At 59.9% G+C, this 57,671-nt stretch carries 52 protein-coding genes and 1 tRNA gene (1 of these 53 running past the window's edge); 11 read left to right on the plus strand and 42 right to left on the minus strand.

Annotation, left to right across the window (positions count from 1 at the left end; translation table 11 throughout):
- Positions 1-162: 162 nt before the first annotated feature.
- From CEY11_RS12140 to prpB, 3 genes are all read right to left on the minus strand, one after another.
- Positions 163-579: a 5-carboxymethyl-2-hydroxymuconate Delta-isomerase gene (locus CEY11_RS12140; RefSeq protein ID WP_233154856.1), complete on the minus strand. Its 417-nt coding sequence runs from the start codon at positions 577-579 to the stop codon at positions 163-165.
- A gap of 68 nt (positions 580-647) precedes the next feature.
- The gene (locus CEY11_RS12145) at positions 648-1,622 is read right to left on the minus strand and encodes a Bug family tripartite tricarboxylate transporter substrate binding protein (RefSeq protein ID WP_088603676.1); all 975 of its coding nucleotides are present in this window, start codon (positions 1,620-1,622) and stop codon (positions 648-650) included.
- Positions 1,623-1,651: 29 nt separating this feature from the next.
- A complete protein-coding gene (gene prpB / locus CEY11_RS12150; RefSeq protein ID WP_088603677.1) occupies positions 1,652-2,554 on the minus strand; it encodes a methylisocitrate lyase in 903 nt (300 codons plus the stop codon).
- A 144-nt stretch (positions 2,555-2,698) separates the two neighbouring features.
- Between prpB and CEY11_RS12155 the strand changes: the two genes are divergently transcribed.
- On the plus strand, positions 2,699-3,475 hold the full coding sequence (locus tag CEY11_RS12155; protein ID WP_088603678.1) for an IclR family transcriptional regulator: 777 nt from the start codon (positions 2,699-2,701) through the stop codon (positions 3,473-3,475).
- 216 nt (positions 3,476-3,691) lie between these two features.
- On the opposite strand, the gene CEY11_RS12160 is transcribed toward CEY11_RS12155, so the two are convergent.
- The 4 genes from CEY11_RS12160 to CEY11_RS12175 all read right to left on the minus strand — a co-directional run bounded on the left by CEY11_RS12160 (position 3,692) and on the right by CEY11_RS12175 (position 8,887).
- Complete coding sequence (locus CEY11_RS12160; RefSeq protein WP_088603679.1) at positions 3,692-5,983, minus strand: nitric-oxide reductase large subunit; 2,292 nt, start codon at positions 5,981-5,983, stop codon at positions 3,692-3,694.
- Positions 5,984-6,173: 190 nt separating this feature from the next.
- Positions 6,174-7,652 carry an aldehyde dehydrogenase gene (locus CEY11_RS12165; protein ID WP_088604014.1) on the minus strand — a complete coding sequence of 493 codons (1,479 nt, stop codon included), beginning with the start codon at positions 7,650-7,652 and terminating at the stop codon, positions 6,174-6,176.
- Positions 7,653-7,733: 81 nt separating this feature from the next.
- Positions 7,734-8,333: a thiamine pyrophosphate-dependent enzyme gene (locus tag CEY11_RS12170; protein ID WP_088603680.1), complete on the minus strand. Its 600-nt coding sequence runs from the start codon at positions 8,331-8,333 to the stop codon at positions 7,734-7,736.
- Positions 8,333-8,887: a thiamine pyrophosphate-binding protein gene (locus tag CEY11_RS12175; RefSeq protein ID WP_088603681.1), complete on the minus strand. Its 555-nt coding sequence runs from the start codon at positions 8,885-8,887 to the stop codon at positions 8,333-8,335. Before CEY11_RS12175 ends, CEY11_RS12170 begins: the two co-directional genes overlap by 1 nt.
- A 138-nt stretch (positions 8,888-9,025) precedes the next feature.
- On the opposite strand from CEY11_RS12175, the gene CEY11_RS12180 reads away from it, so the two are divergent.
- Positions 9,026-9,958 carry a LysR family transcriptional regulator gene (locus tag CEY11_RS12180; protein WP_088603682.1) on the plus strand — a complete coding sequence of 311 codons (933 nt, stop codon included), beginning with the start codon at positions 9,026-9,028 and terminating at the stop codon, positions 9,956-9,958.
- 60 nt (positions 9,959-10,018) lie between these two features.
- Complete coding sequence (locus tag CEY11_RS12185; RefSeq protein ID WP_408608123.1) at positions 10,019-11,242, plus strand: LLM class flavin-dependent oxidoreductase; 1,224 nt, start codon at positions 10,019-10,021, stop codon at positions 11,240-11,242.
- Between the two features lie 55 nt (positions 11,243-11,297).
- Here CEY11_RS12185 and CEY11_RS12190 read toward each other — a convergent pair whose 3' ends face one another.
- Positions 11,298-12,251: a Bug family tripartite tricarboxylate transporter substrate binding protein gene (locus CEY11_RS12190; protein WP_088603684.1), complete on the minus strand. Its 954-nt coding sequence runs from the start codon at positions 12,249-12,251 to the stop codon at positions 11,298-11,300.
- A gap of 172 nt (positions 12,252-12,423) precedes the next feature.
- Between CEY11_RS12190 and CEY11_RS12195 the strand changes: the two genes are divergently transcribed.
- The gene (locus CEY11_RS12195) at positions 12,424-13,830 is read left to right on the plus strand and encodes a CoA transferase (RefSeq protein WP_158215290.1); all 1,407 of its coding nucleotides are present in this window, start codon (positions 12,424-12,426) and stop codon (positions 13,828-13,830) included.
- A gap of 8 nt (positions 13,831-13,838) precedes the next feature.
- On the opposite strand, the gene CEY11_RS12200 is transcribed toward CEY11_RS12195, so the two are convergent.
- Positions 13,839-14,729, minus strand: a complete 891-nt coding sequence (locus tag CEY11_RS12200) for an amidohydrolase family protein (protein ID WP_158215291.1) — start codon at positions 14,727-14,729, stop codon at positions 13,839-13,841.
- Between the two features lie 151 nt (positions 14,730-14,880).
- Here CEY11_RS12200 and CEY11_RS12205 point away from each other — a divergent pair, with 151 nt between their 5' ends.
- Positions 14,881-15,558, plus strand: a complete 678-nt coding sequence (locus tag CEY11_RS12205) for an RraA family protein (protein WP_088603687.1) — start codon at positions 14,881-14,883, stop codon at positions 15,556-15,558.
- A 9-nt stretch (positions 15,559-15,567) separates the two neighbouring features.
- Here CEY11_RS12205 and CEY11_RS12210 read toward each other — a convergent pair whose 3' ends face one another.
- The 16 genes from CEY11_RS12210 to CEY11_RS12285 all read right to left on the minus strand — a co-directional run bounded on the left by CEY11_RS12210 (position 15,568) and on the right by CEY11_RS12285 (position 31,740).
- Positions 15,568-16,263, minus strand: coding sequence for a GntR family transcriptional regulator (locus tag CEY11_RS12210; protein WP_088603688.1), 696 nt, complete (start codon positions 16,261-16,263; stop codon positions 15,568-15,570).
- Positions 16,264-16,304: 41 nt separating this feature from the next.
- Positions 16,305-17,024, minus strand: a complete 720-nt coding sequence (locus tag CEY11_RS12215) for an NIPSNAP family protein (RefSeq protein ID WP_158215292.1) — start codon at positions 17,022-17,024, stop codon at positions 16,305-16,307.
- 47 nt (positions 17,025-17,071) lie between these two features.
- Entirely contained in the window at positions 17,072-18,673 is a 1,602-nt protein-coding gene (locus CEY11_RS12220) for an ABC transporter substrate-binding protein (protein ID WP_088603690.1), read from the minus strand.
- A 23-nt stretch (positions 18,674-18,696) separates the two neighbouring features.
- Complete coding sequence (locus CEY11_RS12225; RefSeq protein ID WP_088603691.1) at positions 18,697-19,665, minus strand: hydroxymethylglutaryl-CoA lyase; 969 nt, start codon at positions 19,663-19,665, stop codon at positions 18,697-18,699.
- 10 nt (positions 19,666-19,675) lie between these two features.
- Positions 19,676-20,911 carry a CaiB/BaiF CoA transferase family protein gene (locus CEY11_RS12230; protein ID WP_088603692.1) on the minus strand — a complete coding sequence of 412 codons (1,236 nt, stop codon included), beginning with the start codon at positions 20,909-20,911 and terminating at the stop codon, positions 19,676-19,678.
- 10 nt (positions 20,912-20,921) lie between these two features.
- Complete coding sequence (locus tag CEY11_RS12235) at positions 20,922-21,854, minus strand: HpcH/HpaI aldolase/citrate lyase family protein (RefSeq protein ID WP_088603693.1); 933 nt, start codon at positions 21,852-21,854, stop codon at positions 20,922-20,924.
- A gap of 17 nt (positions 21,855-21,871) precedes the next feature.
- Complete coding sequence (locus tag CEY11_RS12240) at positions 21,872-22,954, minus strand: flavin reductase (protein ID WP_088603694.1); 1,083 nt, start codon at positions 22,952-22,954, stop codon at positions 21,872-21,874.
- Positions 22,955-22,964: 10 nt separating this feature from the next.
- On the minus strand, positions 22,965-23,828 hold the full coding sequence (locus CEY11_RS12245; RefSeq protein WP_088603695.1) for an SMP-30/gluconolactonase/LRE family protein: 864 nt from the start codon (positions 23,826-23,828) through the stop codon (positions 22,965-22,967).
- Between the two features lie 22 nt (positions 23,829-23,850).
- On the minus strand, positions 23,851-24,705 hold the full coding sequence (locus CEY11_RS12250) for an amidohydrolase family protein (protein WP_233154857.1): 855 nt from the start codon (positions 24,703-24,705) through the stop codon (positions 23,851-23,853).
- Positions 24,706-24,715: 10 nt separating this feature from the next.
- Positions 24,716-26,068 (minus strand): CapA family protein, encoded by a 1,353-nt coding sequence (locus tag CEY11_RS12255; protein WP_088603697.1) that lies wholly within the window; start codon positions 26,066-26,068, stop codon positions 24,716-24,718.
- A 12-nt stretch (positions 26,069-26,080) separates the two neighbouring features.
- Complete coding sequence (locus tag CEY11_RS26095) at positions 26,081-26,662, minus strand: DUF2889 domain-containing protein (protein WP_088603698.1); 582 nt, start codon at positions 26,660-26,662, stop codon at positions 26,081-26,083.
- Between the two features lie 100 nt (positions 26,663-26,762).
- Positions 26,763-27,776 carry an ABC transporter ATP-binding protein gene (locus CEY11_RS12265; protein ID WP_233154858.1) on the minus strand — a complete coding sequence of 338 codons (1,014 nt, stop codon included), beginning with the start codon at positions 27,774-27,776 and terminating at the stop codon, positions 26,763-26,765.
- Positions 27,733-28,815, minus strand: a complete 1,083-nt coding sequence (locus tag CEY11_RS12270) for an ABC transporter ATP-binding protein (RefSeq protein WP_088603700.1) — start codon at positions 28,813-28,815, stop codon at positions 27,733-27,735. The genes CEY11_RS12265 and CEY11_RS12270 overlap by 44 nt, the downstream gene beginning before the upstream one ends.
- A 20-nt stretch (positions 28,816-28,835) precedes the next feature.
- A complete protein-coding gene (locus CEY11_RS12275) occupies positions 28,836-29,735 on the minus strand; it encodes an ABC transporter permease (RefSeq protein WP_088603701.1) in 900 nt (299 codons plus the stop codon).
- A 13-nt stretch (positions 29,736-29,748) separates the two neighbouring features.
- Positions 29,749-30,690 carry an ABC transporter permease gene (locus CEY11_RS12280; protein ID WP_088603702.1) on the minus strand — a complete coding sequence of 314 codons (942 nt, stop codon included), beginning with the start codon at positions 30,688-30,690 and terminating at the stop codon, positions 29,749-29,751.
- A 33-nt stretch (positions 30,691-30,723) separates the two neighbouring features.
- Entirely contained in the window at positions 30,724-31,740 is a 1,017-nt protein-coding gene (locus tag CEY11_RS12285; RefSeq protein WP_143322807.1) for an Ldh family oxidoreductase, read from the minus strand.
- 254 nt (positions 31,741-31,994) lie between these two features.
- Here CEY11_RS12285 and CEY11_RS12290 point away from each other — a divergent pair, with 254 nt between their 5' ends.
- Positions 31,995-33,587, plus strand: coding sequence for an ABC transporter substrate-binding protein (locus CEY11_RS12290; protein ID WP_088603704.1), 1,593 nt, complete (start codon positions 31,995-31,997; stop codon positions 33,585-33,587).
- 60 nt (positions 33,588-33,647) lie between these two features.
- Here the strand turns inward: CEY11_RS12290 and CEY11_RS12295 are convergent, their stop codons facing one another.
- Positions 33,648-34,418 (minus strand): amidohydrolase family protein, encoded by a 771-nt coding sequence (locus CEY11_RS12295; RefSeq protein WP_158215293.1) that lies wholly within the window; start codon positions 34,416-34,418, stop codon positions 33,648-33,650.
- A gap of 89 nt (positions 34,419-34,507) precedes the next feature.
- Positions 34,508-36,103: an ABC transporter substrate-binding protein gene (locus CEY11_RS12300; protein ID WP_158215294.1), complete on the minus strand. Its 1,596-nt coding sequence runs from the start codon at positions 36,101-36,103 to the stop codon at positions 34,508-34,510.
- 130 nt (positions 36,104-36,233) lie between these two features.
- Here CEY11_RS12300 and CEY11_RS12305 point away from each other — a divergent pair, with 130 nt between their 5' ends.
- Genes CEY11_RS12305 through CEY11_RS12315 form a run of 3 tightly spaced genes read left to right on the plus strand, consistent with a single transcriptional unit; the run spans position 36,234 to position 40,246 of the window.
- Positions 36,234-37,136, plus strand: coding sequence for an amidohydrolase family protein (locus tag CEY11_RS12305; protein WP_158215295.1), 903 nt, complete (start codon positions 36,234-36,236; stop codon positions 37,134-37,136).
- Positions 37,137-37,190: 54 nt separating this feature from the next.
- Positions 37,191-38,078 carry a TauD/TfdA dioxygenase family protein gene (locus tag CEY11_RS12310; protein WP_088603708.1) on the plus strand — a complete coding sequence of 296 codons (888 nt, stop codon included), beginning with the start codon at positions 37,191-37,193 and terminating at the stop codon, positions 38,076-38,078.
- A gap of 38 nt (positions 38,079-38,116) precedes the next feature.
- Positions 38,117-40,246 carry an acetate--CoA ligase family protein gene (locus tag CEY11_RS12315; protein WP_158215296.1) on the plus strand — a complete coding sequence of 710 codons (2,130 nt, stop codon included), beginning with the start codon at positions 38,117-38,119 and terminating at the stop codon, positions 40,244-40,246.
- Between the two features lie 201 nt (positions 40,247-40,447).
- On the opposite strand, the gene CEY11_RS12320 is transcribed toward CEY11_RS12315, so the two are convergent.
- Entirely contained in the window at positions 40,448-41,956 is a 1,509-nt protein-coding gene (locus CEY11_RS12320) for a beta-1,3-glucanase family protein (protein ID WP_088603710.1), read from the minus strand.
- A gap of 298 nt (positions 41,957-42,254) precedes the next feature.
- On the opposite strand from CEY11_RS12320, the gene CEY11_RS25950 reads away from it, so the two are divergent.
- Both CEY11_RS25950 and CEY11_RS12325 read left to right on the plus strand, forming a co-directional pair.
- On the plus strand, positions 42,255-42,380 hold the full coding sequence (locus CEY11_RS25950; protein WP_269845281.1) for a hypothetical protein: 126 nt from the start codon (positions 42,255-42,257) through the stop codon (positions 42,378-42,380).
- Positions 42,381-42,407: 27 nt separating this feature from the next.
- A complete protein-coding gene (locus CEY11_RS12325) occupies positions 42,408-43,352 on the plus strand; it encodes a LysR substrate-binding domain-containing protein (RefSeq protein WP_088603711.1) in 945 nt (314 codons plus the stop codon).
- Between the two features lie 15 nt (positions 43,353-43,367).
- Here the strand turns inward: CEY11_RS12325 and CEY11_RS12330 are convergent, their stop codons facing one another.
- The 14 genes from CEY11_RS12330 to CEY11_RS12400 all read right to left on the minus strand — a co-directional run.
- Complete coding sequence (locus CEY11_RS12330) at positions 43,368-44,459, minus strand: SDR family oxidoreductase (protein ID WP_088603712.1); 1,092 nt, start codon at positions 44,457-44,459, stop codon at positions 43,368-43,370.
- Between the two features lie 17 nt (positions 44,460-44,476).
- Positions 44,477-45,457 (minus strand): Bug family tripartite tricarboxylate transporter substrate binding protein, encoded by a 981-nt coding sequence (locus tag CEY11_RS12335; protein ID WP_088603713.1) that lies wholly within the window; start codon positions 45,455-45,457, stop codon positions 44,477-44,479.
- Between the two features lie 13 nt (positions 45,458-45,470).
- Positions 45,471-46,415, minus strand: a complete 945-nt coding sequence (locus tag CEY11_RS12340) for an SMP-30/gluconolactonase/LRE family protein (RefSeq protein ID WP_088603714.1) — start codon at positions 46,413-46,415, stop codon at positions 45,471-45,473.
- 38 nt (positions 46,416-46,453) lie between these two features.
- Positions 46,454-48,592: an acetate--CoA ligase family protein gene (locus tag CEY11_RS12345; RefSeq protein ID WP_088603715.1), complete on the minus strand. Its 2,139-nt coding sequence runs from the start codon at positions 48,590-48,592 to the stop codon at positions 46,454-46,456.
- A gap of 3 nt (positions 48,593-48,595) precedes the next feature.
- Positions 48,596-49,756, minus strand: a complete 1,161-nt coding sequence (locus tag CEY11_RS12350; RefSeq protein ID WP_088603716.1) for an acyl-CoA dehydrogenase family protein — start codon at positions 49,754-49,756, stop codon at positions 48,596-48,598.
- Positions 49,753-50,886 carry an acyl-CoA dehydrogenase family protein gene (locus tag CEY11_RS12355; protein WP_088603717.1) on the minus strand — a complete coding sequence of 378 codons (1,134 nt, stop codon included), beginning with the start codon at positions 50,884-50,886 and terminating at the stop codon, positions 49,753-49,755. Before CEY11_RS12355 ends, CEY11_RS12350 begins: the two co-directional genes overlap by 4 nt.
- Before the next feature lie 18 nt (positions 50,887-50,904).
- Entirely contained in the window at positions 50,905-52,059 is a 1,155-nt protein-coding gene (locus CEY11_RS12360; protein WP_088603718.1) for an acetyl-CoA acetyltransferase, read from the minus strand.
- A complete protein-coding gene (locus tag CEY11_RS12365) occupies positions 52,056-52,448 on the minus strand; it encodes a Zn-ribbon domain-containing OB-fold protein (RefSeq protein ID WP_088603719.1) in 393 nt (130 codons plus the stop codon). The genes CEY11_RS12360 and CEY11_RS12365 overlap by 4 nt, the downstream gene beginning before the upstream one ends.
- 21 nt (positions 52,449-52,469) lie before the next feature.
- Entirely contained in the window at positions 52,470-53,501 is a 1,032-nt protein-coding gene (locus CEY11_RS12370) for a Bug family tripartite tricarboxylate transporter substrate binding protein (RefSeq protein WP_158215297.1), read from the minus strand.
- Positions 53,502-53,524: 23 nt separating this feature from the next.
- Positions 53,525-54,481, minus strand: coding sequence for a Bug family tripartite tricarboxylate transporter substrate binding protein (locus CEY11_RS12375; protein WP_158215298.1), 957 nt, complete (start codon positions 54,479-54,481; stop codon positions 53,525-53,527).
- A 59-nt stretch (positions 54,482-54,540) separates the two neighbouring features.
- Positions 54,541-55,419 (minus strand): MaoC/PaaZ C-terminal domain-containing protein, encoded by an 879-nt coding sequence (locus CEY11_RS12380; protein ID WP_088603722.1) that lies wholly within the window; start codon positions 55,417-55,419, stop codon positions 54,541-54,543.
- A 12-nt stretch (positions 55,420-55,431) separates the two neighbouring features.
- Positions 55,432-56,355 (minus strand): SDR family oxidoreductase, encoded by a 924-nt coding sequence (locus CEY11_RS12385; protein ID WP_088603723.1) that lies wholly within the window; start codon positions 56,353-56,355, stop codon positions 55,432-55,434.
- A gap of 341 nt (positions 56,356-56,696) precedes the next feature.
- Positions 56,697-56,773, minus strand: a tRNA-Pro gene (locus CEY11_RS12395).
- Between the two features lie 150 nt (positions 56,774-56,923).
- Positions 56,924-57,671, minus strand: the 3' portion of a protein-coding gene (locus tag CEY11_RS12400; RefSeq protein ID WP_088603725.1) for a polyprenyl synthetase family protein. 218 nt of this gene lie beyond the right edge of the window; the window shows 748 of its 966 coding nt (coding positions 219-966); the start codon falls outside the window, past its right edge; it ends in the stop codon at positions 56,924-56,926.

Below are 57,671 nucleotides of genomic sequence, written 5' to 3' on the forward strand. Positions count from 1 at the left end.
TGTAGAGTATGGGTGCTTTGGGCGGCGCCTTGTAGGGCGGCTGGCTGGCAGCCTCGCCCAGTTGTTCCAGGGTCTGGCGGTAGTTCAGCAGGGCGCCCACCACGGTGCGGGGCTGCCCGCCCGCGGCTGCGGCCGCAAGGGCGGCATAGTCCAGGCCGGCGCTCATGGCTGGCCTTCCTGCTGGGCCGCGGCCCTGGCTTTCAAGTAGTCTCGGTAATTGTTGTGCTTGTAGTTCAGCACCGGGTCGGCTTCGTCGATCTGCAGGCTCAGGCCCAGCGGCCGCGCGGCCATGATGGGCGCGGTGGCCTCGCGCAGCGCGGCGAAGACGCGCTCGCCCAGCTGCGTCTTGGTCTGGAGATCGCGCCCGTGGCCGATCTTGAGGGTAAGATGGACAAAGGCGTTGTCGGGGTGGCCGTCGACGATCAAGTAGTCGTCGATGCAGATCCCACGGGTGCGGGCGCCCGCCAGGGGGAAGACGCTGCCGTCGCCGATGGCGGCGTCCTGGATGGTCTTCATCAGTTTGCGAACCTCGAGCTGCGGGCGCAGGTTCGAGGAATATTCGATCCAGATATGGGGCATTCTTTCCTCCTTCCATAATCTTCCAAACGTATCTCTATATGCCATGCCCATCACGGCAAAGGCACGGCCTACTGCTTCTGGACACCGGCCTGCCGGATCACACCCTGCCAGCGCTGCGACTCGCTGCGCATGTAGTGGCCGAACTCGTCCGGCGAGTCCCCCGTCGGCTCCACTCCGACTTTTTCAAAGCGCTGGCGTAGCTCGGGCCCACTAAGCGCCTTGTTGACTGCGGCGTTCAATTTGTCAATGATGCTCGACGGTGTGCCTTTGGGCGCCACCAACCCATACCAGCCCACAACGTCAAAACCCGGGTAACCCTGTTCGGCCACTGTGGGCACCTTGGGCAGCAGCGAATACTTCTTGCCGCTAGTAACGGCCAAAGCCTTGAGCTTTCCGTTTTTTATATAGGGCAGTACCGACACCGGGCTGGCGACCATGACTTCGACACGCCCCGCCAGCACATCGCTCAATGCCTCGCCCGAGCCTTTGTACGGAATGTTGATCATGTTTATCCCTGCCGTGGACTTCAAGAGTTCTCCGGCCAGAAATGCCGCGCTTGCGCCCGTGGCGTAATTCAAGTGCGTAGGACTCGATTTGGCAAGAGCAACCAATTCATGCAAGGTGTTCGCCTTCAGCGAAAGATTGGCCACCACCACGTAGGGTTGGTTGGATACCAGGGAAATAGGCTGGAAATCCTCTGCCGTGTATCGTGCGCTTTTGTATAGCCAGGGATTCATGGCAACCGTAGCCTCGATAGCCAGCAGCAGAGTCTGCCCGTCTGATGCTGCCTGCTTGCCGGCTATGGTGCCGATGATGCCATTGGCACCGGGCTTGTTGTCGATGATGATGGCCTTTCCAAGTTCGGTGGCAAGTTCCCGGCCCAGTATCCGGGAAACAATGTCGGTACCGCCCCCAGGGGCGAAAGGCACTATCAGGCGTACAGGGCCAGTGGGATATGCAGCTTGCGCACCAAACGCCACCAGCATTCCGGCGACGACATACAGCAGCCCCTGCAACCTTGCTTTCCAAGAGCTCATGATCATGGCTAATTCCTCCTCGGGGTCGTACGAAGTCAACGAGATTGGGCGAACAATGCGTCGATCCGAGCTTCGTACGAGTGGTAATCCAGAAATTTGTAGAGCTCCTCGCGCGGCTGCATGATGTCAAGCACTTCTTTCTGCGTGCCTTGATGCCGGATTGCCTCATATACCTTCAGTGCCGCCGCATTCATGGCCCTGGCCGCAGACAGCGGATACAGCGCGGCGGCCACCCCCGCCTCGGCCAGCTGCTGCACGGTGAAATTGGGCGTCTTGGAAAACTCGGTGATATTGGCCAGTAACGAATACGGCCGCTGCAAGTGGTTTGCAAACGCCCGGTATTCGTCCAATGTCGTGCAGGCCTCAGCGAAGATCATGTCCGCCCCCGCTTCCATGTAGGCCCCGGCGCGATCCAAGGCACCCTCCAGCCCCTCTATCGCCAATGCGTCGGTGCGGGCAATGATGACGAACTGCGGATCGGTGCGCGCGTCGACGGCGGCCTTGATGCGATCCACCATTTCTTCCTTGCCCACGACTTCCTTGCCCGGGCGGTGGCCACAACGCTTGAGCTGAACCTGATCTTCCATATGAAGCGCGGCAGCACCGTCTTTGATCAACCCTTTCATCATGCGGGCAATGGTGAACGCTCCACCAAAGCCTGTGTCCACATCCACCAGCACTGGCAAGTCGCAGGCGTCCGTCACCCTGCGCAGATCAGTCAGCACGTCCGTCAGATTGGTGATCCCCAAGTCGGGTAGCCCATACGAGTAATTGGCAACGCCGGCCCCGGCTAGATAAATTGCCCGATAGCCCAGAGTCTTGGCCATCATCGCCGTGTATGGATTCAATGTGCCCACGATCTGCAGCGGAGCTTCTTCGGTAAGGGCAGTGCGAAAACGAGCGCCAGGTGTGGCGTAGGAAGGCGAAGCGCTACTCATTGCATTCTCCATTTATATTCCATAATATGAATTAAAATTTATCGCAAAAAACCCGATAAGCGTGAAATTTCGACAACAATACGCTTTGGATAGCTTTTTCATCAAGTAATCTTGTGCTTTTTATTTTCACAATATGGAGTATCCATGCAGGGTGCGCAAAGTCTGGAACGAGCCATACTCATTCTTCGTGTAGTTGGCCATCACAATCGCAACGGCGTGCGGCTCACAGACGTGGCGGTCGCCACATCACTGCCGCAACCGACCGCACATAGAATCCTGAGCAGCCTCGCCGCCAAGGGGCTGGTGGCTCAAGACAAAGAGAGCAAGCGGTACTTCCTAGGCTCGGTACTGGCCGAATTCGGCATTACCGCGGCTGAACGATATGACTTCATCGATCTGTGCAAGCCCTCGATGGGCCGCCTGGCCAGCGAAAGCGCAGACACCGCTTTCGTTTCCAAGCGCAGCGACATGGATCTCATTTGCCTGGACAGGCGGCTGGGAACCTTTCCCTCCAAGGCTTTTGTACTGGATGTGGGAGTGCGAAGGCCTTTGGGCGTGGGGGCAAGCGGGCTGGCCCTGCTGCTGGGCCTGCCGCTGGACGAGGCGCGTTGCGTGCTGCAGGCCAACGCCAAACTGATCGGCCTGCTGCAGATGCAGGATATCGACGCGGCGCTTGCCGACCTGGCCCGCTTTTCCCTACAAGGCTATGCCTTGCACGACAGGCGGGACACCGATGTACGCTCGATGGCAGTGCCCATCCGCGATGGATACGGGGTGCCTTTTGCGTGCTTCAGCATTTCGGCCTCTACGGCCAGAATGCCCGCACAGCGCATCCCGAGCATTGTGACGCTACTCAAGCGCGAGGCAGCCTGGGTACAGTCGCTGATCAAGGCCGGCCAAGCGCCGGAAGTCATTTTCTGAACTACTGCCGGAGCACTGCACACATGAACAGAGCTTCGGCACGGAGCGAGCGTACCCCACTACCTTAGCAGCCCTCGATTTCCGTTTCGTCGACACCCCACGCGGCGCCCTTCCAACAATGGCGCAGCAAATCGCACCGCGCAGCCCGGCGGCAGACGAGCCGCAGAGAGCTGGAACGGTCAAAAAACGCAGCGCCGCCGCGGGCTGGCACGCGGCTTACGCGGCGGCACGCCGCACATTCAGCCAGCCCTTGAGCGACGCGATCACCATCGGAATAGCGCCGAAGACAATGAATATGATGTCGCCCGGCAGCCGCAGCCATTCGATCAGGTGCTGGCGCGGGGAGCTTACATAGGCCAGGCTGCGCGCGTGCCAATAGCCGTGCTGCACCACATCCCAGGTCTGCAGCACACCGCTGGGAAACAGGCTCATCACCACCATCAGCGCCAGGCCTATGTTGGCGCCCCAGAAGCCGACCTTGATGTATTTCTCGATGCCGCGCCACTGCGCGTCATTGGATGTCTGGCGCAGCACGAACACCATCAAGGCAAGCGCCAGCATGCCGAACACACCCATCATCGAGGCATGGCCATGGTTGGGCGTCAGCTGGGTGCCGACCTCGTAGTAGCTGACGATGGGCAGATTGATCAGGAAGCCGAACATCCCGGCGCCCGCGAAGTTCCAGAATCCCACGGCCATCAGGTAATAGAACGTCCATTTGTGCGGCACCGTGCGCGGCCTGCCGTTGGCGTCCGGTTGCCCGCGCGTGGTATGGACAAAGTCCCAGGCATCCAGCGTCAGCAGCGTCAGCGGCACCACTTCCAGCACCGAGAACAACGCCGACATGGCCATGTTGAACTGGGTGTGGCCGACGAAATACCAATGATGGCCGGTGCCGATCAGGCCGCCCAGGAAATACAGGATCGCGTCCAGGTAAATGACTCTGAGCGCCACATTGCGATTGGCAATGCCCATCTGATAGAACATCAGGGCCACTACCGTAGTGGCGAAAAATTCGAAGAAACCTTCTACCCAGAGATGGATGATCCAGAAGCGCCAGGTCTCGACCACGGTGTAATTGGTATGCGCGCCGAAGAACAGTGCCGGCAAATAAAACACCGGGATGGCGACGGCCGCCCACAAGAACATTCGCACGATCGGGCGGGCCGCCACATTGGGCACCCTGGCGGGCCGGCACATATTGAACAGCAGTACGAACCAGGCCACCAGCCCAAGCACCAGCAGAATCTGCCAGAACCGGCCGATTTCCAAATATTCCCAGCCCTGGTCGCCCAGCCAGAACCAGGCATCGCCCAGCAAATTGGACATGCCGGCCCATTCGCCCAGCAGGCTCAGGCCGATCACGGCCACGAACGCGGCGAACAAGATGTGCGCCCAGATCGCGAAGCCGCGCGGCTCATCGGTGCGCAAAGACCTGCCCAGGAACAGGGCGGCGGCGACGTAGGCCGTCGCAATCCAGAATATCGCGCTTTGCAGATGCCAGGTGCGCATCAAGTTGCTGGGGAATATGTTCTCGAGCTGAAAACCGTAGAAGCTGCCCGGATCGGCGCGGTAATGGGCAGTTGCGCCACCCACCAGGGTCTGCATCAGGAACAACAGCGCCACGACCACAAAAAACTTGACCAGCGCGCGCTGCCCGGGGCTGGCCTCGCCGGGCACGATATCGGCGCGCGGATAATTCCCGCGCGACACCCAGCCCAGATAATCGAACTTGCCGAACATCAGCAGCACGGCGGCGATACCGGCCAGCAACACCAGCAGACTGAGCGCGCTCCATAGCAGCGCGCCCGGGATCGGCGTATTGCCAACGCTCGGATCATAGGGAAAGTTGTTGGTATAGGAATAGCCGTAGCCGGGGCGATTCGCCACCGAGGCCCAAGCCGCCCAGGCGACAAAGGCACTGAACTGGCGCAACTCGGACGGATCGCCGATCAGGCCGGGCTTGAGGCCGCCATTGGCTTCGGGATGCTTGAAGTAATCCGTCCAATACGCGATTTGCTGATTCCAGGCCTGCGACTCCGCGGGCGTCAATGGCAGCACACCGGTAGCGGGATCATAGTGGTTGGCTTTCAGCGCGACCGCAACCTGGGCCTGTATCGCGGCCTGTTGCGCCGGATCGAGCTTTGCAAACGCCTCGCCATATTGATGCTGAGCCATCGCTGCGGCGGCGTCTTTGCCCATCTGGTGCAAGGCCTCGGCGGAATAATCGGGCCCCAAGTAGGCGCCATGCCCCCATACCGACCCATTGTCCATCAAGCCGTACTTGAGAAACACGCCCTGCCCGGCACGAATGTCATCACCGGTGAACAAGGTCGTGCCATGGGCGTCGACCACCTTCTGGGGTATCGGCGGCGCATCGCGATACCCCAACGCAGTGATCGCGATCAGGATCACCAGGCCGAACAACATCACGCCCAGGATCGAACGCACCCACCAGCGGGAAAGCTCGGATTCCTCGTTTTCAGTGATCGGAAGCGTAGCAGCCATGGCAATCCCCTTCTTTCTTGTCAAGTAAATGCGGCACGCAGATCGCGGAGTATTTCACCGATTAGATGAAATATACGCTGGGCGTGCCGAAGGGGCCGTACTAACTGAGTGCTTAGTGAGGGTTTTGGTGGAAAACCAACATGCCCGGCGGGCGCCGACGCTGGCGCCGCCCACCCGCACCCGGGATGCCTCAACGCATCACGAATGGATTACCCGCGACCGCGCCGCTGTTGATCCACACCGATTTGGTCTGCAGATACTCGCGGATCGCATCGATGCCGTTCTCGCGCCCCAGCCCCGAATCCTTGTAGCCGCCGAACGGCGCCATGAAGCTCACCGCCCGATACGTATTGACCCATACCGTGCCGGCCTGCAGGCGTTCGGACATACGGATCGCTCGGCCAATGTCGCGAGTCCAGACGGCCGCGGCCAGGCCGAACCGCACATCGTTGGCGATGCGCAACGCGTCGGCTTCGTCCTTGAAGCGGATGATCGACAGCACGGGCCCGAACACTTCTTCCTGCGCAATGCGCATGTCGTTGCGTACACCGGTGAATATGGTCGGCTGCACGAACCAGCCCTGGCCGCATTCGGCACCTTCGCCTTTGGCGCCGCCCAGCACGGCAGTAGCGCCCTCGGCACGGGCGATATCGATATAGTCCAGTACCTTCTTGTATTGCGGCGGCGTGGTGACCGGGCCGACCTGCGTGTCGGGACTCATCGGGTCGCCCATGCGCGCCGTACGGGCAACCGCCAGCAGCCGCTCGACAAAGGCATCGTGGATGCCCTCTTGCACCAGCAGCCGCGACCCGGCAATGCAGGTCTGGCCGGTGGCCGCGAAAATGCCCGAAATGGCCCCGTAGACCGCCTGCTCGATATCGGCGTCGTCGAACACCACGTTGGGCGACTTGCCGCCCAATTCCATGGACGCGTGCTTGAGCAGGCGGCCGGCCTGCTCGTTGATGCGCCGGCCCGTGGCATCGGAGCCCGTGAAACTGACCTTGGATACCAGCGGATGCTCGACCAGCGGCGAGCCCACCTCGGCGCCGAAACCGGTCACGACGTTGAACACGCCCGGCGGAAACCCCGCTTCCTCGAACAGTTCGGCGAACTCCAGCGTCGAAGCCGAAGTGAATTCCGAGGGCTTGGCCACCACCGTGCATCCGGCCGCCAACGCCGGCGCCAGCTTCCAGGCCAACAACAGCAAGGGGGAATTCCAGGGCGTGATGGCCGCCACCACGCCCACGGGCTCGTGGCGCGTGTAGGCGAAGTAGCCTTGCTTGTCCAAGGGCAGCGTGGCGCCCTGCACCTTGTCGGCCAGCCCGCCGTAATAATAGAACCACTGCGGGACGTAGTTCAGCTGCCCGTGCATTTCGGCGATCAACTTGCCGTTGTCGCGCACCTCGGTTTCGGCCAGCCGCTTCGCATCGCGCGCGATCAGGTCGCCCAGCTTGCGCATCAAGGCGCCGCGCTGGGTGGCGGTCATTTGCGCCCAGGGCCCCTGCGTCAGGGCCTGGTGCGCGGCCTGCACGGCGCGGTCGACGTCGCGCGCGTCACAGCGCGGAATCTCGGCCCAAGTCGCGCCCGTGTAGGGATTTTGCGTCTCGAACCAGGCACCGCCTTGCGGCTCGCACGCCTGGCCTGCAATACGAAGTTGGTAGCGTTTCACTTTCATGGTCTCCCACATAGGTATCCGGGCGCGGCGGCTCGCCTTGCCTCGCTTGTGCAGCTGATGGCCCGAGCGCTGCGCCTAAAAAGGCCGCAGCCCCAACGCCGCCCTGAACCGATTCTTTATATACGGCCCGTCGCGCGGCGGCAAGGTGCGCGGCGGCTCGTCGGCCTCGATGAACACCTGCGCAAAAACCACCCCCGCACGTGCCTCGATGCGCTGCCGGATCTCGGCACTGCCGTCCAGGCTGTGCGCGGCAAAGGCATCGGCAATGCCGAAACCCCTGGCTACCGCCACGAGATCAGTGCCCAGGCTGGAATGGCTGCGCTGCATGCCGGTTTCACCGAAATGGCCGTTGTCCAGCACGACTATCGTCAGGTTCTTCGGCTGCTTGGCGGCCACGGTCGCCAGGCTGCCTATGCCCATCAGTTGCTCGCCATCGCCGGTCAGCACTACCACCGGCTTGTCGCGCTGCGCCAGAGCCAGGCCCAGCCCGAGCGGCACCGCGCCGCCCATGGCGCCCCACAAATAATAGTTGCGGTCGCGGTCGCCCGCCGCAAAAGCATCGTACGCGGCGGAACCCAGGCCGGTCACGACCAGCGCATCGGGCAGATCCCGCAGCAGGCGGCTGACGAACTCACGGCGGCTGACGCGCGCCGGCTGTTGTATGGCTGAATTCATTAGTTGCGCTCCCATTTCTTGCGTCCGATCAGATTCTGGCCCAGCAGCACCGCGACCCGGTCGCCGGCCTGGAATGCCGCGTCGAACCCGGCACTGACGATCTCCTCGGCTTCGTCGGCATGCGTCACGCGCAGCACGTGGATGCCCATGAGTTCCAGCGCGGCCTGTGTCGCCCTGCCCATGGGAGCCTGCCAGTGATTGAACTCGGCATATTCGCCGCGCATGGTCACCAAGGTAAAAAACGGGACATCCGCGGCCTGCAGCAGCGAAAACATATTGACGCAATTGCCCACGCCGCTGCTTTGCATGAGCAATGCGGCGCGCTGCCCGCCGAGCCAGGCGCCGCAGGCTAGCGCCACACCCTCTTCCTCGGTGGTCAGGACAATGTCTTCGATTTCAGGGTCGGCGATGGCGCTGCGGATAACGTGCGAGTGGCCCGCGTCGGGCACATAGGCGATCTGCTTCGTGCCGCCCTCTTTCAGGACACGGAAGATGGCTTGTTGCCATAGCGGCGCACCCGTATCGGGTGGCGGGACTGAGGTAGCGTGTGTCATGGTCGATTTGAGTCTTTCAGAAATACGCCAGAGTCGGCGCGGGTGATTTGCCTAATGGAATTCTATATTTAGATAGAATTTCTTCTGAAATAGAAATTTTTGATGGAATAATTACTTTTCCTGATCGAGGCAGCCGGGGTGGATTTTCGACAACTGAAGGCCTTTCTCACGGTGGCCGAGACAGGCAACGTGACCCGTGCGGCGCAGCTGCTCAACATCGTACAGCCCGCGGTATCGCGCCAGATACGCCTGCTGGAAGAAGATCTCGGCACCCAGCTGTTCGAACGCGGGCGACACGGCATGGCCCTGACCGAAGCCGGCAAGGCGCTGGTGGAATATGGCCAACGCGCCATGCTGGAGCTCGAACGGGCACGCACTGTGCTGAAAAGCTCTGAAACCCGCATCAGCGGCCTGGTCACGGTCGGGCTGCTTCCCAGCACCAGTGACATTCTGGCAAGCGCGCTGGTAACCGCCGTAGCACAACAGCATCCCGGCATACGCGTGCGAATCGCGATGGGCTACGCGGGCACCCTGCTGCGCTGGCTGGAAGCCGGCGAAGTGGATACCGCCCTTCTGTACCAGGCGGAACGATCGAGCGAGATCCAGACCACGCCGCTCATCCAGGAGCCGCTCTGGGTGGTCGGCCCGCGAGACAGCGGCTTCAAGCGCAACAAACCGGTACCGCTGTCCAAGCTCGTCGGCCGAAAATTCATTCTTCCCAGCGCGCCCCACGGCATCCGCACACTGGTCGAACACGCCTGTCGGGCAGCGGACGTATCGCTGGATCTGTCCGCGGAAACCAACGCGCTGAGCGTCCAGCGCAGCCTGGTGCTGGGCGGCCATGGCCTGACGATTCTCCCTCCCATCGCGGTAGCGGAAGATCTCGCCCAGGGCCGGCTGTCCGGTGCACCCATAACGGATCCGGACATCACGCGAACCATAGTGCTAGCCCTGCCGTCGAACCGCTCGACCGGCCGGCACATTCGCAGCGTCGTGGATATTCTCGAGCAGGAAATGCAGCGTGGAGTCCGGTCTGGATTATGGCCGGAGAGCCGCTGGTTGGCGGGGTGAATTCCGGTAACACCGGCAAACCGGCCTCGGCAAAGTCCGGTGCCCCAACATATGCCCATAATGAGCTATCATACTATAGATATCAATTTAGATTTCTTTATTGTTAACTATATATTATGCTATAGCCTCGCCTCGGGGCACAGGCTCCGGCACCTATCGCCACTACTGGAGGAATTCCTCATGACTATCAAGTTTTTCGGCCTGCTCACACACGAACATTCGAGCGAAACCATTCCCAAGCAGCCCGGCGGGCCCGTCATGGACATCGACTATATGGTCAAGCAGGCTCAAGCGCACGAGGCAGCGGGCTTCGACCGCATTCTGGTCGCGCATCACTCGTCCAATCCGGACGGCATCCTATTGGCATCACATCTTGCGCAAAAAACCGAAAAACTCAAATTCATGATCGCCCACAGACCGGGTTTTATCGCGCCTGCCTATGCTGCGCGCATGTGGGCCACCTTCGACAATCTTTACCCCGGCCGTGCGGGAATACACGTAATCTCGGGTGGCAACGACGCAGAACAGCGCTCGGACGGCGATTTCCTCGACCACGATGCCCGCTACACTCGCACCGACGAATGGCTGGAAGTATTTCGCAAGACACTCACCGCCCCCACTCCCTTTGACCATGAGGGCAGTTTTTTCCGCTACAGCAAGGCCTATTCGAGGATTAAGGCGCTGCAACAGCCCTACCCACCCGTCTTCTTCGGCGGCGCATCGGACGCCGCCGTGGCCATCGGAGCCAAACACGCCGATATATGGGCTTTGTATGGAGAACCCTTGGACGACACTCGTCAAATGATTTCCCGCATTCGCAACGCCGCGACACTCGCGGGGCGTGACCCGGCATCGATCAATTTCGTTGTTTCATTCCGCCCCGTCGTCGGCGACACCGAGGCCGACGCGTGGCGCAAGGCCGACCAGATCATCGAGCGCATCAAGGAACTCAGGGGCGAGGCCTTCGGAACGACTAAAGGCGCAAAGCCGGACGCAGTAAGTTCGCAGCGCCTGCGCGATATCGCGGCGCAAGGGAAAGTCCGTGACAAACGCCTGTGGACCGAAGTTGCGGCAGCAGTAGGAGGTGGATCCAGCACCACCGGGCTCGTCGGAACGCCCGAGCAGATTGCCGACTCTCTGCGCGACTATCACAAGTTAGGCATATCGAACTTTCTCATCAGAGGATTCGATCCCGCCGCCGACATACAAGAATTCGGCCAAGGCCTAATACCCGCAGTGCACGAATTGCTCTCCCGGGACGAAAAGGCCGCGGTGGGTGCCTGAAAGCCGGGTTCTATCAAGAGCCGTGCTGTCACAACACGGCTCGACCCACAACGACTCAACTCTGTTGAATATTGCCTTTGTCGATTACTTCGGCCCATTTTTTGGACTCTTTTCTCAGGAACTCCGCAAATTCCTTCGCATCGATAGGCATCGGAATCACGCCACGCGCGGCGAGGTAATCGTTGATCTCTTTTTCTTTGAGTAATTCCAGAACGGCATTTTGGATTTTCGATACGACTTCCGGTGGAGTTCCGGCAGGCGCCAACAAACCATTCCACTCATAAGTTTCGTAGCCTGGCACTCCGCTCTCAGAGACCGTCGGCACATCCGGCAGCAGCGGCGAGCGCTTGGCTGAGGTCACGGCAATAGCACGGATTTTGTTCGACGTCACCAGCGTGTAATTGGCAGTCATGCCTGCCACACACCAGTCGATTTGGTTCCCCATGAGCGCGACCACCGAGTTGGTGCCGCTTTTGTATGGCACATGCAGCATGTCGAGGTTCAGCCCTTGGCGCAGCAATTCTGCCGACAGGCGCTGTACTGTCCCTCCTCCACCCGATCCGTATGTCAGCTTGCCAGGATGTGCCTTTGCGTCGGCCACCAATTCGCCTATCGTTTTGATCGGGGAATCGGGAGGTACGAGCACCATCTGCGGAGCACGCAACACACCCACGATCGGCTCAAAGTCGTCGGGGCGAAAAGGCACCTTGAACAGATGCGGGTTTATGGAAAACGGCGTGGCATCGTACAACAGCGTATATCCGTCGGCCGGCGCCTTGGCCACATAACCTTCGCCAATTATGCCGCTCGCGCCGGGACGGTTCTCGACGACGAAGTTGCCCCCAAGCTTTTTTTCTAGCGCTTGAGCCACCTTACGGGCGATCGGATCTGCGCCTCCCCCAGGGTTATAGGGCACTACGATGGTCACTGGGCGATCCGGGTAACGTGCGAAAGCAGCTACCGATATCAGGGAAAAGGCCAGAGCAAGGAAACGGATCAATTGTCTCATTTATAGTCCATTTGATTGGGTCGCAGATTTTGCGGTCAGATTAGTTATCTAAATTGTTTACTTTATGTCAGCCCATATTAACATACTACAGTCTTATATTGATAACTGAATAGTATACAATATTGTAATTTAAAACCCAATGCACAGCTCTGTCGCTTCCAGGGAGCAATTAATGCCAAAGATACCCGACCGGCCCCGCACCGCCCTCCACGAGCTGTCCACGCAGGCAGGGCTCGGCACCGCTCTCCTAGACGGCGTTTCGCTGACCGGGGATGACCCCATTCTGCCGCTGGCATATCGAGTCGCCGCGCCGGGTGCCGCAGCCATCGCAGCCTGCGCCGCGATGGCCGCACGCCTGCTGAAGTTTCGCACCGGCGTGTCTCAAGAGATCCACGTCGACGTGCGGGCGGCGATGGCCGCCCTGCGCAGCTCACGCTACCTGTGCATCGACGGCCTGCACCGCAAAGACGGGACTCACCCTGTCACCGGCTTCTATCAGTTGAAAGACAAGAGGTGGATTTACCTACACTCGAATTTTTTCAATATTCGCGCCCGCAATCTATCCGTGCTGAGATGCGACCCTTCACCCGACTCTATCGCCCGTGCCGTATCCCTATGGAACGGAGAAGCACTGGAAGATGCAATCAACGCTGCGGGAGGCTGCGCATGCATGGTTCGCAGTGAGGCCGAATGGAGCGCCCATCCGCAGAAGCCGGCGGCAGCTTCCACTCCGCTCGTCGAGATCGTGAAGATAGGCGAAGCACCCGCCGAGCCGCTCCCTGCAGGAGGCCGCCCACTAAGCGGAGTTCGGGTACTAGACCTCACACGTGTACTGGCCGGCCCCACTTGCGGCAAGACGCTCGCCGAACACGGCGCCGACGTGCTCAGGGTCAACCGCGAGGATCTAGCATCTTCCGGAGGCTCCGACTTCGACACTGGCCTGGGAAAACTCGCAACGTTCCTGGACTTCCGCGACAGGGGCCAGGCATACAAACTGAGGCAACTCATTGCTCAAGGCGATATATTCAGTCAGGCCTACCGGCCGGGAGCCCTGCAGAGCCACGGCCTTGCGCCGCAAGACCTAGCCGAAATCCGCCCGGGTATTGTCTATGTCAGCCTGAATGCCTGGAGTACGGCAGGCCCCTGGCGGGATCGGCGCGGCTACGACACCATCGTGCAATCCGCCAATGGCATGGCATGGCGCGGCCAAGATGCCAAACCTGCATTCCTGCCGGTATCGGCGCAGGACTACATATCTGGCTATCTGATGGCTTTCGGCGCCATGGTCGCGCTGGAGCGCCGATCCACCGTGGGGGGAAGCTGGCTGGTGCGCGTGTCCTTGGCCCGCACGGGCCAATGGATCAGAGACCAAGGCCTCATGGAACCGGGCGAGTGGCGCGACGTTCCCGCCGAGTTCCCGCCATCCGAGCTCTCCACATTCCTAATGGAGTCAGACTCGCCAGTTGGCAGGCTGCGCCATCTAGCGCCGGTAGCACAAATGTCGCTTACGCAAGGGCACTGGTGCAGGCCCGCGGTGCCGCTGGGCAGCCATCCGGCGCAGTGGCCGCCACGGCAGTAGGCTAGGTGTCAAATGCACCAGTACAACTGGCTGGGATTATCAACTAGGATTTTTTGCCGGATCTGATCATCCGGCGCCCACAACGACAGCTGCTCGACGAGCGCCGCGCCATCCGGCTTTTGCCCTACTGCGCCGGTATGCGGCCAATCGGTTCCCCACAGCATGCGATCCGGCGCCTGACTCACAAGTTCAATTGCCATTTCATTCACATCGGCGTAATTGGGGTAGCCCGCCTTCGATTGTATATAGACCGCCGATAACTTCACATAGGCGTTCCCAGTGTCCAGCAGGCGACGTATGACATCCATGGTGGCGCTGCGTTCACCTTCCGGTTGCGGCGCATACCCGAAATGATCGATAACCACGGGTGCAGCGAGCTGCTTGAGCACATCTTCCCAATCCACAAGCACTTCCTTGTTGCGCTCACCCACCATTTGTACATGCCAGCCACGGTCTGCGGCGCGGCAAGCCATCTTGCGAAGTTCGTCGGGAGTTACCCCTTTTCCCTTCATGAAGTAGTAACGCAACCCGCGCACGCCCGCCTCATGCAGCGCATCAAGCTCGCCGTCGCTGATTTCCGGATCAACAATCGCAACACCTCTCGCCACATCCGTTCCCAAGCGGCCCAGCGCGTCGAGCAACGCCCCGTTATCTGTCCCATAGCTGGAAGGCGCCACGATGACGCTGCGACTGATTCCAAGCCGCTTCTTGAACAGAAGATAGTCCTCTACTTCGGCTCGGGCGACCATTGTTCCACTTTTTTTTGGAAATGCAGGCGAAAAAAGATGGTGATGGCAGTCGGTCGCCCCCAGGGGCAGCGGCGTCTTTGGTGGTCGACTGCCTGAAGAATTTGGGGCCTGCAACGTCTGCCCATGCACAAGGTTTTTATTTGAACTCATGGCTTTCCTGGAAGGTGACGGGAGGTTCGGACGCAACCAACATGGTTCAAGTCGGCCGCCTGTTAAATATAACATTATTGATCACTATATAGTTGACAATTTTTAACGACACGAACACAATGACGGCGAACGAATTTCTCAAGGGGCTACGATGGCAACCGGATTTAAAGTACTGAAACGAAAAAATGCAGTCTCGAGCGAGCTGGTGAGACGTTTTGCGCGCCTACCGGTGGCAAACGTAAGCGATAGCATGTGGCGACTGACCGCTGGTGGTGCGCGCTTGCGCCCTTTGCACGCAGGCGGTACGCTTGCCGGCGCCGCAATAACGGTAAAGAGTTGCCCCGGCGATAATCTAATGGCGCATATGGCCCTGAATATCGCAGGCGAAGGTGACGTGATCGTCATCGACGCGGGAGGCGATCTCACCAATGCCATCATCGGCGAACGAATGATTGCCTACTGTGTCGCCAAGAAATTTGCCGGCATCGTGGTCAACGGGGCGATTCGTGATTTGGGTTGGGTGAAGAATCAGCACTTTCCCGTTTACGCGGCCGGCATCACTCATCGCGGCCCATACAAGAACGGGCCGGGAGAGATCAACGTCCCCGTTGCCATCGACGGCATGGTCATCGAGCCGGGCGACCTGATATTAGGTGATGACGACGGGTTGCTTTGTGTGCCGCTAGGCCAAGCCGAACAAGTGTATAAGCTAGCACTGAAAAAATACGAAGAAGAATCCAGTACCTTCGACCAGATCGGCAAAAGCGACAATCAAGAAGCCAAGTACCGCAAACTACTGCTCGAGCTGGGCTGTGAATTCGAGGAATAACGCGGCGCCTTATTCGTCCGCGTCGTCTTCGGCTGGGTAGTGTTCACGAGATTCCAACGCCAACTTCAACGTGCGCACCGCATCATCATGATAGCGGCGCGCCGCCTTCACAGCCTTGGCTGGTTCGTTGGCGATAATGCAATCCACCATCTCTTCGAGATCTTTATAGATGGACTCGGCCCTGCCCGGCATCATGATCGAATGATACCAAAGTCGTACCAATTGAGTATTCAGGTTGCGGACGACCTTCGCAGCGGTTTCATTCCCCGAAATGCGCCAGATTTCTTCTCGTACCCGACGCCCTATGGCTCCCACGCCCATAGGATCGCCTTTCGATAAAGCAACGCGCACCTTGGCCAACTGCGCCTTGAGTATCGGGCCATCGTCCTCTTGGGCCTTTTCGGCTGCCTGGCGAACCAACAGGGTTTCCACCACGCCGCGCACTTCGAAAATTTCGACCGCCTCTTGGGCGCTAACCAAGCGGACACGAGCGCCGCGAAACGCGGTACTAACAACCAACCCGTCTTGCTCCAGCCGCGCCAATGCGTTACGGATATTGGCACGATTCGTTTTGAATTTCTCTGCGTAATCCGCTTCAACGATGCGCTCGTTGGGCATTATCTTGCCACTGAGAATCAAGTTCTTAAGTAACGTATACTCAGACGGCGCAGCTTTACCTGCCGCCTCGCTCTCTTTTTTTGGCATTTTATGAAATCTGAATTGTGAACAACTCAGTATACAGGAATTTATAAACCCGGAGCCTTTCCTGCAACTGGTGGAGGAACGTAGGTCGGAGACGTGGCCGCCAGGCTCCCGGCCAGATTCACCTCATAAGCGCTGTCTTCGACAAATAGGGCGGGTACCAACAAGCGATTTTCCTGAGTCACGATATGCTCTCGGGCTGGAGGCCAAACACCAGGCTTCCACGACTGATTCCGAATGCGCTCCCGATTACGCAGGCCTGGACACCCCCACAAGTGGATAACTCGATCGGACTTCCCGGTAGCGCTCACCCAACATCCTGCAAGCGGGCCATGTTTGATTCTATCGGGTAGCCCCTTTTCCCATGCCTGCAAGACTGCTTTCATCGTCCCCTGCCGAACTGTATCGATCGCAAGTTCGTACATAGACCAGCGGGCCTGGGCTTCCATCTCTTTCATGAACGGCGCCGGTTGCAGCAATTCGACTTCTTGCGAGACAAGGATATCCGCCGCTTGCGGCGGCCAGATATTCCCTGCCCCCAAATCAGACAGCGACTGCTGCCGCCGTGACATATCCTCGAAGCTCCAGATATGCACCACCTGGTTCAACGAGCCGAAGCCGGAATACGCCGTATCGTCATCCGAGGTCCAGCAACCAGCGAGGCGACCATACTTCCGGCGGGCTGCCACGGCGTCGGCCAACCGCTCAAGATACTGATAGCAGGTACCCGGGCGCAGTGTGTCCACCACGAGTTCGTAAAGCATCTTCCGTCTCCTTGTTGAAAGCGATGCCATGCCCAAATCTGAACGCCTTACTTGTTCAGCCAGACGTCCTCAAAGCGATAGGTGTTGTAAATACTATTCGTCGCACGCACTGCGTTCTTGACATACGGGTATTGGCATACGCCCAGATAACTGGTGAACAACGCAGGTCTGGCAGCCTGCTGCGCGATACGACGATCAATGGCATGAACCAGTTCCAAACGCTTTTCCTGATCCGCGATCTGTGACTGCTGCTCGATCATCTCCTGTGTCTTGGAGTCGCAGTAATTACTGTAATTGCGAGAAGATTTGCAGGACAGCTGCTCGAACAGGATCACGTCTGGATTATCAATGGCAGGTGCCGCCGACCAGAGGGTGAACTGATAGCCTGCCCTTCGAGTCACTCGTTGCCCCCAGACGCTGATGTCGACCGCATCGAGCGTCACGTCGATGAATATCTTGCGGAGCTGATCCGCCAACAAGGTCGCTGGCGTCACGTGTGCGGGCCGGTTGACGACCATCAACTTAAGCTGCTTATGGTGCTCAGAGCTATACCCCATCTGCTCCATCAGCTTCCTTGCCGCCTCTCGATTCTTTTCTACGTCCGGATCGAACCCTGGCAAACCTTTCATTTCTTCGGTCGTCAGCCCCCATGATCCTGCCGGCGGCGGCATGAAAATACCCGTCGCGACGGCATGACCCTGCGTCATGACTTGAGCCAACGCTTTACGATCGATCGCCAACATGATCGCGCGACGCAAACGGTCATCCTTCAGCGCGACTTCGTTGGGGTTGTAGATCAGCTCTCCCAAAGTGAACAACGCCGCCAAATCGCAAAGAGCATCCGGCTGCTGGGCCTTGATGTTCTTCTCGCCGTCCAGGCTAACATCCGCCCAGGTCATGTCCAATTGCCCAGAAACAAAAGCCAAGGTGCGCGTGCCCTCGTTGGGGATTACACGATACTCGATCGCATCCAGATACGGCTTGCCCTTCTTGAAATAGTCCGGGTTGCGCACCAGCTTCACTTCGCGATTGCGGCGATACTCAACCAACTTGAATGGGCCGGTTCCGATAGGATGCGTACGCATCGTTTGGCCATCCACATGGCACGGATACACAGGCGAGAAGCCCGATGCCAGGAACGAAAGCAAGGAGGGCTGCGGGTGATCAAGAACGAAGCTGACTTCGTAATCGCCATGAGTCACCACATCTTTCAGATTCTCGTACCAAGACTTGCGGGGATTCTTGCGCCATCCGCCATCACGCACGCCGCGAATGGTATCCCAAGTGCATTTGACGTCTGCGCTAGTAAACGGCACGCCGTCGTGCCACTTGACTCCGTGCGCGAGTTCGAATGTCAGCACCTTGCCGTCATCGCTCCATTTCCAGTGCTCGGCCAGATCCGGCTTGATATTGCTGGGCAGGCTTTTTTTAGCGAGCTGGTCGAACACCACCAAGTTATTGAAGATGGGCATGAACGGCACCAGCGTCGACGACGTGGTTTCTTCCGCAACCGAAGCTGAGGGCGGATTGTCGCGCAATGGCGCATGCAAAGTTCCCCCGCGCTTTTGCGCCATCGAAGATGAGCAAATCGCAATGCCGAAAATAGCTGTCAGCAGCACTGGCATCAGCAGGGATTTCCCGTGTGTCATTTCGTGTCTCCTTTCCTTGTTAATTACCGCGCCTGAATCGCCTTTCTGAGCGATGAAAGGCTGCCACCATCTTTCAGTTTTCCCGGAAGAGGGTGGCCGACGATGCGCTCGGCCAGGCGAGCTGCTTCGATTAATCGGTCTAGATCGAGCCCGGTCTGATGGCCCATTTCTTCACACATGAAAGCGAAATCCTCGGTGCATAGATTCCCCGCCGCCCCTTTATGCGCCGCGAACGGGCATCCCCCGAGGCCGCCAATCGATGTATCGAACTCCCTGACACCCATATCGATGCCGGCGAACGCGTTGGCCATTGCCATTCCCCGCGTATCATGCAGGTGCAGCGAAACCTCGATGCCGGAATATGTGTTGTAGATGGCATCCAGGCTCCGGCGAATCTTGTCGGGGGTAGCCCATGCCATGGTGTCGGACAAGCCGATCCGCTCGATCTTGCATCCGTATTCCGCGGCGAACTCGTGCACCGACTCGATCACACCCATCAAAGCATCGAGCCCGATATCACCCTGGAAATTGCAGCCGAAGGCAGCGCTGACATTGCCGCTGTTGGCTGGCGCAACGCCGAATTTCCCAGCAATGTCGATCATTTCGCGTTTGCGCCGTTTGCGCATCGCGGGCGTGGCATTTTCGTTACGGGCAAGGAAAGCCTCGGAAGCGCACACACTGAACCCGATTCCCTCTATGGACAGCCGCCCGGTGGCTATCGCTCGCTCCAGGCCCCTCGGATTCATGTAGAGCGCCGTGTACTTGACTCCCGGCCTCATCTTGACCCCCGCTACGACCGCTTCCGCGTCCGACATGCTGGGCACTTTCTTCGGATTGACGAACGAGGCAATCTGGATTTCCTGCAGGCCCGCCTCGGTCAAGGCATCGATCAATTCGATCTTGTCAGCCGTGGGAATAGACGCACTCTCGATTTGAAAACCCTCGCGAGGGCCATCCTCGTTGATACGGATCGAATGTACTTGCCTACTCATTGTGAGCTCATCATTGATAAGAGAAATCGGATCTATCCATCTTTTTGCCGGTATGGAGCACGCCTTTTTCTTCTAACGATGCGATTTCATCCTCGTCGAGTTCTGCCCATGCGACAACCTCCCGGTTATGCTCCCCGATCTTCGGCGCTGGCCTGAAAAATTGAGACGGAGATCCGGATAACCTATTGGGGAATCCATACATGGGGACATATCCCATTTCCTCATCCGGCAGTTCCACAACGGTTTCGGCCTCCTGAAAATGGGGATCTTCCATAATCTGAGCAACGGTATAGACCGGAGCACCACTGATTTCTTTTTCTTCAAAAAACCGAACCGCCTCTTCCTGTGTCAGTTGACCCAGGTAGTCCTGTACCCAGCCCTTGATTTCGGGGCCGTGATTGTTGCGGCCACGCACGCCGGCATATTCCGGGTTCTTGTTGTATTCGCCCTTTCCTATAGCTTCCAGCATGCGCTGCGGCATCGGCTCCATCGAAGCGGTGTACGTGACGTATTTATGGTCACGTGTCATGTATAGATTCTGGTTGGCATTGCGAACCTTGAGCTTCCCGGTAACGCGATAGTTCGCCGCTTGTGCGCCTAACGCGATGAACAGAGGGTTGAATAGCGGTTGGTCTATGATCTGGCCGCGCCCACCATTGACCTCTACCTCGCGCACCGCGGCCAAGACAGCCAAAGCGCCGCAATAGCCCGCACAGGTATCCGCCAACGGCCCAGGTGGCAGGATAGGCGGGCCATCGGCGAATCCCGTCGCTTCAGCCATGCCACACATGCCTTCCACCAACGTGCCGAATCCAGGACGTTTCGCGTAAGGGCCGGTCTGGCCGAACCCGGTGATTCGCGCAATTACCAAACGCGGATTGATCTCATGCAGAAGCGCCGGCGCAAGCCCCATTTTTTCCAGCGTACCCGCCCTGAAGTTCTCAACCAGAACGTCCGCCTTGGCAACCAAGCGCTTCAACAAGTTCATGCCCTCGGATTGGCGTAGGTCCAGGCCTATGCTCTTTTTGTTCCTGGCCAGCGACTTCCAGTCGGTCGAAATTCCGCCTTTAACCCAAGCGCGCAGGCTGTCCCCGCGTGGCGGCTCGACCTTCACCACTTCGGCTCCCAAGTCGGCCAGCATGAGAGTGAGCGTATTGCCCGACACCAAGCGGCTAAGGTCGATGACACGGATCCCTTCCAACGGGCCCGTCAATTGAGGCTGAAATTCTTTCTTTTTGATAGACATCTGAGTATTTTCAAAGTGGGTTCTTCAATAGTTCCAATAGCTGCGCTTCACGAGCGGAAACGGCTGCGGCCAGCTCCAAGGTGCCCCTTGCCGCGTCGACTACCGGCTTGTCCACCATCTTCCCTTTGAATGAAAATGCTCCTCGCCCCGCACCAAATTCGATATCGGCTTCGGCGACGATCTGGCGCGCCTCCTCGATCTCCTCGGGAGTCGGAGCATATTCTTCGTTAAGGATCCTGACTTGGTTCGGGTGTATGGCGCCGCCGCCGCGAAAGCCGAATTTCTTCGATGCTCGAATAACCTTGCGCATACCCTCGAGGTCGGTGTAATTGGCGATGGAGCCAAGATAGCCGCCACTGTCCAATCCGGCGGCCTTGGCCGCATAGAAGATGACCTGCTTGGGGTATAACAGCGTTTCCGGGCTCGCCTCGAAACCACACGCAGCAGCGATGTCCAGGCTTCCAAGCCCAATACCTACCAGCCTCGGATCTGCCGCAGCAATCTCACTCGCACGCTGCAAGGCTTGTGGTGTCTCGAGCGAAGCCGTCAAGGTAATCCCTCCGACGGGCAAGCCGCGCTCGTACTCCAACTTCCCGATATATTCGGACACCAGGCGCACATGGCCCGCACTGTCGACCTTCGCGATGCCGATACTGTCGATACCCGGAATCACTGCGGCCTGCAGATCCTGCACCAACATGTCCAATTGGCGGTTGACACGCACCTTGATCCAGGCGCCTCCCCGGGACACCATGGGAACCACCCCAGGCAGTTTCAAGCGGGCAGCGCCCTTGGCATTGAGCGCGACTCCGTCCTCGAGATCGAGCGTGATGCTATCGGCCCCACGCAGATGCGCCTTGGCCAGAAACCTATCGTTGCTAAGCGGCACGATCAAGGACGATCGAGAAAGACGTAGCGGCCGAGCTGGGTTGATCATATTCATTTCACTCAACACTGAAGCTACTGTGCAAGCGCCGAAACCGGCATCTTGAAGCCAAGTCGCCGCGACACCATATCCGCCGCGGCCCGTAACGCGCGGGGAATATTGCCGTCCCAGGCGGGATCGATTTCGTCAGATTTGCCCGACACCGTGAGCACGAAGGCGATCATTCCCGACACATCAAATATCGGGGCGGAAAAAGCGTTGATTGCAACCTTGTGAATGGGTGACTGCTTCGCCAGGGCGGCACGGCCGATGCCTCGTCGTTTTACTTCAGCGATCACCGCATCGAGCTCATCCCTGGCGACCAATCCCTGCCGGATCTCGGCATCAAGAATGTCGCCACATATTTCACGTGGCAGGAATGCCGCAAAGACCTGCCCCGTGGCCGACTGCGTCGAGGTCAGCACGACACCGGTGCGCAAGTTGGCGCTGACCGGCTTCGCCGACGGCTCCCAGCGGATAATAGTCGGGCCCCTGTTTCCCCACACCGCAAGCGATACGGTGTGTCCCAATTCCAGGGCGATTTCCGGCAGCGCGGCACAACCTACGCGCACCGCCTCAATGTGCGCGACATTCGCGGCACCGAGCTCAGGGGAGATCTGCCCCAGGTCGTGCGCGTATGCCACCATGTACTTTCCCGAGCCGAACGCCAGCGGCTTGCGGCCCGTCTTGTGGAAATTTTCAACCTGACCGATATAAACGACATGGTCTCCGCCCGGAACGGTCTGAAGCTTTTTACATTCCAGATAGGCGGCACACCCGTCGATAACGGGAACATCGCCTATGCCGGATTTGACGGCGACCCCCTCGAATTTCCGATCACCGCTCTTGGCGAATCGGTTCGATACTTCGATCTGTTCCGAAGACAAAATATTCACGACGAATCGATCCGAATCGCGGAAGGCGGCGTGGCTCGTCGAAGTAGTCGATTGGCTCCACAACACCAGCGGCGGATCCAGCGACACTGAGCTAAAAGAGTTGGCCGTCACTCCATACTTTCGGCCTTGCCCATCTACCGCGGTAACCACAGTCACCCCAGTAACGAAAGTGCCCAGCACGTCACGCAACGCGCGCGGATCAATGGCTGCTCGGTCGCTCATGATTCGCCCTTCAGCCCTGAAACTTCTTGTGCCAGGGACTCGGCAGCCCCGGCACCCTGACACGCAGCGTATAGACCGAGGTCAGCGCACAAATGTAGAGCGTCTTGAGATCGTCGCCACCGAACGTAAAATTGACAGGCCGCTCGGTGCACTTGATGATCCCCACCCTTTCGCCCTCGGGCGTGAAGACCCAGATGCCGCCGGGCCCCGTGCAATAGACACGGCCCAATGCATCGACCTTCACTCCGTCCGGAACCCCCTCAGCTTGGTCGAACGTCATATCACCGATGATACGGCGCCCGGTGATGTTGCCTTGCGCATCAAAAGCGATTACATGCAAATACTTCATGAACCGGGTATTGGCAACATAAAGGTGGCGCTCATCGGGCGAATAGGCGAGCCCGTTCGGGTATTCGCAGTTGGCCACGAGATGAATCGAACCATCCGGCGCCAAACGCCAGATCGCGGCGTCCAGCTCCCTCTCCTTCACATCGACGCGCTTATCTGGGTCTGTGAACAACAAGCTTCCGTCGGATCGGCAGATGACGTCGTTCGGGCGATTCAATTTCTTTCCGTCAATATTGTCGACGAGGATCTCGGCTTTGTCCGTCTGAGGATCCCAGCGGGTCAGGCGCCGGGCCAGGCCTTCACACTGGACGATGCGGCCCTGCAGATCGAAAGTGGTGCCGTTTCCATTCGTCGTCTGTCGCACCAACTCGGGTGTCCCGCCTGGCTTGATGCGGTAGAGCTTGTCGTCGCGGACATCCGCAAAGTAGAAATAGCCTCTGGGATCCCATAAAGGCCCTTCCGTGAATACATACCCTGTGGCGATTCGCTGCGGATGGGCGGATTCCAAAAGATCATTGGCGTACATTTGCTATTTCCTGTCTGCCTGGCTATCGGAAGCCATAAAGTTCTGAGGGGTTCTGAACCAGGATGCGGTTCAGCGTGGATTCGTCGGACACCCATTCGGCCAGCATGTCGATGAGCACCGCATCGTTGGGCATGGTGCGATCCCACATGTTGGTATGCGGCCAGTCGCTTCCCCATACCAGCCGCTCGGGCGCATGGGCAATAAGGGATCTTGCTACGGGGATCACGCTTGGATAAGGCGGCTCTTCGTTCGTGATCCGCATGGGCCCAGAGATCTTGACCCAGAACCTGCCCGTATCCAACAGGCGCAAAAGCGCCTTATGCAGTGGTGACTCCAGCCCAGCATGCGCGGATGAATGCGCAAAATGATCCAGCACCACGGTGTGATCCAGGCGCTCCAGAAAATCGGCGTGATCGAGCAACTGGTCTGGCTTGGAATAGAACTGGACATGCCACCCGAAATTCGAGATTCGCGCCAATAACTCTGGCGTCAAGTCATCGATGTTGCGCGAGAAAATGCGGATTCCCTTCACGCCCAGCTTGTCGAGCCTGGCCAGATCCTTGTCCGTGACACCTCTGGGTAAGCGCACAATGCCGCGCAAGCGATCCGGATGTGCAGCTAAAGTGTCGGCTAGGTGTTCGAACGTCTGGCCGTAGCCGCCGCCGCTCACGAGCACCGCACGGCTCAAACCCAGCGTATCTTGCACTTTGAAATACATGTCTGCGGTCGCGTCCCCAGAGACATAAGAAGCATCCGGCGCAAACGCGTATTTGGAAATCGGCCCGAACATATGGAGATGACAGTCGACCGATCCTTGCGGCAGCTTGAGCCTGGGCGTACGGGGGTGCCAATCGGGAGGAGGAGTTAATTTCGGCACGCTCGGGCTCCTAGAGATCAATGACACCGACATTGTCTTTGACGACAAGCTTCGTACCGAGGCCCTCCGAAAGTTTCCTCATTCGCTCCAGGATAACGGCGCCGGCTTGAGGATCTGCCAGATACGGCCGACCGTCCGTCTTCATATGGTGACCCGATCCCACGGGACGCGTGACTTCCCCTCGGACAGCGGGGTTTCGGCCTAGATTGACCGGATACAAACGGATCTGCTTGACCCTGTGACCTTCCATCTGTACGCGAAACAGGACACTTCCCCACCACAATGTATCCACCAGACCGGGATGCAAAGGCTCGGAGGCCGGATTGTGCTTTGGCAATTGATCGGGATCGTGCCCCCAGGATTCATAACTGTCGGCGGGGACACGATCGTTGAATTCGGACTGCGCAAAGAAATTTCCCAATCCGTAGAAAATTGGCTTTCCCTTGTAGATTTCAATGCCCAGCGTGCGGTGCCAGCCGTGCCCGATATACATATCGGCGCCCGCATCGATGCAGGCTTTGGCAAACTCAACCGCGTACGCCGGAGGAGTGTCGCCGCGCGCGCCCTCCGACGTGGCGGTATGGTGCGACACAAGTACCATGTCTGCCATGGCGGACGCCTCCTGCACGGATCTTAGATTCGCTTCGAGATCCTTCACATGGCATTTGCTAAATATCTTGAACTCTGGCCCCTCGGTAAAAACCGGTACCGATCGATTCGACGCCAATTCGGGAAACTGCAAGCGGATTTCGCCCTCGACAGCATCGAATCGTCGGTAATCGATATGCAGTTTCTCGACAATCCGGCGCAACTGTGCGGCCGCTTCGCCATCTACTTGGTGATTCAGGTGCACACGCAGGGGATTCATGCCGGGCCGCCCCTTCATGGTCGCCTTGGGCATGCCGGCCCACTCGTTGTTCTTGTTGCCGGTGCCGACCGAAATCAGTGCAGCACGCCCGCGCCGGGTTTCGCGATATCCCGGCTTGCGCGCCTCTTCCAGGTCGCGGCCTGTTCCGGCGTGCGCAATTCCAACACGCTTGCAGTGCCCGATTGTGGACAAAATGCCGTCCGGCCCCCAATCAAAGCTGTGATTGTGCGCCAGAGACATCATATCGACACCCGCCCACTTGAAATCATCCGCAACCTGGCCATCGGCGATCATGAAACTAGCCACCCAATCATTGCGCGAAGGGAAGTTGATCTCTTCGGGATCCCCGAAATTCATTTCGAGGTGCGCCATGGTCAGATCCGCCTCACGCATTAGTTCCACGATCTGCAGAAACTCTGGATCTTCGCACTGCGAAAACGGACGAGAGGCCATACACTCGCCGGCCAGCACGATATCCCAGGAATTCGATGCCATGTTCCACCGCTCCTATTTGTTGGTTGGAAGTTCTGTTGACGGGGTGTAGTACTCAGGCCAGCGCTTGAACACCACGGGACTGGTTGAGGCATACATGTGACAGGTATTCAGGTTACGAGGCGGTTCGGTGCCCATTTGCCCCCCTCGCCTCTTATTACGGGCACCATTCGTAGATTGATACGCAACGGCAGCGACTCGGCTCAATAGTTCCCACTGATGCGTACAGCCATAGACTCCGCCGACCAAACGGGCTAGATCCTTGGTCCATCCTCGCGCAATGCGCCGACCCTTCAGAAGGGCGAACCTGTCGCTCATTGCGCCGCAATCCCCATACGGCCCTGCCGCCGTATAGGCATACGACTCTTGTATGACCATATCCAGATCTATGGTCAACCGCAGCCTCATGTCGTGAGCAGGATCACCGGCTGGGAGATCTCGCTCGCCGGCGCGCTGCGGCCAGAAGTGTGTCTTGCGATCGGTGAGCCGGCCTTCGATGTCCCATAGGCCATCGTCGCGTTCATAGCCGCAGCATTCGATGGTACGGATGTGCATGAGCCGACGCGGGTAATTTGCCGGCGGCAATCCAACACTCATGCACCCCCCTTAGCTCTTTATTTAGAAAACTTAATAGACATCTATATTGTTAACTATTTTTCAGGATGCGTCAATATCAGGCGCATCATTTCGCAGCCTTTCAACGCAAATGGCAAGCCGCGAAATGGCCGTTGTCGATCTCACGCAACACGGGCTGTTCTACTTTGCAGCGGCCGAAGGCGTACCGGCACCTATCATGGAAATGGCATCCCGCCGGTGGGTTGATGGGACTTGGCAGTTCGCCCTTCAGCAGCACCCTCTCTCGCATGGCGGCAGGATTCGGAACGGGCACCGACATCAGCAGCGCCTCGGTGTATGGATGCAGCGGTTTGGAAAACAAATCGTGCTTATCGGCGTATTCGACGATGCGCCCCAGATACATCACTGCTATGCGATGGCTGATGTGGGCAACCACCGCCAGATCATGAGCAATGAACAGATAGGAAATCTTCTGTTCTCGCTGGATGTCCATCAGAAGATTGATGACCTGCGCCTGAATAGAGACGTCGAGCGCCGACACCGGCTCGTCAGCAACAATCAACCGAGGTCGCGAAGCCAGGGCACGTGCAATGCCAATGCGCTGGCGTTGGCCTCCGGAGAATTGATGCGGATAGTTGCTCATCTGGGAAGCCCGTAGCCCGACCCGCTGGAAAAGCTCTTCGACCCGCTCTTTGCGCTCTTGCGCGTTTCCCATGCCATGCACGACCAGAGGTTCCGCCACCAGGTCTCCGGCCACCAGCCTAGGATCGAGCGATGCAAATGGGTCTTGGAAGACGATTTGCAATTGGCGCCGATACGGCTGCATTTCCGTTCTGCTTAGAGGGGCGATGTCCGTGCCGTCGATATTGATTTGCCCGGAAGTGGGCTCGACCAGCCGCATGACCGTTCGCGCAACCGTCGACTTGCCACAACCGCTTTCGCCAACCAGCCCAAGAGTCTGGCCTTCGGGCACCGTGAAACTGACGCCGTCGACGGCGTGGACGTAGTCGTGCTTGCGGGAAAAGAGACCGCCTCCGATACGATATTTCTTGACCAGGTCAACAACTTCCAGAACAGGAACGCCGGCTTTTTCATCTGGCCTCATTACGCTCGATGTATCCACACTTTTCTCCATAGAGTTTCTCTGAATGCCAGCACGCCACATAGTGGCTCTGCGACTTTTCCTCGAACGGCGGGTACTTCTGCCGGCAAATGTCGGTCGCGTGCGCACAGCGCGGGGCGAATGTGCAACCATCCGGCAGGTCAATGAGCGCCGGCACGATGCCCGGAATTTCTTGCAGCCTGCCGTTCTCCTGGCCGGTCGTAGCCAGATCCAGGCGCGGGACTGCATTGATCAGTCCGCGGGTATACGGATGTAAGGGCCTTTCAAAAATCTCAGCGACCGGGGCTTCCTCGATTTTTTTCCCCGCATACATAACGATTACGTGCTGGGCATTCTCGGCTACGACTCCCAGGTCATGTGTGATGAGTACAATTGCCGTACCGAACTGCTCTTGGAGCTCTTTCATCAGGGCTAGAACCTGAGCCTGGATCGTCACATCCAACGCGGTCGTTGGCTCGTCTGCGAGCAACACCTTGGGATTGCACGCAAGCGCCATGGCAGTCATGACTCGTTGACGCATTCCTCCAGAAAGCTGGTGCGGGTATTCACGGGCTCGGCGCTCGGCCTCTGGAATACGCACTAATTTCAACATTTCAACAGCCTTCTGCAGCGCCGCGCGCTTGGAAATAGGCTGGTGCAAGACGATCGCCTCGGCTATCTGATCTCCCACAGTAATGACAGGATTGAGCGAGGTCATGGGCTCCTGGAAAATCATAGATACCTCATTGCCGCGCACCTGCCGCATTTCCTCTTCCGACAAGCCCAGAAGATCTTTGCCGTCCAGCGTAATCGTTCCCCCAACCGTACGGCCGGGAGGAGATTGCACCAAGCGCATGACCGACAGTGCCGTCATACTTTTCCCACATCCCGACTCGCCCACGATGGCAAGCGTTTCGCCAGCGTGCACCTGGAAGGAAACCCCATCCACGGCCTTGACCAAGCCATTGCGCGTGAAAAAGTAGGTCTGCAGCCCATCTACCCTCAACACCGGCTCAGCCGGCGTACCCGTCACGGGATTCGTTACCGTGGCTATGAATGAATCTCGTTTCATTGCTCCTCCTTCGGGATTCTTCAATTGCCGCGCCGGCGCGGATCAAGCATGTCTCGCAGCGCATCGCCGAGCAGATTCGAGCCAAATACGGCCAGGCTGATGAAAACCCCTGGGTATATCAGCAGCCACGGTGCCGTCCCGATATACTCCGCTGCCGAGGTCGACAGCATCTTGCCCCACGATGGGTAAGGCTCAGGAATGCCCAGCCCGAGAAAAGACAGCGAGGCCTCTATCAGTATCGCCCCGCCAAGATTGGCCGTTGTCAGCACGATCAATGGCGCCAGGGTATTGGGCAGCACGTGCCGGATGGCAATACGCCATTCACGCATCCCCGCCGCCCGCGAAGCCTCGATGAATGGCAGCTCACGCAACGCCAAGGTATTGGCGCGTATGACGCGCCCCATGACTGGCGTCTTGGTAATGGCAATCGCCAGAATCGTATTGAATACCGAAGGCCCTAGGACAGCGGCCATCGCCATCGCCAGGATGAGGCTGGGAATGGCTTGTAATATCTCGGACAACCGCTGCAGGATCAGATCAATCGTTCCTCCCGTGAAGCCGCCGGTCAAGCCAATGACGATGCCGAACAAGGTTCCCAGCAAAGTGGCACTCACGCCTACGCCAATCGATATCCGCGCCCCCAGGATAATGCGGCTCAGAACGTCTCTACCCAGATTATCCGAACCGAACCAATGTTCCAGCGATGGCTTACCCAACGATAGTGCCGGATGTGTGGCAAGCGGGTCGTAGGGCATCAGAACATTGGCGAATATAGCAAGGAAGATCAGAACCGCCATGATCAAGGCCCCAAGCGCACCCAACGGATACTGCTTCACAAGGAATATATATCGGCTCATACGGCCACGGACATTCGCTCCGGCCCGGGTAAGTTCGGCCTCGTAATTGATTGTGGGTTCCATGGTCACCTCGCTATCAGTACTTGATCCGCGGATCGAGCGTCGCATAGCTCAGATCCACGATGAAATTGGCCAGTACAGCGGCGAAGGCAATTAGCAGCACCAAACTCTGGACGACCGGATAATCGCGCTGGTTTATTGAGTCGACCAGAAAGCGGCAAACGCCGGGAACATTGAAAACAGTTTCCGTGACGACCAATCCACCAATCAAATGCGCCGCCTCGAGCCCGACCACGGTGAGCACGGGCAGAAAAGCATTTTTCAAAGCATGGCGCAGATTAATGACAAGTGCCGACGCGCCTTTCGCCTTCGCCGTGCGAATGTAGTCCTGGCTTAGGATTTCCAGCATCGAAGAACGGGTCAAGCGCAAGATCAGCGCCGAGCTGCGGAAGCCGACGACCAGTGCGGGTAAAGACAGAATGGCCAACTCCTGCATCAGCGTATGTTGGCCCATGGGATATATCGGAATGAATCCGAAGGTATAGACGAAAAACATCAAGGCAAGCAGGCCGATCCAGAATGATGGCAGCGACAGCCCGCTGATACTGATGACTCTCAAAATATTGTCCGTGGCGGAATCTTGCTTGACCGCGCTTAAAACGCCCAGCGGCACGCCGAGTATGGTGGCGAAGAAAATGGCCATACCTGCCAGTTTCAGCGTTACAGGCAGCCGGGACAGAATCTCTCCCCTGGCAGGCCTTTCCGAAATGAATGAATAGCCGAAATTGCCGTGCAACACGCCACCGATCCAACTTGCGTACTGCTCAGGCAGCGGTTTGTCCAGCCCGAGTTCCTTCGTGATGGCCGCTCTCTGCGAATCGTCCACATATCCTGCGGAATCGAACAACACGTCGACGATATCCCCCGGGATCATCCGCATCATCGAGAAAATAAGGATCGATACGCCTACCAGCGTCAGGATCATTAGGCCGGTGCGCTTGATGATGTATGTAGCCACTTGTCATCTCCTTGGAATTTTGCTCTGGCAGGCTCACAGGCCCACACTCGACCCGGCAGCATGCGCCCGGAGCGCATCGACGACCCCCGCGGCCACTTCAATGCCATTCAGTTCGGCGGCAGCACGAGCTCTCGCGCTACGCTCTCCGGGCAGCCTGATGTCGCCCATGCCGGCTTGTCGTGGCGCGTCCTTGACGGACTGCAGCCATTGGGACAAAGCACTACGATAAGCATCTATACTTCCTGAAAGATCCGGACGCACGGCTATCATCAGTGCGCCAGGGCCGCCTTGGTGTGGAAGCTCTTGCGTGCTGCACATCAAACCCAGGGCATGAATGGCCAGAGACAGCGCAAAACCCTTATGGCCTCCGAACGGCAACAGCAGTCCATCGGCAGCAGCGCCGGGATCCGTCGTGGGGGCTCCGTAGCGATCCAAGGCCACACCCTCAGGCAGTTGGATTCCGAGCCGCCTCCGATACCGAACCTCGGTCATCATGAACGCCGACGTACCCATATCAATAAGCAAGGGCTCCGTTTCAGTAGGAAATGCGAACGCGATCGGATTAGTTCCCAGCACCGGAGCCCGACCTCCGGGCGCAGCAACGACCGGGCTGGAAGCAACGGTGTGAATGCCGACGTAGCCGGCCTTGGAGAGCATTTCCACGTAATACGCGCTACGGCCGCTCATCCAGGTGTTGCACACACCGACCATCGCCATCCCGTGTATCTCGGCCCGCTCAGCTGCGCTCTGTGCCGCCTGATGCAACACGTACATGCCGTTGTGGTTTCCGCCGTCCAGCAGGCAGACAGGCCCGGTTCGGTTGCTCCACGTCATAGCTTGGCGCGGCTGCGCGAAGCGCGGGCTCTCGATCAGATTGAGCAATTTCGGCAGGCCTGAATAGCCATAGCCGCACATGGCTGCATCCACGACATGGTCGGCAATGATGTCCGCTTCTTCTTCGTCCAGCCCTACGCGTCTGAGCGCCTCGACTCCGAGGGCCTTCGCATCCTGCATCGACATACGTACGGTGGAACTACTGGAATATTCCATTGAACTCAGCCACAAGTCGTGAACTTCGCACCTTAACCTGGTGTTCTCGCGGCCGTCAATAATGGTTAACACTATTGTTATTTATTTGATTTGCTAGAACCACCATCAGCACCATGCCACGTTTTCACAGCTTCTATCAACTTGATTATCAAATAGTAAACCAAATCGTTGACACAAAAAACGATTGACTCCTAGAATGGCGTCGACAAGCGTAGCCGCGCTGAATAGACAACACATCTATAGGAGGAAGTGAAATGCGAAGTATTTTTCTGACAACTGCCCGCGGCTTAGGGCTGGCAGTGGCACTTTGCGGAACTCAGACAACGCACGCGCAGAAAGACGGCGGAACGCTGCATCTGGTGGGGATGAACCCGCCCAGCGCGTCCATTCACGAAGAATATACGGTGGACGTGCAAAGAGCCTTCATGCCTGTGTTCAATAATCTCGTGCTTTTCGACCAATCCGCCCCCCATCACACCGCCAAAACGATCAAGCCCGACCTGGCAGAGAGCTGGTCTTGGGATCCCACCCATACTATTCTGACCTTCAAGCTGCATCCGGGGGTGAAATGGCACGATGGCCAAGCCTTCACCGCCAACGATGTCAAATGTACCTGGGATACCCTACGAGGAGCGCGCAATGCGGGCTGGCGTTCCAATCCACGCGGAGGCTGGTATAGCAACCTGAAAGACGTCACGGTCGACAATGACCTGCAGGTCAGCTTCCATCTGGCCCACCCCCAGCCCTCCTTGTTGTTGTATCTGGCAAGCGGGCTTAGCCCGGTATATCCCTGCCATGTAAGCGCGCAGAAAATGCGCACGCTGCCTGTAGGGACAGGGCCGTTCAAGGTGGTTTCCTTCGACCGAGGGCAAAGCGTGACCCTCGTCAAGAATCCTCACTACTTCAAGAAAGGCTTGCCTCATCTCGATGGAGCCACGGTTCGGCTAGTAGCGGGCGGATCCAGCATTAACCAGGAGCTTGGCTTTACCTCGGGCCTGTTCGACCATGTCATTCTGCCCCCGGAGCGCGTCAAAGAGGTGCAGAAAAACAATCCGACGGCCTCCTGCGAGGTTATTCATTCTTCCACACAGCTCGTGCTGGTGATGAACTTGGCAAAGGCGCCGTTCGATGACGTGAACATTAGACGCGCATTCGCCTATGCAATCGATCGCAGCGCATTCGTGAAGATCGGCAATGGCGCGTTCGAGGCGGGCGAACTATTCAGCCCCAACTCAGAATGGGGCCGACCAATGTCGGCGCTGACATCGTTCCCCGGGTACAACCCAGATGTCGCAGCCAATATCGAGAAAGCCCGAGCCTTGATGCGCCAAGCCGGCTATGGCCCCGAAAAACCGTTGTCCATACATCTTATTACTCGCAATTCGAGTTCTTATATACCGCCTACCACGCTGCTGGCGGATCAACTCAGCAAGATCTATGTCAAAGCCGATATACAGCTACTCGAATCCAAAGTCTGGTATGCAACGCGTTCGCGTAAAGACTTTCAGGTAGCGGTCGACGTAGCCGGTACTGCCGTCGACGATCCCGATGATTACCTCTCGCGGCTAACCTGCGGCTCGCCCCTGAATGCCTCCAACTACTGCGATAAAAAAGTGGGCGAGCTGATGCAGGCACAGTCTCGAGAACTGGACGAAGCCAAACGCAAGGAACTGGTCACCAAGATCTCCGACATTCTGATGCAGGACGCGGTTCGCCCCACGCTCTACCACAAGGGCATGGGCTTTTGCACAAAATCCTATGTCAAGGGACTGACCATCGCGGATAATGGCGGGCACTTCAACAGCTGGCGTCTGGAAGATGTTCAGCTAGACAAATCGGCCAAATAGGCCCACAAGGCCGGATGCGCGCGCAGCAGACGCATGCGCATCCCGGCCCAGTGCTTTTTGTCACGCCGCCCAATACAATGCGGTCGGGTTATCGACGAGGATCCGTTCGCGGGCCGTATGATCGGGAGCCCACCGGGCCAGCATATCGAACAATTCCGCTCCGTCCGGCCGTGTGCCTCGAACCGTGGTATGCGGCCAGTCTGTGCCCCACAACATTCGCTGCGGGGCCGCAGCGATGAGTTCCTGGGCGACAGGATCCAAATCGACATAGGCTGTTGCGCCATCCGAAACCGTATATACCCCTGACAGCTTGAGATAGGTGTGCCCCCGGTCGAGCAGGCGCTTGACCGCGTCCGCTCCTGGCGGCCGCATGCTGAGCGGCCGAGCCAGATGAGCGAAGTGGCAAAGAACGATCTTGCATGGCAGCGCCATCAAAACAGCCTCGGCATCCATGAGCTGCCGTTCACGAACGACGAATTCCAGGTGCCACCCTCTTGACGCCAGCCTGTATGCATAAGCACGAATATCGTCGACGTCGGGAGGGTTGTCGCGAGCCAGATATAGGCGCGCCCCTCGCACCCCCGCGGAGTTCATACGATCGAGCTCGGCTTCCGGAGTCTGCAGCGTAATGTGGGCAACACCACGCGCCGTGTCGCCGAGTTGCTCGAGAGCGTCCAGCATCGCCCGATTGTCACCACCGTAGCTGGATGGATAAACCAATACGGTACGGGACACGCCCAACCGACGCCGCAGCCTCAGCAAGGCCGCGACATCAGACTCCGGCCCGTCGCGGCCTGCAACACGCGGGAAGCGCCGGTCGAAGATGTGCACGTGGCAGTCGGTGGCCCCAGCCGGCGCCGCTGTCTTTGGAGGCTCGCTACCGCTGGAGTACGGAGCGCAAACGCTTTCACCCTTACTCATCACGGCCGCTTGTCTAACCAAACGTCTTCAAGGCGCGAATTGTTATACACGCTGTTGTATGCGCGAACCACATTCTTCACATATGGATAACGGCAGGCGCCCAAGTAGCCAGTGTAGACCACAGGGCGCACCGCTTGCTTGACGATGCGCCGGTCGATCTCGTGAACGAGCTGTGCGCGCTTTTTCACGTCGGCCATTCTTGATTGCTCTTCGATCATAGCCTGGGTTTTCGCATCGCAATAATCGCCGAAGTTGCCCGGAGACTTGCAGCCGAAGTCCTGGAAAAGCACCGAATCGGGGTCATCCACGGCCGGGGCGGCGGACAACATGTTGAACTGATATCCACTGCGCTGTGCGAGCCGTTGACGTTCCACGCTTATATCGACCGGATCGAGTTTCGTATCGATATAAATGGATCGGAGCTGATCCGCAAGCAAGGTTGCGGGTGTCACGTGCGTCGGGCGATTCACCACCATCAGCGTTGCCGATAGGTGGTGATCGGGGCCGTAGCCCGCCTGCGCCATAAGTTTGCGCGCCTGTTCTCGATTGGCTGCGACATCGGGCCCATAGCCGGGGAGATCCTTGACCTGATCGGGGGACAGGCCCCAGGACGCCGCAGGTTTCGGCAGCATGATGCCGGTAGCCACCACCTTGCCGCTCGCCATGAGCGAATTGAAGGCCTGGCGGTCTATCGCCAGCGCTATCGCACGCCGTATTCGCTCGTCGCTCATCGTGGCGTCCTTGGGGTTGTACAACACCTCTCCCAAGATGGGCTGGGGCCCCAAGTCGCAAATCGCCTCCGGTTGGCGGGCCTTGATGCCTTTCGCGCCATCGACGTCGAGTTCCGCCCACGTCAGATCCACCTCGCCGGATACGAAAGCCAGGTTTCGAGTCCCTTGATTGGAGATGACCCGGTACTCGATCGCGTCGAGATACGGTTTGCCTTTTTTGAAATAATCCGGATTGCGCACCAGCCGGATCACCTGATTGCGGCGATACTCTGCAAGTTTGAATGGCCCCGTTCCGATGGGATGAGTGCGCATGGTCGGGCCATCCACATGGCATGGATAGACCGGAGAATATCCGGACGCCAGCAATACCAGGAAAGACGGCTGCGGGCGCTTGAGATGGAACGAAACCTCGAGATCGCCGTTCGTCGTGATCATGTCAAGATTCTGATACCAATTCCCCCGTGGATTCTTGCGCCAGCCTCCGTTGCGCTTTCCCCTCAAGGTATCCCAGGTGCATTGGACATCGGCGCTCGTAAAAGGCTTTCCGTCGTGCCACTTTACGCCCGGATGCAATTTGAAGGTAAGCGTCTTCTGATCCTCCGACCACCGCCAGGAGTCGGCCAGATCCGGCTTGATATTGGTTATTTCGTTGACATGCGACGATTGATCGAACAGAACCAGATTGTTAAACACCGGCATGAACGGAATAACCGTCGATGAAGTGCCCTCTTCTTGTATGGAGGCACTCGGAGGATTGTCCCTGACGACTGTACGCAAAGTTCCACCCATTTTTTGCGCGAATACTGTTCCTGTACCCATCAGCACAAGGAAACTGCAGGCTGCTACTTTCCAGATCGACTTCATTTCCCTTCCCTTTGTCATTGTCTCTACTATGATTATGAAATTAGGAATCTATTTAGTCAACTATTTAGTATACAATTAAAAGGATGAAGTACATCCAAATTGTGCCTTTCCTATTCCGAGGAGACATCTTTTGAGCACCACCAAAGCTTCGCAACACGCCGCCGGCGAAACGACACCTTACTCGGCCGGCACCAACCGCCCCAGCACGGAGCTCCCACCCGGCGCCACCGATTGCCACCATCATATTTTTGACCCGCGCTTTCCTCGGGCCAACGGACGGACAGGGGTCTGGGCGACTGTCGCAGACTATCGCAAGCTGCAGCACCGACTGGGGCTAAGCAGGTCTGTCGTCGTATGCCCCGGAAGCTATGGCTTCGACAACAGCGCGCTGCTCGACGCGCTGGCGCAAATGGGCTCACAGGCGCGCGGCGTGGCCGCGATAGAGATTTCGACGCCTGACCAAACCCTCGCATCCCTCAACCAGGCTGGCGTCCGCGGGATCAGGCTATACCTGGACGGTGCAAACCGCCGTAGTCCAGCGCAAATCCAGGAATTCGCCGCTCGCATCGCGCCCTGGAAATGGCATATTCAGATACTCCCGGATGTTTCCAACGGTGCGCTGGAAGACTGTGCCGCGACACTTGACCGGCTGAATTGCCCGATAGTGCTCGATCATTTGTCTTACATTCCGCAACCCGAAGGCTTGGCCCATCCCCGCTATCAAGTCGTAAGGCGGTTGCTGGACAATGGGCGCACCTGGATCAAATTATCCGGCGTCTACATCACTTCCAAAGTTGGGTATCCGGACTATCGTGACATCGACGCTCTTGCCACAGAACTCGCAACGCTCTACCCGGATCGCGTCCTGTGGGGCACGGACTGGCCCCATACACTGACCCCCGAGGTCAAACCCAATGGCGCCGAACTCGTCGACCAGTTGGCCCGCTGGGCGCCGGACGATGCCGCTCGACAAAAGATCCTGGTCGAAAACCCGAACGAAGTTTATGGGTGGAATATTGACAACATAGCATAATATAGTTAACAATTAAGTTAACTATATTAATATCCGCACTCAAGGCGAGAGGCCATGCACTTCAACATCCGTAGACTAAACCCGGCGATCGGCGCCGAAATCACCAACTGCGACTTGCGCGAGCCACTGAGCGCGGACACGGCCAGCGCCATATATCAGGCATGGCTCGATTCTAACGGCCTGCTAGTGGTTCGCGACCAGCATCTCGAGCCCCAACACCAAGTAGCTTTCGCCAGCATCTTCGGCGAACTGAGCGGCCCCGAAAGGAAAGTAGGCGGGGCCTGGAGCGAAATGCGGAATACGCATGCTCTGCCGGAATTCCCACAAATCACGCGCATGTCGAACAAGAAGGACGAACAGGGCCGGCCACTCGGCCGTGTGGACGCGGGAACCTTCTGGCACACGGATCTGGCCACCCGCCAGATTCCGGGCAAGGCCTCATGCTTGTATGCGATCGAGATTCCGCCTTATGGCGGAGACACGATGTTCGCCTCAATGATCGCCGCCTATGACGCCCTGTCGCCGCTGTTCCAAGAGCGATTGGAGGGGCTCGAGGCCGTCCATACCCTGGCGAAAGTATACGGAAACCAAATGACCGGGGGCATGATGGGCGAAGAAAACGAAGTCAAGCACAACTCGGCCATCCATCCGGTCATACGCCAGCATCCCGATACGGGCCGCAAGTCCATTTTCGTGGATCGAGGGTTCACGACCCAGATCGAAGGCCTCAACAAAGCTGAGAGCGACGCACTGCTCGAGTTCCTGTTCGAGCACAGCACCCAGCCCCAGTTCATTTATCGGCATCAATGGCGCACCAACGATTTGTTGATCTGGGACAATCGATGCACGATCCACTATGCGGTATCTGACTACAAGGGCATCGGTTGGCGCTATATGCATCGCTGCACAATCCGCGGCAACGCCGATATCCCTACAACTTAACGGAGTCAGCAAGGATGGAGACTTGGACGTCTGCGCAAATGGCATCGATAGACAAGATGCTGAACCCCTCGTCCATCGTGGTCGTCGGAGCGACGCCACGCATGCAATACGGGGGAAAATTCTTTACACGAGTCTTGAGCTATAAAGACCGCATTCAGTCGTTTGCGGTCAACCCCAATTACGACGATATTTTCGGAGAACGCTGCTACCACACCGTGGCAGACCTGCCGATCACACCCGACCTCGCGGTGGTCATTGTTCCCTACCACGCCGTGTTGGCCACGCTCAAGGAATGTCACGCCAAGGGAATCCGGGCCGCCATCGTCATTTCGGCCGGGTTCTCTGAACGTGGAGACAACGACCGCAAAGCGCTGCAAGACGAATTGACTCGCTATGCACGTGAATCCGGCATCCGCATCAGCGGGCCGAATTGCCTTGGTTTGGCAAACATACGCGATGACCTGTGGCTGACCTCCTCGAGCCGCATCAAGTCCGGCATTCCCGGCAATGTCGGCGTCATCTGCCAAAGCGGCGCATCGCTCTTCGGGCCCATCCTTAGCCGCGCGCACGAACAAGGCATAGGCATGAGCTACGCCGTGTCTACCGGCAACGAAGCCGATCTCGACTTTTCGGATTTTGCCCGCTACATGATCGACGACCCCAATACGCGCGTCATCGCCGGATTTATCGAGGGATTCAAGGACGGCAGAAAATTCCTGGAAGTTGCCAAGCTTGCCGCGGATCGCGGCAAGCCGATTGTTCTTATAAAAATAGGCCGCTCGGCGCAAGGCAGCCGAGCAGCCGGCAGCCATACCGCGGCAATGACGGGGGCCGATGAGCTCTATGACGCCGTCTGCCGCCAATATGGGATTCTCCGCCTGGAAAGCTATGATGAGCTGCTCGAGATTGCCAATTTCCTTGCCAAGTATAGCGATATGAAAACGGCCGGTGTCGGCCTCGTGTCGAATTCGGGAGGCGTCATATCGTTTACCGCAGATATGTTGGGCAAGCATGGGATCTCGCTGCCCCCACTCAGCGATCAGGGCCGCGAGCGCATCGCCCAATTGCTCAAGGGGTTCGGCGCGGCCGCCAACCCCGCAGACATTACCGGAAAAGCAAGTGGGGAAGACTTTGGAGAGATCCTAGGCTATATGCTCGACGAGCCCGAAATCGGCACTATGATTGTTGCTTGCGCCGGAGGCAATCGCCAGATCGAACAGATAATAGAAGCCAACCAGGCTCGCAACAAACCAGTCGCCTATCTATGGACCGGCAGCCGCCATCAAGACACAGGGCTACCCATGCTGAAAGCCGCGGGAATCCCGGTGTTCTACAACCCTGCGACCTTGGCCAAGGGGTTGCGCCATTTGGCCGACCTATCCAACCGGCGGGAAAAAGGTCTCGCCACCTCGGATGGCGCCAAGGCCATCGGCCTCGGCGCAGACCAGCGCAAAGCCGTCGAGACTGCCTGCAATGAAGGTGCCCGCCAACTCTCGGAAGCACGCAGCAAGAGCCTGTTGCAAGCCTGGGATATTCCCATCACAGAAGAGCAGGTGGCGACGTCATCCGAGCAGGCAGCAGCCATCGCTGCCCGCGTCGGGTATCCCGTGGTTTTGAAAATCGCATCGGCCGATATTCCGCACAAGACAGAAATAGGTGGTGTGCAGCTGGATCTATGCAACAAAGAGCAGGTCGTCCAGGCCTACGATCGCATACAGGCAAACGCCCAAAAGCATGCCCCCGCCGCCAAGATCGACGGCGTGCTGGTTCAACGCATGCTGGACAATTCGATTGAAGTCATTGCCGGTATTTCCTACGATGAGCAACTGGGCCCCACTCTGCTTGTTGGCGCAGGTGGAATTCATACCGAGCTGTACAGAGACGTCACACTGCGCGCCTGCCCCGTGACGCCTGCGCAGGCCTTGGATATGCTGCAGGAGTTGAAGATCTATCGCCTGCTGCAAGGTTTCCGGAATGTCGTCCCCGGCGATATCCAAGCGTTGATCGACTCCATCGTAAAGCTTTCACATATGGCGGTACAGCTGGAGGGGGTAATCTCCGAGGTTGATCTCAATCCCATTCTCGTCCAACCGCAGGGTCAGGGCGCGATCGTGGCCGATGCGCTAATCACATTGAAAACCGTGGAGGAGGCCCAGATGTGCGCATAAGCATTCCACATGTAGACAGAGAGCCTTCGCTTCTCGCATCCGGATTACGGAATTTTGAAAATTACCACCGCATGCCTACCTTGGCTCAGGGCCGCTGCCATGACGTGATTGGGCTCCCACCCTAACGGGGATGGCAGTTGCGGCCACCCCCGAGGATGAAAGAGGCTTCTTTCACATTAAACAACGGTAAAGTCGCGCGAACTACTCGAACTTGCCCAGCGTGAGCTTCAGGCCGGAGGTCTTGGTGGCGATGATCATGGGTTGCTGATCGCCGACATCGTCGTAGGCAAAGCCATAAGCCAGGCCGTTGGCGCTGTACTGGTGGAAATGCTGTGCCCAGACATTGCAGGCGACCCCGGCCGGGTAGTTGGCGCTAATGGGCGGCGTGTAGTTAGGCCCGGCGTCGATATTCAGCTCGGCCGTGGTGCCGCTGAGGACGCCGCGGTTGAACGCGGCAAGAATGGCCTTGCCGGTGTTTCTCAAGTCGCTTAGCAGGTCGCCGGTCTGCGGCACGCCGACGCCTGTCATCGTGCCGTCGCAGTCCAGCACATTCTTGGTTGTGATGTCATTGAAAGTGAACTGCGGCCCGCCGGTTTTCATTTTGTCTTTATAAAAGACCATGGTCTTGGTGCCGGCCTGGGCCTCCCCGTAATATGTTTTTTGCAGCGCATTGGAAGAGCATGTGACGGCCAGCCAGTCGCTGCGGTGATCCAGCACACCACTGATCACCGCATCCAGATAGGTGCTGGTCTGGATGGCCGGGGATTTGGAAGGGGCCAGCGCACGCAATTTGCTGCCGGTATTGGCGGCCGGCGGATAGGCATCGCCATCCACCCCGACAGTAGGCACTTGCACCGAGGTATTGAAGGGCTCGCCCAGCAGGGCCAGATCGGCAAGGATCTCGGATCTTTTCTTGTTGTACAGGCCTTGCGGGCTGCCCTGGACATTTTCACCTGCGGCAACCGCAGAGATCGGGAATCCGTACTGATCGACCTGCGTCGTGTTGATGTACAGCAGGCCGTCCACATCGTAAGAGAACTCCAGCCAATCATAAAAGCACAGCGCCCCTATGCCGCCGGCCGCAACGACCGGAGTCGTATAGCCATCGACCTTTCCTGCGGCGGACAAATCGCCGCCGACCCTGGGAGTGAATGGCAGCAAGGGCTTGCCTACCGAAATCCAGATGCGCCCGCTGAACGCGGCCGGGCCTTTGCCGAAGCCCGGGATATTGGTGCCGTTGAAACTGGTCAGGTCGGCCACTTCAGTGACGCCCGAACGGTTCAGCGAAATACCATAATTGGCCCACGGGCTCGGATAATTCTGGGTATAGGTGGCGCCGGACAGGCCTGTTTGGAATTTTGACGAATCGGTGATCGTGTTGTCGCTGGTCGACATTTCGACGGGGCGGTTCGTCGTCTGGTCGTAACGATAGAAAACCTGCCCCGGCGTTTTGACCAGGCCGGTAATGTAGGCGTAGACGGGAATATTGGCGGGGATTCCGGTGGCGGTCTCGCTGGCGTCGATCAGCAGTTTGTTGGTTCCGCTTAGGCCATCGCCGCTGGCAGGAGCTTGCCCGGGCTGGGACGTGAGGCCGCCACTGGATTTGCCATCGTCATCGCCGGAACCGTCGCAGCCACCGAGAATACCGATCAACCCCGCCGCGCCCAGGCCCTTGAAAACAACGCGTCGCTTCCAGTTGAAACCTGCCATGATGCTTCCCCTGATATGCACCACCCACGCCTGGCCGCAGACGGCCTAGACAATGAAACAACTGAACCCATGCACGACCCGCGACCTGCGATTCTAGTGTCGAGTTCGAGACGCGGATAAATGCTTAAAGTTTCGAATATTATTTAATTGTTATATTGTATTGCAACAGGCATATGGAGTCGAGCGCCTTGATTTATATACGGATGCGCCCGCACCGAACGCTTGGGGGCCAAAGGACTCGAACCCCGTACCTCCATCGCCTGCATGGGCCTCCGGGATGCACAGAGTAGGTGCTATCATGGAAACTGCCATCCATGCCGAATGGGTAGGAAAAACGACCTGCGTGCCGCGTACCGCGGCGGCACCGAACCGGCTGGCTGATGGGCGTTTCGAAGCCGTGCTGGAAACCGCCGGCACCAGGTAACACCTGTTCCCGACCTATCGTACCGACATGGAGCTGATCAAACGCGGCGGGCATCGCATCCCGCCACTGAACCCGCTGCGGTTCTTCGAAGTCGTCGCCCGCACCCAGAACCTGACGCTGGCAGCGCAGGAACTGTGCGTAACGCAATCGGCCGTCAGCCGGCAGATCGCCGTGCTCGAAGCCTATCTGGGGGTCGAGCTGTTCCGCCGCGGCCGCCACGGCGTCAGCCTGACACCGATCGGCAAGGCCTATGCCGAGCAGGTCATCCCTTCCTTCCACAATATTTCCGCCGCCACGGCCAGGCTTCTGGCCAGTTCGCACGGCGGCATGCTGCGGGTGCGCACCTACACTACCTTCGCGTCACAATGGCTAATCCCGCGACTGCCAGACTTCCGGAGCCTGCACCCCGATATCGATGTCGACATCGTGACCGGCATGCGCGACGTCGACTTCGAGCGCGACGCGGTCGACCTGGCGATCCAGGCTGGCGTCGGCGACTGGACGAGTGCCCGGCACGATATGCTCTTCTACGATCGCATCGATCCGGTATGCTCGCCAGCCTATCTCAATACCCATGCCCAGGGCGGCGATGACTTGCCTGCGCTGTTGCGCGGCCGCTTGCTGTACTCGCGCTACAGCCACTCGCACTCCGATTGGGAGGCATGGCTGGATCGCAATGCGATGACAGCCGGCACCTCGGCCTCCGAATGGACTGGCTTCAGCATTTCAATGCTGGCATGGCAATCGGCAGCGGCGGGGCTCGGTGTAGCGATGGGCCAGATCGCAATGCTGAACGAGGAATTCAAGCTGGGCAATCTGCTACGCCCATTCAACAAACCGGTACGCCGCGACCATGCCTATTACCTGCTACGACCCAAGCAGCGCACCGACTTGACCAAGGTCAAGGTCTTCCGCGAATGGCTGTTGAAGTGCGCGGCGCAAACCCGCGCAGACCTCGACGCCGCCGACTAAACCGGCGGCGGCCGCTCATGAAGCAAGCGCGGGAATAATCTTCCGCTCCATCAGCACCGTCAACCAATGCTTCACGCACTCTTCTGTGTCGTAGACTTGCGTGAAGCCCGCCTGCTTGATCTTGACCGTGCTGACAAACACCGGCGCGGGCGGCGTTTGCAATCCGTACCCGAACCGCGCATCGGCGGAGTAATGCGACTCGCCCAGCAACTGTGCCATGCTCATCGGCCGCAGGCCGTGTTCCTGCACGAGCCGCGCCCAGAGATCCGCCCGGCTGGGCAAGTATTCCGCAAGGCTCAAGGGCTGATCCGGCCCCGGTTCGACACGCAGGAACTCCGCCAGCCTCGGCCACAGGTCGTGCCAGCTGAAGGCTTCGCCGTTGGTCAGGTTGTAATGCTCGCCCCAGGCCTTGGGGTTGTCCGCGGCCCAGACGGCCGCGTTGGCGATCAGTCGGGTATCCACCGCTTCGCGCGGGAATGAAATGTGGCCGGGATAATGGAACGCCCGGCCTTCCGCGCGACACAAGGCGGCATAAATGCCGATGATGGGCACCGTGTTCATGGCGACGCCCACGTTCGGCCCCAACACAAGCGTGGGGCGGAAAATCGTCCAGCCGAAGCCGATTTGCGCGGACTTTTCCCGGATGTAGTCTTCCTGGAACCAGTACGAATTCGGATGGTCGTCACGGGGATAGCGCTCTCGCGCGGGAACAGGGATAGGATGCAGATGCAGGCCGTAGGCCTTGGTGCCCTGCAGCAGGGTGACGTGCTGCAGGCGGGCTGCCTGGGCCAGCGGCTCCATCACGTTCCGGATCATGGCCAAATTGGTAGACATTTGTTCCGGATCCTGCCAGCCGGCGATCAAGCCGGGCTTTTCATAGACCGCGGCATAGACCACATGCGTTACCTGGGACTGGGTTTCCAAGGCACTGCGGCACGCCTCGGCATTCTGCAAATCCAAGGGCAAGTGCGTGTACGGCCTGCTGCTGAAGACTTCCGGGCGCCGCCGGGAAACAGCGATGACATCCCAGCCAGCGTCCAGGAAGGCATCGACGGCGGCCGCGCCGACCAGGCCGCTGGCGCCCGTGACAAGAACGGTACGTGGCATCTCTGGTTCCCCCAGGGTCAAAGTTTGATCTTGCCGGCCTCAATCACCTTGCGCCATTTGGCCTGCTCGGCGCGCTGGTAGTCCGCCAGCGCCTGCGGCGTGCTGCCGATCGTCACCGCGCCCAAGTCACTCAGGCGCTTTTTCACTTCAGGCGTCTTGAGCGTCTTGTTGATCTCGGCCGACAGCTTCTGCACGATGTCCGGCGGCGTGCCGGCCGGCGCGTACATGCCATACCACGACGAAGCCTCGAAATCGGTACCCAGAGATTCGGCGATGGTCGGCACGTTGGGATAGTCGGGCAGGCGCTTGGACGTAGCCACCGCCAGCATGCGCAGATTGCCCGACTTTATTTGTGGCGCGGTGCTGAGCAGAGCGTCGAACATGACCTGCACTTCGCCCGCCACCAGGCCGACCAGGGCGGGGCCCGAGCCCCTGTAGGCGACGTGGGTCATGGTCGTGCCCGTGCTGGCCTTGAAATATTCGGCGATCAGGTGCGACGATCCCCCCGTGCCGGACGAGGCGTAGTTCACGCTGCCCGGATGCGCCTTCAGATACGACACCAGCGCCGGCACGCTGTCCACCGGCAGCACCTTCGGGTTCACTACCGCCACCATCGGAATCGTCAGTACGAGCGACAAGGGTACGAAGTCCTTGTTCGGATCGTAGGGCACCTTCTCGTACAGCAGCGGGTTGATGGCCATCGCCAGGCTGGACATCATCACCGTGTAGCCATCGGCCGGGCTCTTGGCCGTGTGAAGGGCACCGATGAAGCCGTTGCCGCCGCCCTTGTTCTCGACGATTACCGGAGTCTTCAGCGATTCGCCCAGCCCGTGCGCAATCACCCGCGCAGCAATGTCGGTGGGGCCGCCGGCGGCGTATGGCACGATCAAGTGGATCGGCTTGGACGGCCAGGCGTCAGCGGCATGGGCCGCGGGAACAACGGCGACGGCGAGCATCAAGGCAGCCCTCCGCAGCGTGGTATACAGGGATTTATTCATGTCAGATCTCCTTTCAGATGCGCGCAGCGTTCTGGTACGCCAGCTTCAGGCCCGGCCGCGGCCAATCGGCCTCCAGCAGCGTGCCCGTCCACGAACCGGTGAGATAGGCCTTGCGCATGCCGTCGCCACCGAAGCAGATATTGGTTACGTGCGTGTCGGCCTCGATGGGAATGAATTCTTCCAGGCCGCCTTCGGGGCGGCAGACCGAGATACCGCCGTGATGCAGGGTGCCGACGCAGATATTGCCGTTGGCTTCCACCGCCAGTGAATCGAAGCGAGCGAACACTGGCGAGATATGGATCAGTCGGCTGCCGTGCGGCGACTGGTTGCTGGCCGTCACCGGATCGGCCAGTTGCCCCGGGCCTTTCAGGCGCCAGGCCCAGACCCGCGCATTGTCGGTTTCCGCCACATACAGCGTATTGCCGTCCGGCGACAGGCCGATGCCATTGGGCTTAGCGATCGGGAAGATGATTTCCTGGACGGACGAGCCATCGGCCTTGGCGTAGCAGACGCTGCCGTGATCCAGGTCGCGCGCGCGCGATTTGCCAAGGTCGGTGAAGTAAAAACCGCCGTGACGGTCGAACACCAGGTCGTTGGGGCCGCGGATGGGCTGGGAGCCGACGTGGGTGTACAGCTCTTCCACCTTGCCGGTCTCGATGTCGACACGCTCGATGCGCCCGTGGGTGTAGTCGCCGGCCTGCCCGGCGGTCACCATGATGCCATCGGGACGCTTGCGGAAATGCAGGCCGCCGTTGTTGCAGACATAGCATTTGCCGTCAGGCCCGATGGCCGCCCCGTTCGGGCCGCCGCCAAGCTCGGCCACGATATGCTTGCGGCCGTCAGGCCAGACGCGCGTCAGCGTGCGGCGGCGGATCTCGACCAGCAGCACACTGCCGTCGGGCAAGCAAACCGGCCCTTCCGGGAACTGCAAATCATCGGCAATGATGCGGGTTTTCATGTCGTCTCCTGTTGTGGATCTGGAAAATTCCGGGCCGCTCAGGCCCCAGCTGCGCGCCTGGCGATCAAGGCGTCGACCGCCATGCCACCCGACGCGCGGGCGATGAAAGGGTTGATTTCCACGCTTTCCAGCGTATCGCCGCAATCCACGGCGAAAGCGGACAACGCCGCCAAGGCCTGGGCGATGGCCTCGAGGTCGACTGCCGCGCCGCCGCGGACGCCCTGCAGCAGCGGCAAGGCGCGTACTTCGCGAATCATTTGCCGGGCATCGTCCAGTGTCAGGGGCGCCGGGCGGAAAGTGACGTCCTTCAGCACTTCCACAAACACACCACCCAGGCCGAACATGGCAATCGGCCCAAACACCGGATCGCGCGTCACGCCCAGAACGACCTCGACCCCATCCTGCAGCATCGGTGACAACAGCACGCCGTCGATGCGCGCGCCGGGACAGCGCGCGGGTATGCGATCCATCATCGAGTCCCAGGCCTGGCGCACCGCAGCCTCGTCGGCGAGACGCAATTGCACGCCGCCCACGTCGCTCTTGTGCGCGATGTCGGGCGAGAGGATTTTCATTACCAATGGATAGCCGAGTTGCTCGGCCGCCCGCGCCGCTTCCTCGGCCGTGTGAGCGACCGCCTGCGGCACGAAGGGGATGCCGTAGGCGGCAAGTGCCTCGGCCGCCTCATATTCGGTCATGGGGCCGGCCGCCGGCAACGCGGGGGCCTGGCGGCCCTGGTGTCGCGCCGCCGGCACCGCGGCTGCATAGCCGGCAGCCAGCTTGGCCATTGCACCGATAACGCGCGTGGCCCGGCCCGGATCGTCGAACACCATAATGCCGTGCGCTTCGAGCTCTTCGGCCACCGACGGCAACACGCGCGAGCAGAACGCCACCACCTGTCCAGGATTTTCCTTGCGCAAGGCGAACAGCTCATGCTTGATTTTGCCGAACTCCGCTTCGCTCTGGCCCAGATTGGCATTGAAGCTCACGATGCTGTCCATGCCCTGGCAGGTGAACAACAAGCGCATGATGCGGTTAAACAGTGTGCGGTCGCCCAGTGTCTGGGCGGTAGTATCGACCGGGTTGGCTGCGCTGGCGAACGGCACTACGGACTTGATGTCGCGCTGCACCGATTCGGGCAAGGCCGGCAATGTCAGCCCGCACTGCGCCGCGGCATCGGCCACGATCACACCCACCCCGCCCGACGGCGTGATCACTCCAACGCGGTTGCTGGCGGGCAGCGCCGACACCGAGCAAGCATAGGCGGCGTCCGCCATTTCTTCGAGCGAGGCCACGCGCAGCGCGTTGCATTGCTCGAACACTGCGTCATAAACGGCATCAGCGCCGGCCAGCAAGCCGGTGTGCGAAGCTGCGGCGCGCGCGCCCTGCTCCGAAGCCCCCACCTTGAGTACGATGACCGGTTTGCGCTGGTTCCGCGCGGCCAGCAGTGCGCGGCGCAAGCGCTGGCCGTCGCTGCAGCCCTCTATATACGCCATGATGACGCGGGTGTCAGGATCGTGGGCCAGCCAGGCAATGCTGTCGGCAACGTCCAGCCCTGCCTCGTTGCCGGTGGCGATGAAATGGCTGAAACGCACGCCACGGTCGCCCGCCAGCCCATACAGGTACGAGCCGATGGCGCCGCTCTGGGTAACGATCGCCACGTCGCCGGCCGGCAGCACGCGATGCTCGAGGGCGCTCATGAAAGTCGAGAACATGGCCCGCCGGGCGTTGAAGACGCCGATGCAATTGGGGCCAACCAGTGTCACGCCGGCCTCCATGCAGCGCGCCGCGATACGTTCTTGGGTCTGGCGGCCCGCCTCGTCGATCTCGCCGAAGCCCGAGCTCAGAACCACGATGGAGCGGGCCCGCTGCGCAATGGCTTCGTCCACGACGGCCTCCACCTGCGGGCCGGCGACAGCGACGATGATCTGATCCACCGGCTCACCGACGGCCGCCAGCGACGCATGGGCGGGCAGGCCCTGAACCTCCGTTTGGCGTGGATTGATCGGGAACAGCCTGCCGGCATAGCCATTGGCCAGCATGTACGCAATCGGGCGGCCGCCTATCTTGCGCGGGTCGCTGGAAGCTCCCACGACTGCGATCGAGCCGGCATGCAGCAAGGCATCCAGGGTACGGGTATCGGACGGCGAAGCATCCGAGGGCTTTGAGGTTTCAGTCATGACTCAGTCCTTGGGCAGGTGCAACGCACGCACGGCCAGCAGATTACGCTGCACCTGCGAGGTTCCGCCGAAGATGGTGACGGGACGCGTGATCATATACAGCCATTCCAGATCATGCGTCAGGCCGAGTTCGGGAGCGACATCGGCGATACCGCCACACTGGCCCGCCAAGTCCATCGTGGATTCAACAATGCGCTGCAACAGCTCGGCATTGAACAGCTTGAGCATGGAAAAATCTTCTTCCGCGACCTTGCCGTGCACCGCCGCCCGGCACACTTGCTCGTACAGCGCCGCGGAGTCGTCGACATCGCAAATGTAGCGGTCGGCCATCTCGCAGTAGCGCTCGGTCTGCGCCATACCCATGGCCTCGGCAGTCTGCCGCAGCACCTTGAGCGCGTAACGGATGAGTTCGGGCGAACCATGGCTCCAGCGTTCGAAGCCCAGCAGGGCCTTGCCCACCGTCCAGCCCTGGCCGATCTCACCTACTACATTGGCCAGCGGCACCACCACCTCGTCGAAGAACACTTCGCACAAGTGCTCTTCGCCGGCCAGCGTGCGGATCGGCCGGATGCGGATGCCGGGCGTCGAAAGCGGCACCAGCACGAAGGTGATGCCTTCCTGCTTGCGCGTGCCGCCACCGGTGCGCACCAGCATGTACATCATGTTGGCGTCGGTCGCCAGCGTAGTCCAGATCTTCTGACCGTTGATGACCAAGCAGTCGCCTTCGATGCGGCCGGACGTCTTCAGGCCGGCCAGATCCGAGCCCGCGTTCGGCTCGGAATAGCCCTGGCACCAGACATCTTCGCAAGCCAGAATGCGCGGCAGGTAGTGCTCGCGTTGCGCCTGGCTGCCGTAGCGCAGCAGGATGGGCGCCACCATGCGCAGCCCATGATCCAGCGGGCGGGCCACGCCGTAGCGATCCAGCTCTTCCTGGTAGATCAGCTGCCGCGGCAGCGGCAGGCCCAATCCTCCTGCCTCGACCGGCAGGCCGGGTGCCCGCCAGCCGTCGCGAAACTGCGCGCGCAACCAGGTACGTGCTTCTTCGCCGGTTAATTTTTCCAGCGGATTGCGCATCTCGGACGGGTAGTTGGCGGCAATCCAGGAGCGCCACTCGGCGCGGAAGCCGTCGTCGTCCATAGCGCGCCGGTCGATCGAGGCCATCATGCATTCTCCTGTGCGAGATCCGCCAATTGGCGGTATTGCCTGCGATGCTGCGAACCGCCGCCGAGATAAGCGGCCAGGCGCAGCGCGCCTTTCAGGTAGAGTCCGATCGACGCCTCGGCGGCGAAGCCGATCGCGCCATGGGCCTGGACGCCGAAACGGCCGGCCGAAATTCCCGTATCAGAGGCACGCGCCTTGGCCGCCGCGATCGCTCGCCGGGCATCTATCGTGCCGGGCGCGGCTTCGCAACGATCCATCGCCGCCCGGCACGCCGCACGCGTCAGCGCCTGCTGTATGCCGATATCCACCGCCAGGTGCTGCAGGCTCTGGAAACTGCCGATATGGCGGCCAAACTGGACGCGTGTGCGCATGTATTCCAGCGTCAGCTCGAAACCCGCCGCCGCCATGCCGCAGAGCTGCAGGGCTGTTGCGAGCATGGCTTCGTCGCGCGCCAGTTCCAGCGCCTCGGTCACCACGGAGCCGTGTGCCAGCAGCGCCTGCGCCGGCACGCAGGCCTGCTCGAGCTTGACCAGCGCCACGGTGCCGCCGTCGCTGCCAAGACGTTCGGTGATCTCCAGCCCCGCGCTGCCGGCGGGCAGCAGGAACAAAGCCGCCTCGCCGTCCAGGCGCGCGCTGACCAGCAGCGCGTCGGCCCAGCCACCGGCCACCACGCCATACTTGCTGCCGTTCAGCACATAGCCACCGCCGGCCCGGGCCGCCACCGTCAGGAGCGGCTCGGCATCGAGCCGCTGCGGCGCTTCTTGCCAGGCCACGGCGATGACGCGCCCGCCATCGACCAGCGCACCGGTTATTTCCTGCCAGCGCCCGTTGCCCAGATGCGCGGCCAGAACCGCCGGAATCAGCGAGCATGCCACCAGCGGCTCGGGCACCGCACGGCGGCCGAAAGCATTCGCCAGAATGCCGACATGGCGCACTTGCAGGCCACTGCCACCCAACGTTTCCGGCAAACGCAACGCCAACCACCCCTGCTGCGCAATCGACCTCCAAAAGCCGCGATCGTAGGCGTTGCGGCCAAGATAGACGTTACGCAGGCGTTCGTCCCGGAATTCACTCGACAGGAAATCCTCGGCCGAATTCTCGAGCAGAACTTCTATTTCATCTCGTTCAGTCATATAAAAATATTCCGTGGGTCATACAGTGGCGGTGCCACCCAGAATCACCGTGCTCTGGCTCGCCAGCACCCCGCCGTTGCCATGCGCCAGCGCCACTTCGCAGTTAGCCACTTGGCGCTCGCCGCATTCGCCGCGGATCTGGCGTGCCGCCTCGATCAGCAGGAACAGGCCGTACATGCCAGGGTGTCCGTACGACAGGCCGCCGCCGTTGGTATTGGTAGGCAGCGTGCCGCCCGGCCGCAATTTACCGTCGGCGACGAAAAAGCCTCCTTCCCCCTTGCCGCAGAAACCCAGATCTTCCAGGAACAGCAGTGTGGTGATCGTGAAGGCGTCGTAGATCTCCCGTACGTCGACGTCGGCCGGCTTCAGACCCGCCATTGCATAGGCGGCCGCGCCAGACTCGCGTGCGGCGGTAACGGTCAGGTCGGGCATGTTGGAGATTGTCTGGTGCGCCTGAGATTCGCCGCAACCCAGGACATAGACCGGTGGCTTGCGCAAATGGCGGGCGCGGGCCGCCGAGGTCACTACCACGGCGCCTCCGCCGTCGGTGACCAGGCAACAATCACGCACCGACAAGGGATAGCTGACCATACGCGAACCGAGCACCTGCTCGGCCGTCAATGGTTCTTTTTCCCAGGCCGCCGGGTTGAGCAGCGCCCATAGGCGCGCCGCCACGGCCACCTCGGCAAGGTGCTCGCGCCGGGTTCCGTACAGGTGCATGTGCCGCGACGCGGCCAGCGCATAGGCGCTTGACGGCAGGAAGGGCTTGTACGGCGACTCGTAGGGATTGAAATCGCGCACTACGGCACCGGTGCGGCCGGCGGTGCGCAGCGTGCTGCCGTAGGCGATGACGGCCACTTCACACAAACCAGCCTCGATCGCGGCCTGGGCATGCGCCAGGTGGGTCATGAAGGAAGAGCCGCCCAAATATGTGGAATCGCCGTAATTCGGCCGTATGCCGAGATATTCGGTCAACGCCAGCGTCGGCATGCGGCTTTGCGTGGCCGCGCTGAATAAGGCGTCGACGTCGCTCGTCTTCAGGCCGCAGTCGTCCAGTGCGCGCACGACGGCCTGTGCCATCAGGTCGAGCGGCGACAAGCCCTCGGCGACCTTTCCCAGATCCGATTCGGCCACTCCCACTATGGCGCAGCTACCCCGCTTCAAGCCTTTCATACCGCCCCCGCGACAACGAGATCGAACACAACCAGCGGTGCTTCATCGCCCGCGCCCGGCACGATACGGGCGCACACCGGCGCACCGATCGCCACTTGATCGGCGGCCACGCCTTCGACGCGCGACATCATGCGGAAACCCTCATCGAGGTCGACCAGCGTGACGTTGTAGGGATCCCCGGAGCGCGGATACACCTCCGTGGTCGCATAAACGCGGCCGCGGCCGGCGCTGACTCGCCATTCGAGCCGGGTCGAACCCGTAAACGGACACGCCACGCGGGGAAAGAACACAGCCTTCTGCGCCTCCGGGCTGAACTGGTAAGCCAGCTCGCCGCGGCGCAGATGCTCGTGATAGATCTGCAGCGGGGATTGGGTAATGGTTACTTGCATGCTTTCAGCTTCCTCTGTTCATCATTCCGGAACGATGCCGGCCTGCATGGTGATCCCGGCCCATTTCCGCCTTTCCTTTTCAACGAAATCCCGCGTCCCGTCCAGGGTATAGGGGCGGAAATCCACCCCCGCCGCCTTCAACGTGGCCTGCGCGGCCGGCGACATGAAAGCCGCGTTGGTGGCGCGGTTGATCTGCTCCAGCGCTTCGCGCGACGCACCATGGGCGGTAACCAGCACGTTCCACAGCGAAGCCTCGAAGCCGGGCAGGCCCGCCTCGTCCGCCGTGGGGACTCCCGGCAGCAGCACCGAGCGCCGTGCGCTGGTCACTGCCAACGCCTTGATCATCCCCGCATCGACCGTCTTGGCCGAAAGCGGCACCGACAACAGCGCCATGTCGAGCTGGCCTCCCAGCAGATCATTCATGATCGCCGCATGGCCCTGGTACGGCACCGCCGAAATCTTGACGCCGGCCACCGAACACAGGTATTGCAAAGTCAGGTGGCTGGGCGAGCCGCGCGACGGCGTTCCGCAGAACATGGGCTTCTCGCTGGCCTTGGCGGCGTCGATCAGGCCCTTCAAATCCTTGAACGGGGCATCAGACCGCGTCACGATCAGGTTGCCGAACTCGCCCAGGTGTGCAATGGCGTCGAGGTCGCGGCCGATCACGTAGGGCATCCGCTTCTGTGTCAGCGCCAGGGTTACGCTGGTGCCGATGCCGCTGATGCCCATGACAGAGACCGGCTCGCCCCGGGCCACGATCTGGATGCCGATCAGGCCGCTCGCGCCTCCATGGTTTTCCGGCACTACGGTGCGCCCGAGCTGCTCGCCGGCACTGGAAGCGAACAGGCGGCCAATGATGTCGGTGCCGCCACCGGCGGGATACGGAATAATCAGGCGGATCACTTTATTCGCACCCGCGGCCCACGCCCGGCCGCCGAGGGCGGCGTAGCCCGCGGCGGACGCCGCCCTCGTCAGAAAGCGCCGGCGGCCGGATGCCTGGGCGCTGCCTGCCCCGCGGCGCAGGGCGTCCTGCAAACTTTCGTGTTCTCGCATGCTTATCATCCGGATATGCCCCGTCATTGAGCCTTGATGCCCGCTTCGGCGATCACACGCCGCCACAATTGGTAGTCGTGCTCGACACGCTGGCCCAGCGCCTGCGGCGTGCTGGGCACGGCCTTCATGCCCAGCATGGCGTATTTCTCGGCGACCTCCGGCTCGGCCAGAATGGCGTTGATTTCCCGATTGAGCCGATCGACGATCGCGGCCGGCGTCCCCGCAGGCGCGAACAGGCCCATAAAGCCAATCACCTCGTAGCCCGGCAGAGTCTTGAAGATCGGCGGCACGTCCGGCAGCAGCTCCTCGGGCCGCAGACCCGAAGTGCCCAGTGCGCGAAGCTGTCCCGACCTCACGAAGGAAATCACCTCCGACGGCGTAGCGAACATCCAGTCGACGTGGCCGGCCACCACGTCCGATATCCCACGGCTGTTGCCCTTGTATGGCACATGCGTAAAGTGCAGCCCCGCCATGCGGGCCAGCAACTCGCTGCCCAAGTGATTGCTGGATCCGACACCCGATGAGGCATAGCTCAACCCACCGGGCTGCTTACGCGCGAACTCAATGAAGTCTTTCAGCGTCTTGACGGGCAGGCGCGGGTTGACCACCAGGATGTTGGCGTACTCGGCCAGCAGCGAGATGGGCGCGAAATCCTTCTTCGGATCGTAGGGCACCTTGAGCTGGATATTGGGTGTCACGGTGTGCGAGGCGGTGTTGCCCAGCCCGATCGTATAGCCGTCGGCCGGTGACTTGGCCAGGCGCTCCGTACCGATCATGGCACCGGCGCCGCCGAAATTCTCCACTACCACCGGCTGGCCCAGCCGAGCCTGCAGTTGGCCGGCAACGATGCGGCTGAGGGTGTCAGTAGAGCCACCGACGTCATAGGGAACGATGTACTTGATCGAATGTTCGGGCCAGCCTTGAGCGTAGGCACCCGCCATCACCGCGCATGCAGCCATGGCTGCAAATAGCCTTTTCATGATTGTCTCCATGTGTGCGGTGCCGCCCCCTGGCAGGTCACCCGTTTAATCCGGAACCGCTATGCCTGAGTAATGCCGTCCCGGCGTATAACCGCGCGACCATTGTCCAGGACCGTCGCATCGCGCCCCGGCACGCATGCCCGGAAAGCCACGACATCCCTTGCCTCGAACCAGAAATCCACTTGCAGGGTCTCGCCGGGATAGACCACCGATGAAAACCGGGCGTCGAATGCCAGCAGGCGCGACGGGTCGCCGTCAAGCACCAACAACAGCAAGGCACGCGCCGCGATGCCATAGGTGCACAATCCATGCAGAATGGGCCGCGGAAAACCCGCACGCTGCGCGCACGCGGGGTCGGCGTGCAGAGGATTCCGATCCACATTGAGCCGGTACAGCAAGGCCGCATCGGGCCGTATCGCGGCCATCGCGCTCCGGTCGGGCGCACGCGCCGGCAGCGCATGCGGCTGCGGGCTGATACCGAACGACTCGCAGCCGCCGTCGGCGCGGCAAAACGTGGTGTGCACGATGGTGACGACCGGCTCGCCTGTGGCGACATCAGAGAGCACGCGCTCGACGTGGACAAGCGCGCCCTTGCCCTCACCCTTGTCCTGCACGCCGGCCACGTGCGCATGCGCTACCAACTCGCCTTCCGGCGCCAACGGCCGATGGAAGATCATGCGCTGCTCGCCATGAACCACCTTGGCCATGGTGACGCCGAAACACGGGTCACGCAGCCACGCACCCAGGTGGCACAACACCGCCGCCATCGAGGGAACAGCCCTCAAGCCCTTTTCGTAGACGAAGGGGAGCTGCGCAGGATCCGTCGCATCGATGCCGAAACCGACGCTCAACGCGTACAACATCGTGTCGCGATCGGTGTAGCGCTGGCTGACAGGGGCAAAACGCCAGTCGCGCAACGACGCTGTATTCAATGGCATGGCGTGTCGCGCTCAGATGGCGTCCCAGCTGAATACATCGCGCGTGCGCTCCAGCGGAGTGAAACTCTTGCGCAGCGCCGGCTCCAGCATTTCCGAGAGGGACTCCAGGGTCCAGCCGCCGGCCCGATGCAGCGTACGGATCGGCCGAGGCTGGCTGTACAGATAGACTTCATTGCCACGCGCGCCAAAGACCTGGCCGCTCACTTCGCGCGCGGCGTCGGAGCACAGATACCCGACCAGCGGCGCCACTTGATCCGCGCGCGTGGTGCGGCGCCGTTTTTCCAGATAACGCTCCTGCTCTTCCGGGGACAGGCCCGGAACGCTTTCTATCATGCGGCTGAACGCGTGAGGCGCGATGCAGTTGGAACGGACGCCGAAACGGCCCATGTCCATCGAAATCGAGCGCGACAGCGCGACGATTCCGAGCTTTGCGGAGGCGTAATTGGCCTGGCCGATAGAGCCGATCAGGCCGGCTGACGAGGTCATCAGCACAAAGGCGCCGCTGCCTTGCTTGCGGAAATGCGGCGCAGCGGCGCGGCTGACGTTGAAGGCGCCGTACAGGTGAACTTTCATCACCGAATCGAAATCCTCCGGCGTCATCTTGTGGAAGATTGTGTCGCGCAGGATGCCCGCGCTGTGAACGACCGCATCGAGGCGGCCGAAATGCGACACGGCCCGATCGATCATGGCAGCGGTGCTTTCCCAATCCGCAACGCTGCCCACGTCGGCTAGCGCGGCGCCGCCTGCCGCCGTAATCTCGTCGGCCACTTGCACTGCGCGCGAATCAGCGGCGGGCTTGCCATCGAGTGTCACGCCGAGATCGTTGACCACGACCTTGGCACCTTGGCGGGCCAAGGCCAGTGAAATTTCCTTGCCGAGCCCACCACCCGCGCCAGTGACTACGATGACCTTGCCCTCGAGCGCCTTACCGTCCATGCAAACCTCCTCAATGAGGTACGCAGTGTAGGGCGAGTCCTGCAAGGCTGAATACTTCGAATTCGACAATCAGGTATTGGAAAAAATCATGAGAGAAGGCATTCACCCTCGGGAAAATCGGCAGCCAGCCGAGGGGCGGCCACCAGCGCCATAATGGGGCGGGCGGCGGAACGCGGCGTACCCACGCTCGGTCACCCTCACGCAGTTGCGCTTCGCTGCATTCGCTGTGATCCATTTATGGCGGGACTTGCACCCGCAGGAGCCCGCCCATGCTGGGCGCACATAGCAAAAAGCCAGATCAGCTAAGTTACTGATCTGGCTTTGGAATTCGACCACATAAGTGGTCGGGGCGAGAGGATTCGAACCTCCGGCTCCTGCGTCCCGAACGCAGTACTCTACCAGGCTGAGCTACGCCCCGACTTGATGCTGCGGTGGTTTGCCGGGCCACTTGTCCGCAATCCTGGCGAATGCGAACCGAACCTGCGCCCGTCGGTAGAATCGACGAGCCCGCGAATGTCGCGGGAGCCGTATTTTAGCAAAACGCGGCGCACCGCGCCTTGCCCTGCCGTTAGCGATCCCGCTCGACCGCGAAAGAGCAGAATTCTAGCAAAGAATCGCCATAAGCGGAAACGGGGAAGGCTTGCAGGGCCGCGCGGGCCAGTTCGGATTCGGCGCGGGCCGCCTGGCGGGTGTAGTCCAGCGCATCGGTGTCATGGATGGCGCGGGCCACGGCCTGGAAGTCGGCTTCACCGGTCTGGATCGCCGTTTTTATAAGATCGCGCTGGCTCGGCGTGCCGACTTCCATGACGCGGATCAGCGGCAATGTCGGCTTGCCCTCGCGCAGGTCGTCGCCGACGTTCTTGCCCAAAGACTCGACGTCGCCGCTGTAGTCCAGCACATCATCGATCAGCTGGAAGGCCGTGCCGACATGGCGTCCATAAGCGGCGGCGGCGTCGACCTGGCTGGGCGTGCCCGCGGCAATGACCGCCCCTACCTGGGCCGAGGCCTCGAACAGCTTCGCGGTCTTGTAGCGCACCACCTGCAGGTAGCGGTCGAGCGACACGTCGGGATCGTGCACGTTCATCAGCTGCAACACCTCGCCTTCGGCGATGACGGTGGTGGCTTGCGAGAAAATCGACATGACCCGCATGGTGCCGGCCTCGACCATCATCTCGAACGAGCGCGAATACAGGTAGTCGCCCACCAGCACGCTGGCCGCGTTGCCGAATACGGCATTGGCGGTGCTGCGGCCGCGCCGCAGGTCGGACTCGTCGACCACGTCGTCGTGCAGCAGGGTCGCGGTATGGATGAATTCC

This window comes from Candidimonas nitroreducens, from assembly GCF_002209565.1.
GTDB lineage: Bacteria > Pseudomonadota > Gammaproteobacteria > Burkholderiales > Burkholderiaceae_B > Candidimonas > Candidimonas nitroreducens.

Bases quoted from the DNA above. Each gene is read 5' to 3' on its own strand.
- CEY11_RS12300 (WP_158215294.1), bottom strand. From the start codon at position 36,103: ATGAAGTCGATCTGGAAAGTAGCAGCCTGCAGTTTCCTTGTGCTGATG.
- CEY11_RS12340 (WP_088603714.1), bottom strand. From the start codon at position 46,415: ATGAAAACCCGCATCATTGCCGATGATTTGCAGTTCCCGGAAGGGCCG.
- CEY11_RS12185 (WP_408608123.1), top strand. From the start codon at position 10,019: ATGAGCTATCATACTATAGATATCAATTTAGATTTCTTTATTGTTAAC.
- CEY11_RS12160 (WP_088603679.1), bottom strand. From the start codon at position 5,983: ATGGCTGCTACGCTTCCGATCACTGAAAACGAGGAATCCGAGCTTTCC.
- CEY11_RS12225 (WP_088603691.1), bottom strand. From the start codon at position 19,665: ATGAGTAGGCAAGTACATTCGATCCGTATCAACGAGGATGGCCCTCGC.
- CEY11_RS12315 (WP_158215296.1), top strand. From the start codon at position 38,117: ATGGCATCGATAGACAAGATGCTGAACCCCTCGTCCATCGTGGTCGTC.
- CEY11_RS12325 (WP_088603711.1), top strand. From the start codon at position 42,408: ATGGAGCTGATCAAACGCGGCGGGCATCGCATCCCGCCACTGAACCCG.
- CEY11_RS12145 (WP_088603676.1), bottom strand. From the start codon at position 1,622: ATGATCATGAGCTCTTGGAAAGCAAGGTTGCAGGGGCTGCTGTATGTC.
- CEY11_RS12240 (WP_088603694.1), bottom strand. From the start codon at position 22,954: ATGAGCGACCGAGCAGCCATTGATCCGCGCGCGTTGCGTGACGTGCTG.
- CEY11_RS12365 (WP_088603719.1), bottom strand. From the start codon at position 52,448: ATGCAAGTAACCATTACCCAATCCCCGCTGCAGATCTATCACGAGCAT.
- CEY11_RS12370 (WP_158215297.1), bottom strand. From the start codon at position 53,501: ATGCGAGAACACGAAAGTTTGCAGGACGCCCTGCGCCGCGGGGCAGGC.
- CEY11_RS12335 (WP_088603713.1), bottom strand. From the start codon at position 45,457: ATGAATAAATCCCTGTATACCACGCTGCGGAGGGCTGCCTTGATGCTC.
- CEY11_RS12270 (WP_088603700.1), bottom strand. From the start codon at position 28,815: ATGAAACGAGATTCATTCATAGCCACGGTAACGAATCCCGTGACGGGT.
- CEY11_RS12170 (WP_088603680.1), bottom strand. From the start codon at position 8,333: ATGAATTCAGCCATACAACAGCCGGCGCGCGTCAGCCGCCGTGAGTTC.
- CEY11_RS12210 (WP_088603688.1), bottom strand. From the start codon at position 16,263: ATGCCAAAAAAAGAGAGCGAGGCGGCAGGTAAAGCTGCGCCGTCTGAG.
- prpB (WP_088603677.1), bottom strand. From the start codon at position 2,554: ATGAGTAGCGCTTCGCCTTCCTACGCCACACCTGGCGCTCGTTTTCGC.
- CEY11_RS25950 (WP_269845281.1), top strand. From the start codon at position 42,255: ATGGAAACTGCCATCCATGCCGAATGGGTAGGAAAAACGACCTGCGTG.
- CEY11_RS12195 (WP_158215290.1), top strand. From the start codon at position 12,424: ATGCCAAAGATACCCGACCGGCCCCGCACCGCCCTCCACGAGCTGTCC.
- CEY11_RS12350 (WP_088603716.1), bottom strand. From the start codon at position 49,756: ATGATGGCCTCGATCGACCGGCGCGCTATGGACGACGACGGCTTCCGC.
- CEY11_RS12190 (WP_088603684.1), bottom strand. From the start codon at position 12,251: ATGAGACAATTGATCCGTTTCCTTGCTCTGGCCTTTTCCCTGATATCG.
- CEY11_RS12345 (WP_088603715.1), bottom strand. From the start codon at position 48,592: ATGACTGAAACCTCAAAGCCCTCGGATGCTTCGCCGTCCGATACCCGT.
- CEY11_RS12385 (WP_088603723.1), bottom strand. From the start codon at position 56,355: ATGGACGGTAAGGCGCTCGAGGGCAAGGTCATCGTAGTCACTGGCGCG.
- CEY11_RS12140 (WP_233154856.1), bottom strand. From the start codon at position 579: ATGCCCCATATCTGGATCGAATATTCCTCGAACCTGCGCCCGCAGCTC.
- CEY11_RS12330 (WP_088603712.1), bottom strand. From the start codon at position 44,459: ATGCCACGTACCGTTCTTGTCACGGGCGCCAGCGGCCTGGTCGGCGCG.
- CEY11_RS12375 (WP_158215298.1), bottom strand. From the start codon at position 54,481: ATGAAAAGGCTATTTGCAGCCATGGCTGCATGCGCGGTGATGGCGGGT.
- CEY11_RS12310 (WP_088603708.1), top strand. From the start codon at position 37,191: ATGCACTTCAACATCCGTAGACTAAACCCGGCGATCGGCGCCGAAATC.
- CEY11_RS12220 (WP_088603690.1), bottom strand. From the start codon at position 18,673: ATGACACACGGGAAATCCCTGCTGATGCCAGTGCTGCTGACAGCTATT.
- CEY11_RS12255 (WP_088603697.1), bottom strand. From the start codon at position 26,068: ATGGCATCGAATTCCTGGGATATCGTGCTGGCCGGCGAGTGTATGGCC.
- CEY11_RS12230 (WP_088603692.1), bottom strand. From the start codon at position 20,911: ATGTCTATCAAAAAGAAAGAATTTCAGCCTCAATTGACGGGCCCGTTG.
- CEY11_RS12200 (WP_158215291.1), bottom strand. From the start codon at position 14,729: ATGAGTTCAAATAAAAACCTTGTGCATGGGCAGACGTTGCAGGCCCCA.
- CEY11_RS12205 (WP_088603687.1), top strand. From the start codon at position 14,881: ATGGCAACCGGATTTAAAGTACTGAAACGAAAAAATGCAGTCTCGAGC.
- CEY11_RS12285 (WP_143322807.1), bottom strand. From the start codon at position 31,740: ATGGAATATTCCAGTAGTTCCACCGTACGTATGTCGATGCAGGATGCG.
- CEY11_RS12175 (WP_088603681.1), bottom strand. From the start codon at position 8,887: ATGACACACGCTACCTCAGTCCCGCCACCCGATACGGGTGCGCCGCTA.
- CEY11_RS12290 (WP_088603704.1), top strand. From the start codon at position 31,995: ATGCGAAGTATTTTTCTGACAACTGCCCGCGGCTTAGGGCTGGCAGTG.
- CEY11_RS12215 (WP_158215292.1), bottom strand. From the start codon at position 17,024: ATGCTTTACGAACTCGTGGTGGACACACTGCGCCCGGGTACCTGCTAT.
- CEY11_RS12235 (WP_088603693.1), bottom strand. From the start codon at position 21,854: ATGAATATGATCAACCCAGCTCGGCCGCTACGTCTTTCTCGATCGTCC.
- CEY11_RS12355 (WP_088603717.1), bottom strand. From the start codon at position 50,886: ATGACTGAACGAGATGAAATAGAAGTTCTGCTCGAGAATTCGGCCGAG.
- CEY11_RS12155 (WP_088603678.1), top strand. From the start codon at position 2,699: ATGCAGGGTGCGCAAAGTCTGGAACGAGCCATACTCATTCTTCGTGTA.
- CEY11_RS12320 (WP_088603710.1), bottom strand. From the start codon at position 41,956: ATGGCAGGTTTCAACTGGAAGCGACGCGTTGTTTTCAAGGGCCTGGGC.
- CEY11_RS12275 (WP_088603701.1), bottom strand. From the start codon at position 29,735: ATGGAACCCACAATCAATTACGAGGCCGAACTTACCCGGGCCGGAGCG.
- CEY11_RS12380 (WP_088603722.1), bottom strand. From the start codon at position 55,419: ATGCCATTGAATACAGCGTCGTTGCGCGACTGGCGTTTTGCCCCTGTC.
- CEY11_RS12245 (WP_088603695.1), bottom strand. From the start codon at position 23,828: ATGTACGCCAATGATCTTTTGGAATCCGCCCATCCGCAGCGAATCGCC.
- CEY11_RS12265 (WP_233154858.1), bottom strand. From the start codon at position 27,776: ATGGAGAAAAGTGTGGATACATCGAGCGTAATGAGGCCAGATGAAAAA.
- CEY11_RS12360 (WP_088603718.1), bottom strand. From the start codon at position 52,059: ATGAAAGGCTTGAAGCGGGGTAGCTGCGCCATAGTGGGAGTGGCCGAA.
- CEY11_RS26095 (WP_088603698.1), bottom strand. From the start codon at position 26,662: ATGAGTGTTGGATTGCCGCCGGCAAATTACCCGCGTCGGCTCATGCAC.